Below are 56,485 nucleotides of genomic sequence, written 5' to 3'. Positions count from 1 at the left end.
GAGCCGCCCTTCGTACTCCGCACGCCAGGCGCGCAGCAGCCGCTCCGTCTCGTCGGGCGTGAGCCCGTCCCTGCGCTCCAGCGAGACCGCGAACCGGGTCGCTGCGGCGAGGTCCTGGGGGTCGTCCAGCCGTTCGTGGAGCCAGGCGGCCTCGACCGGGGACAAAGGCCGGTACCGGAGCGGGGAAACGCTGCGGTCCACCGGCTCGTCGAGCGCGTCGAGGAACTGCCGTACGCCGTCAGGGTCAGCGGGATCGGGCAGTCCCGCCTCGTCCCGGTCGGTGATCCGGTCCAGCCGGAAGGCGCCCTCAGGACCGCCGTCCACGACCCGGAAACCGGTCGGCCCCTCACCGAGCCCGGCGGTGACGGTGGCGTGGTCGCCGCCCCAGTGCAGCAGCAGTTCGCCCTTCAGTGCGCTGGAACGGCCGAAGGCCCGCCCGTGGGACTGCCAGTGCCAGTACGCGAAGGAGACGGGGCCGGTGAGCCCGCGCTCCGCGAGGACCTCGGCGGCGTCCTCGTGGCCGTCGGACTGCGTGTAGCGGCCCCGGTTCGGAGGCGGGAGCACGAGGAACCCGTCACCGCCGAGCCCCTGCCACCAGGCCGTGATCAGGGCGAGGTCCGAGGGCCGTCCGCGCGCCGCCCGGCGGCGGGCGGCGGGGGCGCCGGCGGCGTCGTTCACGTGCTGCTCCCTTGGTTCTCCGGGGTCTTCTCCGGGATCCGTCGAGGACGGCTCTCCCGCCTCGGGAACCACCGTGCCACAGGGGTCTGACACGCCCTCTCCGCCGGGGGGCAGGGAGCGGTGAGCCGCCCTACGATCGCCGTATGACCCCTCGCCGCGCTTCGTCCGGTTCGCGCCTGTCCCTCTGGTCGCGCGACTCGTTCCTGTCCGTCGGATCGGTCGGGTCTACGCTCTCGATCGGCTCCGTCGGCTCGTTCCTCTCCGTCGGCTCCGTGGGCTCCGCGCTCTCCGTCGGCTCGGTGGGCTCCTGGGCGAGCGCCGGTTCGCTGCTCTCGGCCCGGTCCTGCTGGTCGGTCCTCTCCTGGCGCTCGCGCCGCGGGGTACTGGCGGCGGGGGTGGCCCTCGCGGTGGCAGGCTCGACGGCCCTGGCAGCAGGGGTACGAAACCACCGCTGACCAGCGGCTCGACACGAGTGGCTCCCGCGAACGGCCCTAGGGTCTTTCGTTTGGATCAGGCCGGATCAGGGAGCGGGGTCTGGGTGCCGTGCCTCGCAAGGCGGAGGAGGGCGCCATGGCAACCGACGACAACGCGGCGAGGTGCGGTGCTAGGGCCCGCGAGCCCGGCATGATCCAAACGAGAGGCCCTAGCCGTTGGGGAAGAGCCGGTCGACCGCTTCCCTGATCCCCGAAATGACGTTACCGGCGACTTGGGGGCCGTTACCGGCGAGCCTGGTCAGGTAGTCCAAGCCTTCGTGTGCGAGCTGGTTTTCCTCGCTTGAGAGCCCGGAGCCCGTAGGCGTGGTCACGGGGTCTGCGTGTGCTGTGGCAGATGTGGACAGCGCGGCCCCTGCAAGGGCGAGGGCGGCGAGTACGCGCTTGGTGTTGTTCATGCCCTGCGAACGATCTTGGTCCGGCGGGGTCACGCTCCCAGGGTACGAGCTTGGGGTCGCTCGTACCGGGGCAGGTAGCGGTGACTCTGCGAAGCCGAGATGGTTGGTGCCTTCTTGTAGGGCACAGCCCACGGCTCCGGCCTGGGCCGCACCCGCTGGGTCGTCGAGCGAACCTTCGCCTGGCTCCACCAGTTCAAACGCCTCCGCATCCGCTACGAGATACGCGCCGACCTCCACCTCGCACTGCTCCAACTCGCCTGCAGCATCATCTGCTTGAAATGACTCCGAACCTCATTCTGAAACGATCAGTTATACGTCTCGCATGGACCAGCAAACGCTTCTGGACGGCCTTTACAACCTGTGCCAGGTGGTCCCCAGTGAGAGCCCGATGACCAGGACCGGGGCGTCTCCTTTCCCGTCAACGCGGTATTGCAGAGTGTTCGGAAGTGTCTCGCTCACCCGCCAGACCCTCTCATCTCTCGGGATCTCTCACATCGCCGGGTCGAAACCTGGGGGCTCCTGCCCACCGCGACCGTGGCCTTCACGGGGCGGGCGGGTCCGTCGAGCGCACGCCGCGTGCTGCCGCTGCTGGAGCCGTACCCTCCCGGAGCTATGCGGCCTGGATCGCGTCGGCCGGGACCTCGAAGACGAACTCGAGTCCGTCGTGCTCGTTCCCCCGCTCGCCGACACGCGTGAAACCGAAGCCCGCCAGGGTGGCCAGGGACGCCTGGTTGTCGGATCTGACGGTGGCCCGCACCGTCCTGACACCGGGTTCGGCGGCGGCCCTGACGAGCAGCGCCCTCAGCATGGCCCGGGCATAGCCCCGACGGCGGTACGCGGTCACCACGGTGTAGCCGACCTCGACCGTGCCGGTGTCGTCCGGCGGCCCGTGGAATCCGGCGTCGCCGACGACGGTGCCGTCCGGCTCGGACACCGTGGCCCGCGTGATCCAGGCCGCGGCGGACGGGTCCCGGGCGAGCTGGTCGGCGCGGTAGGCGAAGATCCAGCGGGCCCGGTCGGAGACGAAGTGTTCGTCGAGGGCGACCCCGGCCTCGGTGCTGCCACCGGCGAGATCGCCCTCGGCGAGTGCCCGCAACGCCTTCGCGCTGAGCGGGACGAAGCGGACGCGTTGGGGGAGGGAGAGAAGTTCGTTGTTCATCGGGGGGAGATGTTCGCCCAGCGCCAGGGGGTCGTCCACCGCTTTACGGCCCGGCCTCGGCGGCCACGATGCCCGTCCCGGTCGCCCGCGCGCCGCCATCCCGTGCCGAGCGGCCCTGGCCGGGGGACGCCCGGTCGTAGGATCGGGCCCCGTGACGGGGGGACTGGCGTGATGGGGGAATCCGATGCGGCCGCCGCTGCCCGGCGACCCCCGGCGGCTGGGTCGTTGGGAGCTGTGCGGGCGGCTCAGCGAGGGCGGCGTGGGGATCGTCCACCTGGGGCGCTGCGGGCGCCGGCTGGCGGCGGTCAAGACGCTGCGGGCGGACCTGGCGGGCGACGCGCACTTCGAGGCCCGCTTCCGGCGGGAGGCCCAGGCCGCGCGGGCTGCGCGCAGCCGCTATGTGGCGGCGGTGCTTGACCTGGGCCTCGACGGGCCGGTGCCGTGGTTCGCGGCCGAGTTCGTGGCCGGGCCGACGCTGGAGGCGTGCGTCGAGGGGCGCGGCCCGTTGCCGGAGGCGGGCGTGCGGGCCCTGGGCGGGATGCTGGCGCCGGCGCTGACAGCCCTGCACCGCGCGGGGGTGGTGCACCGGGACCTGAAGCCGTCGAACGTGCTGCTGACGACCGACGGGCTCCGGGTCGTCGACTTCGGCATCGCGCGACGCCTGGACGCCACCTCGCTGACGCGCACCGGCCAACTGCCGGGCTCGGACGGCTACATGTCCCCCGAGCAGGTGCTGGGCCGGGACCTGGGGCCGCCCTTCGACATCTTCGTCCTGGGAGTACTGACCACGGCCACGGTGCCCCACCGCGGCGCGTGGCATCCCCGCGATCCGCCGGATTCGTCGACCGCGGAGGGCGGCCGGTGCCAGGATGCCGGTATGACGGTCATCATCAAGGGGGCCAACGCCCCTCTGCCCGAGGGCCCGTTCCGCATCGCCGTGGCCCGCGAGGACCGGCCGGGTACCCCCATGGTGGCCGCCACGGCGGTGCTGCTGGACGCGGCGGGCCGGGTCCGCGGTGAAGCCGACGTGGTCCGGGGGGACCGGCCGTCGCACCCCTCGGGCGCCGTACGGCACCTGGGCGGGGCGGCGGAGGGCGGGCTCCTCGTTCAGCGGCTGGAGGTGGACGAGGATGCGGTGGAACCAGCCGTACAGCGGGTGCTGATCGTCGTCCTCGCCGTCGGCGGGACGTTCGGCGCGGTCGCCGGGCTCTCCGTGGAGGTGGCCGGCGGCGACGGCCCGCCGGTGGCGCGGTACGAGGTCACGGACGCCGGCGGGGAGACCGCGCTGGTGCTCGGCGAGTGCTATCGCCGTAACGGGGCCTGGCGCTTCCGCGCCGTGGGCCAGGGCTACAGCGCCGGACCGGCCGCGCTCGCCGCCGACTACGGCATCCCCCCGGAGGCCCTGCCGGCCGCGCCGGTGCAGGGCCCCGCGATGACTGAGGTCCACAAGGAGGCCGCCCCGCCCCCGGGCGCGATCCCGGCCCCGACCATGCGCCTGACCGCGAGCGACGCCGTCCCGGGCGGGGCCACGGCGGCGGCCGATCCCGGCCGGGCCCAGGCCGGGGGTCGCAAGGAGGCAGGCGGGAGCGTGGCCGCGACTGGGGCCCAGCTGACAGCCCAGGCGGCGTCCCTGGCAGCCTCGCTGGCGAAGATGCTGGACCCGACGGCCGGGTCGGAGCAGGGGTCGGTGCCCGTCCCGGCGAGCGAGGTGTTCCACGAGGCGCACGGCGAAGGAGACCAGGTCCTCTCCTTCGGCCGGCCGGCCTCGAAGGGCCCGCTGATCATCGAGATGTCGGTGGCCGGCGACGGACGCTTCACCGTCGCCGCCCTCGACGGCGAGGACGCGCAGGACCACATCCTCCTCGACACCACCGCCCCGGTCCGGGAGGCCCGGGTCCTGGCCGTCGGCGGTAAGCGCGCCTTGCGGCTGCGCGTCGAGGCGGCGGGCGCCTGGACCCTGCGCGTGCTGTCGCTCGGCGCCGCCCGCCGGCTGGACGGCACCGTCTCCGGCACCGGCCCGGACGTACTCCTGCACGACGGCCCGGCCGCCGACCTGACCCTGCGCCACCACGGGCAGCGGTCCGCCCGCTTCGAGGCGGCCACGGCCCCGCTCGACCGCGTGGAGCCGGCGCGGCGAAAGCCGCTGGCCGACGACGACGGCCAGGTCGAGGCCACCCACCCGACCCCGGCCGGGCCGCTGCTGGTGCTCGTGTCGGCGGAGGCCGGCTGGACCGCCGAGCTGACGCCCGCGCCGGGACACCACCGCACTCCGGAGGAGGCCGAGCGGGCCCGCGCCCGGTCCCTGGCCACCGGCGTCTACGAGGGGCGCGGCACGCTGGAGCTGACCGTGGTGAACCCCGAGCCCGGCAGGCCGGCGGTGGTGGAGTTCGAGCGGACCCGGGGGCCCGAGCGGCACAGCTGGTTCTGGATCTGGCGGCTCGACGAGAAGGGCGAGGTGGACCAGCTGAGCATCTTCTCCACCACCAGGGACGCGCGGGGACAGCTGCTGGTGTTCGCAAAGGGCGAGCCCGAGGTGCGGATGAGGGTCAAGGGCTCCGGCGACTGGCGGCTCCGGGTCCGTCCGCTCGACACGGTGGAGCCCCTGGGCAAGAGCGCCAAGGGGCGGGGACAGGCCGTGCTGCGCTACGCGGGCCCGCCCGCGCTGATCAGGGCGACGTGCGAGGGCTCCGAGGAGACCGACAGCTATGTGCACACCGTCCAGCCGGACGGCACCAGCGACAGGGTCGGGATGATCGGCACCCGCCGGCCGATGACCGGCCCACTCGCCGTGGGACCCGAGGGCTGGTGCCATGTGGTCGTGAAGCTGGACCACGCAGCCTCGTGGAAGCTGGAGGTGCTGCCCCTGGCCGACGCCCGCGAGGTGAAGCGAAAGCTGTCCGGCCACGGCTGGGAGCTGGTGAAGATGACCGACTCCGCCGCGAAGGTGGAGGTACGGGTCGACCCCGGGGCCGAGACCGACACCATAGTGCTGGCCACCATGGACGCGAACCTGCGCCCCGAACGCCAACTGTGCGCGGGGCCCGGGGCCTATCCGGTCCCGTCCGGCCTGATCGGGGTCCGCACCGCCGAAAAATGGAGCTTGAAGGTTCGCCGCTGACCTTTCGGAACGATGCGGCCCGGGACCCCGGTTACCCCGCTGCGGCGTCCGATGGACCACTCCGACAAGAGGACCCCGCATGATCTCTCTCGCCACCGCGCAACGCTCCCTCGCCGACCCGGCCGTCCGCCACCCGCTGTGGCCGCCCCTCACGGAAGGCTGTCCGGTGACGTCGACCGAGGAGGTCGCGTACCCGCACGCGCCTTCATCCAGTGGTACCGGGACCCGGACCGCGATCCGAAGGCGCTGCCGAAGCTGTTCGAGGGCTGGGAAGCCGAGACCATGCACGCCCACGGGTGGGCCCGCGCCCCGCAGCCGGAGGCCCCGCTCAGCCCACCGGCCAACCTGCGGCTCATACCGAGAGGGGAAGGCTGACCAGGGTCCCGGACGCGACCTGTCCGATTGCCGCTCCCTCGCCCCTTGTTGTGGGAGACGATGCACCTGTGACTCATTGGAATGCCTCATCACGGGCGCTTGAGGCCAGGCGGCGTCGGCGCGTCGCGCAGCTCGGTGACGCAGCCGCCCAGTGGGGCAAGACGGTGCCGGAAGACCCTGGCATCACGGAACTGGCCGACCTTCTTCAAGAGGTCGCTGACGTTTTCGCGCATCCGGATGAAGCCCGGCGCAGGGTGCGAACAGAGCTGACTGCTGTGGTGGAGGACCTGAGGGCGGCCGCCCGGCTCGGCGGCTTGCTGCCGGTCGTGACCCTGTGGCATCTGCACCGTGCCGTGGAGCAGGAACGTGCCGCGCGTGAACGCCTGACCCTCGTCGTGTAAGCGACAGCACGAGATCAGACGCTGCGCCGTGGCGGCCGACGAACCCCATGCCCCTCTCGTCAGCGATGGCGGGGCCCGGCGACGCCCCCACGATGTGACGATGCGAAATACCAAGGCCTTCAAGGATTCGGTCGCGCAGACGCTCGCCGAACTGGCAACGCGCGGTGTGACCCTTGGACCCGCGACGGTGGCGGACACCATCGAGCACAGCATGAGCACCGTGGCGGAACAGCTCGGCATCCAGGTGCGCTCTGCCTGGCGGTACTTCGACGCCGCAGCGCTCGCCGAACGTCTCGCGCAAGCTGATCGCGACGTCCGGGACAGCGGCGACCCGGAACAGATCGGGCAGGCCCCTCTTCCGCCGCTGGACAATCCGGAGCTGGCGCTGATCCTCGCCGGCGTGCCGGACGCCCTGGCCCGCAGCGGCGGCGACCTGTACGCCGTCGTCCTCAACGTCGCGGTGAACGCCTGGATGGCCGGCCACATCCACGGCGAAGACGGCTGCGACGGCTGTGAAGGCAGCCGCGACGCCAGAGGCCACGACTGGCAGGCCCGCATGCGCATGATCTCCGAACTGCAGCCGAACATCACCAAGTGGTTCGACCGGGACGTCTGGACCGCCGCACTCAACGACAGCGGGTTCACCGTCACCCACCGCTGACGAACCCCCGCCCCCCTTCGGGGCACTGGCCCCTCACGTTCTGGCACCCGTCCTCAGACACGCTGACCCCACCCCGGCCTGTCAGTGGCTCGTGCGACCCTGTTCGGGCCCGGCGGCGCGCCTCATCACCTCGAAGCCGATGCCGCCGCCGGGCGCATCACCAGAGCCGCGCGCGGTGCGCGCGCTGGTGCGCGCCCATGCGCCGCCCGCCACGGCAGGCTGGTGCGCGTGGTGCGCGCCGCGTGCCGGACGCCGGGTTCTACGATCCGCGCGTGGGACAGACCCCGGTACAGAAGGCCGCGAAGGCGGCACGCGGGTAACAGCCGAAGAAGCGGCCCGGCAAGGCGCAGCGTGAGGCGATCAAGCGGGCGCAGGCAGCGGAGAAGAAGGCGGACGGCGGGAAGCCGACCGCGAAGAAGGCGGCGGCGAAGAAGGCGGTGCCGCCGCCGCGCGGATCGACCCGGGCCGCGTACGGCGGCAGCTGCCCGGCCTGCTTCAAGGGTTACGCCAAGGGCGACGTCATCACGAAGGGGCCCGAGGGCTGGGGGCACCCCGGCTGCGCGCCCCGAAGGCTGTCGGCGTCCGAGCGGGAGTTCGCCCGCAACAAGGCCCGGATTGAGGCCGGCGAGACGTTCCGCGGCCAGAAGCCCTCGGACTGGCGGCTCGGCTCCTCGCCCTCCAACACGCGACCCGCCCGGTGAGGACCGCGGGTTACGTTGGGGCCGCGCCTTTTTGCTGTGTGGAGGCTCTCAGCCGGACGTAGTGGTCGTTGACCTCGGGCACCTCGCTGTAGAGAACGGCGCGGGCGACACCGAGAGCCTTCGCGACGCTGGTGATCGTCTGCTTGGGGTCGGAGAGGAGATCTCGCGCCTGCCCTACCTGTTCATCCGTCATCCTTCGTGGCGGGACGAGCGCGACGGGGTTTCCCTCCTCATCCCGTTGGATGTATGGGTGCCGCCTTCCTGTTGTCACCTCCATGGCAGCGGCCTGCGCCAAGTCCATGTCGACTTCCCCGCGCAGCCCATCAGTGAAGGCGCGAAAAGCGTCGTCCGCGTCGATCAGCTCCTCCAGTCCCACCTCCTTGTTGTCAGCCGTCACGCCGTAGGCGTCCTGGGACCGGTTGAGTCGAATGCACACCGCGATGGCTTCCCGCAGGGTCTTCTCCACGCCCCGTCAACGTGATGCCAGGCAGGGGTCACGAAGCGCTGCGCAGTCTGGGGGTGGGGCCCACCGAAGCGGAGATGAAGAGGAGCGAGGACCTGTTCGGCCGCCGCCGATAGCCCTGGCCGGTGCTCCGGCCGGAAGTTTGCCGTCCGGCCGGACAGGCGGCCCGGCCGGACAGGCGGCCCGGCCGGACGCGAGGATGAGAGCCGCGAACGACGATGCGAAGGGGGAGACGCCATGGGACTGGCGCGGAAGAGCTGTGCGGTGGCCACCTCGTTCACGGTGGAGGAGCACCGGCACCTCGCCGATCTGGAGTACGGCACCAACATGCTGGACGACTTCACTTGATGCGACCTGCAGACCGGACACGACGGCGAGTGGCATTACGCCCTGGCGCAGACCTCGGGCGAGGACGAATGGTGGCTGCGTTGGCGGCCGGGTACCGCGAGCTGATCATCCTGCCGGGCTGCACCGTGCGCGACACCGAAAGCACTCCGTCCGATCCGGAGCCGTGTCTGCTGTGCGCCGACCACACCGGCCCGCACACCTCGAGTTCGACTACAGGATCCGGCGGGACGGGCAGGGCCTACTCCACCGCGCCCTGACGGTAGGGGATCTCCGCAAGGCGACGGCAGACCTGGACGACGACACAGCCATCCGCATTGGCGCGGTCACCACCGGCGTCCTCGCAGACGTCGACTTCGAGGTGCTGCTCCAGTCGGTGTCGGAAGGCGCCCTGCCGTACACATCCGCCGGCGGACAGGTGGATCTAACCCTGGTCCTGCTCATCGGTCTCAACTCCATGCACCCCAGCGCCGAGAAGGGCTGACCGAGTCGGCCGACGGCACGGTGACCAATGACCTGTCCGGCTGAGACGTGCAGGGACCGGTCACGCCACTGACGTGCGGTTTGACCCACAGCGGGGCACGGATCGGTCACGCCGGTGGCGGTGACCGGTCACGCGTCGGGCAAGCCCAAGGCTTACCTGGCAAGCTCACCGGACAGCAGGCTTGGCCGGGCCTGACCGGCGGTCGCCTGGTCGCAGTCCCCGACGCCCGACCGCCTGAGTGCGACCCCCAGGGGTCTCCGACGACGGTTGCTCCCCGCGGCATCGCGGGCAAGCCCAAGGGGAGCCTGGGCAAGCCGCCCAGTCTGCAAACAGCGGCCAGGTCATCAGGGTGGGAGATGTGGGCAAGTCGCTGCGCATCGAACAAGTTATGGTCCAACCCGACTACTTGGGCCTCCACGGGCGGGCCCACGTCCAGAACAAGGGTTGGCTGAAGCCTTGCACCGGCTTCCAGATCCTCCTCGGCACCACGGGCGAGGCTCTGAACCTGGAAGCCGTCGAGATGCGGATCGAGTAGCAGAGCCCTACCAGCCTTCCGGAGACTGACACGCTGCGCGAAAGGCAGCGCGGCTCTGAGGTATGGGAATGCACGGCGAGGCCCTCACCGGGCAGCGGTGAGGGCCTTCACTGTCGCGCCGCCCCGCTGGTGCCGGTCGCGCGCTCTGTGTTCCGTAGACACGAGCGGGGAAGCCGCGTCCACTGACAGGCCGGGCGGGGTTCGACTCGGGCGGGGTTCGACTCTGTCGGGGGAGCCGTGCCGGCGCCCCCGAATGGCACGGTTTACTGACTGGGACGCGAGCGAGGAAGAGATCGACCGGCGGGACCATCGGCTGATCCCTGATCCCTGATCCCTGATCCCTGCCCCCTGACCCGCTCCGCACGTCGAGCCTGCCCCGCACCGAGGGTAGAGCTCGGGACTCTGCCGTCGGCACCCGGTGATCTCCCGCCCTGTCACCTCCGAAGTGGCCTCTGCCCTGGCCACATGCTTCGGCCCCGACGACTGCTACGGCGTCGCCTGGACGCTCGTGCAGTTGATCGAGATGGCTCCCGGCCCAGTGCCACAGCTGGCGGATCCGGGTCCAGAAGTCCGACTGGGCCGAGGTTCTGGGCACGATGGGGGCGGCGAACACCCCACGGCTTGACGGCTTAACTGCATGGGCTGTCTTCTCCGCGCGGTACCCGGGGGGAACAGGGCGACGGTGGGAGAACCGGGGCAAGCCGCCCTGAACGGCGGCTTGCCCATCACCCAACTGGCTGGGCACCGCTGAGTGCGGCAGGGGCTCAGTCGAGACCCACGTCACCTTCGACATCGGCCAGGGGCAGAGGGGGCGGAGGCGCAGAAGGCCGCACCTTCGTCCGGGGTGCGGAGTTCCTGGGCGATCTCGTTGACGACCCGCTCGGTCTCGCGCCGGAAGGAGCGGTTGTCCTTGCTGCTCGTTTCGGTCATCTGTTGATCATTCCCTGGCTCCGCTCCGGAGCAGTGGCGTGTGCGTGGGCGCTCGGGAGTTGAACGGCCGTCGTACTCGATGGAATGTCCGTATCTCGTAACGGGGCTTCTGTGGTGTACAACCTTCACTCGAGGTGGTCTGTCTCCCGTTGCGTCACACACGTTTCGTACAGGAGGCACAGTGCCCCGCCGCACTCTCACCGCCGCGATCGCCGTCACCGCGCTCGCGACCCCCCTCGCGCTCTTCGCCACCTCCCACACGGCGTCGGCCGCGCCCGTGCCGCCCCGCACGCCGATGACCGATTTCGACCACGACGGGCACGCCGACCTCGCGGTCGCGGCGCCGCTCGGTACTGTCGGCGGTGTGGAGAAGGCCGGTTACATCTCGGTCGTGTACGGCACCGCCTCCGGGCCCGGTACGGCGCGTCACCAGATGATCAGCCGGGCCACGCCCGGTGTTCCCGGCGACCTCCAGGGCACCTACGCCTTCGGTGTCCAGATGCTCCCGGGTGACCTCGACGGCGACTCGTACACCGACCTGCTCGTGCCGAGCGGCGGCGACGGCATCGAGGCGACCGTGCTCTGGGGCTCCAAAGACGGCCTTACCGGCCAGAACACCGTTCTGCCGTACCGGTACTCCGAGTTCGCCCTCGGGGACTTCAACGGCGACGGCAAGCGCGACCTCGTCGTGAACTCCGACCCGAGCGAGGACCCGGACGTCTCCGGGATGACGATCCACTATGGCCCGTTCACCCGCGACGGCAAGACCCGCACCCAGGACAGCATCACCACGAGCGACGGCCCGACGGGGCTGCGCTCCTTCATCACTGGTGACCTCACGGGCGACGGTGTCGACGACATCGTCACCACGCACGGCTTCGAGGAGATGCAGCACGAGGCCCGTTTCTGGAAGGGGTCGCGGACCGGAGTCGGCCACACCTCGAAGGCCCTCGGCACGGCGTACAGCGGCACCGTCGGCGATGTCGACGGCGACGGCTACGGCGACCTGATCACCCGCGACATCGGCTCCGTCACCGAGGAGATCGACTCCGCCCCGGGCAGTATCACCATCCAGTACGGCACCTCCACCGGGCCGAGCAACACGGGCAAGAAGGTCATCACCCAGGCCACCGCGGGGGTTCCCGGGGCGAGCGAGGCGAACGACGCCTTCGGCGCGTCCCTCAGCGCCGGTGACGTGAACGGCGACGGCAGGGCGGAGGTCGCGGTCGGCGTTCCCGGCGAGAGCCTGGAGGCCGCCACCGCTACCGGCGCGGTGATCCTGCTCAAGGGCGCGTCCAAGGCTGCCGGCGGCATGACCGGCAAGGGCGCGATCGCCTACAACCAGTCCACCGCGGGCGTGCCCGGCGTCTCCGAGTCAGGCGACGACTTCGGCCGCCAGGTCCGCCTTTCCGACCTGAACAAGGACGGCAAGGCTGACCTGACCGCAACGGCCCCCGGTGAGGACGGTGCCCTCGCCGACTCGGGCGCCCTGTGGAACCTCTACGGCACCGCGAGCGGCCTGACCACGACAGGCGCCGGCACGCTCAGCCCCGTCAAGCTCGGCGCCCCCGAGAAGGACGCCAAGTTCGGCCACACGCTCGGCGGCTGACCTCCCTCTCTCGCCTGCTGTTCTTTTCCTGTCTTTCTTTCTTGTGGAGGATCAGTGCGACGCTCCCTGACGGCCGCCCTCGCGGTCACCACGCTCCTCACTCCCCTTGTGCTCGCTGCCGGCTCGGCCTCGGCCGCGCCGGCGGCGCCGCGCACGCCGCTCGTCGACTTCAACCACGACGGGTACGCCGACCTCGTGTTTTCTGCGGTCGGCGGCTACGAGGGCACGACGCCCGGCCAGGTGACGGTCGTCCACGGCTCCGCGTCGGGCCCCGACACCGCGCACGCCAAGACCTTCGGCCGCGCCACCCCGGGCGTGCCCGGCGACCCGCAGAGCGGCGGACGCTTCGGCCAGGAGACGGCCGCCGCCGACCTCGACGGCGACCGGTACACCGACCTCGTCGTCAACGGCTACGACGGCAAGGCCGTGATCCTGTGGGGCTCCGCGGCCGGCCTGTTCGGCCAGGGCAGCGCCGAGCTGCCCTGGAACGGCGGGCACGTCACCGCCGGCGACTTCAACGGCGACGGCAAGCGCGACCTGGTCACGGTGGACTTCCCGCGCAGCGGCGATCCGAACAACGACGACCAGGGCATGCTGATCTCCTACGGCCCCTTCACGCGCGAGGGCAAGGCCGCGAGCACCCAGGCGGTCGCCACCAGCCGGACCTTCGGCCCCGGCGGCTTCGTCACGGGCGACATCACGGGAGACGGCGCCGACGACATCGTCACCAACCACGGCTTCGAGGAGATGGCGTACGCCAGCAGGTTCTGGGCCGGCGGCAAGGACGGCGTGAACACCAGCCCCAAGCCGCTCGCGGCCTCCGTCGGCGGGGCGATCGCGGACGTCGACAAGGACGGCTACGGCGACCTTGTCGTCCGCGACATCGGCAACAACTTCGAGGACATGCCGTACCAGAAGGGCACGATCCTCATCAAGTACGGCACCGCGGACGGGCCTTCGACGACCCGCACCGCGAAGATCACGCAGGACACGGCGGGCGTGCCCGGCGTCGGCGAGGAGGGCGACCAGTTCGGCTCCTCGATCAGCGCGGGCGACGTGAACGGCGACGGCTACGCGGACATCGCGGTCGGCATCCTTGGCGAGGACATCGAGTCGGTCACGGACGCGGGGAGCACGGTGCTGCTAAAGGGCTCGCGCACCGGCCTGACCGGCACGGGCGCGCAGGCCTTCCAGCAGTCCACAAGCGGCGTGCCCGGCGCCTCCGAGAGCAAGGACACGTTCGGCAGCCAGGTCCTGCTGTCGGACACCAACAAGGACGGCAAGGCCGACCTGACGGCGACCGCGCCCCTGGAGGACGCCACCTACGCCGACTCCGGCGCCGCCTGGCACCTGCGGGGCGCGGCCGGCGGCCTGACGGTCACCGGCATCGCGTCGTTCGGCCCCAAGGCGCTCGGCGCGCTGGACAAGGGCGTCATGTTCGGCTCGTGGCTGGCGCGCTGACCCGTCCCTTCACGGCAGCCCCGGGCGGCGGTGGCGCGTAGGGCACCAGCCCCCACCCGCCACCGCCCTCCGCAACGGGCCCCGCACGGCCCGCGCTCAGTCCACCAGCGGCAGCACCTCGGGAAGCCGCCTGTCCCAGGCTGCTGCTGTGCCCGGCCCTGGCCGCGTCGTACAAGCATCCACTCCTGCGCCTACACCGGCTATGTCCGCGCTCACATCTCCCGGTACACCGTCAGCATCCGGCTGGCGTACTCCCCGGCCGGCAGCTCCGCCGCGAGGCCGTGCGCGGCGAGCGCCGCCCCGGTGCGGACGGTGCCGGCCGGGAGCGTCCCGCTGTCGTCGTCGACGTGATAGACGGCATCCGGGTCGAGCCCGCGCAACCGCAGCCGGGGAACGGGCACACCGCCCGCCGGCCCCACCCGCCACTGCAGCACGACGGACTCCCCGCCGTCGCGGGCCACGTACTGCACGGCGTGCGACGCGTCACCCGGTGCCCCGAGCCGGTACTGGTCGCCGCGCTGGACCGTCTCCCGCACTCCCTTGTACCGGGCGACGAACGCGGCCGCCTCGTCGAGCTCGTCGGCCGACCATCGTGTGAGATCACCACCGACACCGAGCGCCCCGGCCATCGCACTGTGGAACCGGAAACTCAGCGGCACCGACCGGCGGGTGTGCGGGTTCGGGCTGTCGGTGACCCACGCCCCCATCACCTGCGCGGGATAGACCTGAGAGAAGCCGTGCTGGATCGCGAGCCGGTCCACCGCGTCGGTGTTGTCAGACGTCCACGCCTGGTCCGTCCGCGCCAGAATCGCCAGATCGACCCGTCCGCCGCCGCCCGAGCACGCCTCGATCCGCACAGTCGGTCGGGCCGCCCGCAACCAGGCGAGGACCCGCTGCGCACCGAGGGCGTGCTCGACGAAGACGCGGCGGGTGTCGGGGCGCCCGCCCGTCGAACCGGACTCCGTGAAGGACCGGTTGAAGTCCCACTTCAGGAAGTCGACGTCGAACTCGTCGACCGTCCGCACCAGCCACTCCAGCGCCCATCCGGCGACCTCGGGCCGCGAGAAGTCGAGGACCAGCTGGTTGCGCAGGGTGTGCGCCGTCCGGTCCGGCAGGTGCAGCACCCACTCGGGACGGGTACGAAACAACTCGCTGTCAGGATTGACCATTTCGGGCTCCACCCACAGCCCGAACAGCATCCCCAGGCCGTGCACGTGGTCGGCCAGCGGGCGCAGGCCGTCGGGGAAAGCCCCGGGCCGGGCCGTCCAGTCGCCGAGCCCCGCCCGGTCGCTGTCCCGCGCCCCGAACCACCCGTCGTCGACGACGAACAGCTCCGAGCCGACCCGCGCGGCCAGATCGGCGAGGCCCCGCTGGTTGTCGAAGGTGACGTCGAAGGCCGTCGCCTCCCAGGAGTTGTAGAGCACGGGCCGTGACTCGTCGGCGGTGGGCAGGACATGGGCGCGCACATACGCATGCCAGGCCCGCGACGCCGCACCGAACCCGCCGGACCCGTACTGCCCGGTGCTGATCGGCGTGGTCCAGGACTCGCGCGGGGCAAGGGCCAGTTCGACGCCCTCGTGACCGCCACCGGTGAGCACACTGCACCGGCCCTCCGCCGACCGCACCGCCGTGGTCCGCCAACTCCCGGACGTGGCAAGCGCGACGGACCACACCTCGCCGCTCTCCTCGGTGGCGTCCCCGCTGTCGAGAGTGACCCAGGGGTTGCTCTGATGGCCGGTGTGACCGCGCCGGCTGCCCCAGCTCGTCTCGCCGACGGTGAGCGGTGTCCGCCGCAGCTGGAACTCACCGACCCAGCGCCCGTGCACGGTCCCGACCCGGTACTCCGGGAGCACCGGCAGGTTCCACTGCGCAGCCGCGTGGCGCACCAGGGTCAGCGGCGGCTCGCCGTGTGCGCCGGTGTGCCGCAGCTCCGTCCAGCGCTCGATGACGGGGCTGTCCCGGCGTACCCGGTAGTGCAACCGCCACCCGAGCGGGCGCCCGGTGTCGCGCAGGCTGATGGTCAACTCCGCACCGCGGCAAGGAGTTCGCTGAACGCCTCGGCTGGCAGCGCTCGAAGGTCTCGCGGCTGGAGCACGGCAAGCAGACCGCGACCGCCGATGACCTCGTCGCGTGGGCCGCCGCAGCGGACGTGCCGGCCGAGGCTGCCGACCTGAAGAGCCGTCTGCGCGGCCTGGAGTCCCAGCAATGGTCCTGGCGCCGTCAACTCGTGGCCGGGCATCGCCCCGTGCAGGATCGCTACGTTGCCGCCTATCAGGACACGCGCACCGTGCGGGGGTACGAGGCCACCGTCATTCCGGGGCTGTTCCAGACGGCCCGACTACGCCCGGCACCTGTTGATTCAGAACGCCCAGCTGATGCAGTCGCCACGCGATACCGAGGCAGCCGTACAGGCGCGCATGCGGCGCCAGGAGGTGCACCAAACGGGGAAGTTGTTCCGCGTCCTGGTCTGGGAGGGCGCGCTGCATGCCCTGTGCGTCCCGGCAGTCAACGGCAGCACCGCAAGGGGCCATCCGTGCTGACGCTCAGGCTGCCCAGCGCCCGAAGCAGGCCCGCGGCATGGTGGTGGGCCCGGCGGACCGTGGAGTCCACCGATACGGTCCAGCCGACCTCGTCAGCGTCGTCGGCCGCTGCCAGGACCGCGGCGAGGATACGTTCCCAGGTGCCGTCCACGGCCCACCTGATCAGCCGTTTGTGAGCGGTCTCGAACGAGCCGAGTCGTCCGGCAGGTCCCGCCAGGGCGAGCACTTGCGTACTTCCACGCGATGGCCTCACGGGTGCGGCGATGGTCGGCCCGCCTCCGGCCGCGGACCGGACCGGACGGCATCAGCGGCTCGATCCGGTCCCACATCCCATCAGAGAGCATTAACCGGACGGACACATCCCATCAACTGATCAGCCGATCAAAGACACGCTCTGGGGGTGGGGCCCGACTTGGGAGGTGCCCCTGTGTGCCGTGTCTCATGAGATACGGGCTCGTTAATATTCCTGTGAACGCATAACGTGATCGTCTTCACTTACCGTGACTGTTGACGGATTCACGCTCGCCGCGGTGCTTTCCAAGCTGGTAGGCGGGGCCGGTGGAAGGAACTGCGGTCGTGACTGGTGGGCAGAGTGAACTCCCTCGGCTGCTGACGGCAGCGGAGTCGGCGGCGCCAGTGGATGCCGTCGACGTGGTCGCGGAGGACCTGCGGCTGCGTTTCAAGGCCACAAAGGTCTCTTTCCTCATCGTGGACCTGACGGGGAGGGCGGTGGTGCGGTTGTCCACCGCACCTACTGAGGGTGGGGGAGTGGCGGAGCGGATCCCCATGGTCGGCAGCGTCTACGAGAAGGTGATCCGTACCCAGCGGCTGTATCAGGAGGCGACCGGCCAGGGCCAGCGGGTGATCATGCCGGTGACCAACCGGGGGGATGCGATTGGGCTGCTGGAACTGCTCCTGCCGGCCGACCCCGGCCAGGACGTCCTTGACGCGGTCGGGGAAGCCGCCCACGTCCTGGCCTACATCGTGATCGCCAACGGGCGCTTCACCGACCTCTACACCTGGGGTAAACGCTCCAGGCCCCCCACCTTGGCAGCAGAAATCCAGTACCAGCTACTGCCCCCGTCACTGTCGTGCGAGGCTGCGCAGTTCACCCTGTGCGGGAGCCTGGAGCCCTCCGAAGACCTCAGCGGCGATACCTTCGACTACAGCCTGGACCGCGACACCCTCCATGTGTCGCTGACCGACCCCATGGGCCATGACATCGATGCCGCCCTGGCCGCTACGGTCCTGGTGAGCGCACTTCGCGGCGCCCGCCGCGCGGGAGCCAGCCTGGCAGAGCAGGCCCACCGGGCCGACCAGGCGCTGATCGATCACAGTCGCGGCCACGCCACTGGGCAGCTGCTGCGGATCAATCTCCACACAGGGCAGGCCCAGCTTGTCAACGCAGGCCACCCCTGGCCATGGCGTATGCGTGACGGCACCGTTGGGATGATCACCTGCGAGGTGGACCATCCCTTCGGGCTGTCCGAGCTCACGCCCCGCCCCTACCGCGTTCAGGACCTGGATCTGCGCTGCGGTGATCGGCTGTTCATGTTCACCGATGGCATGCTCGAACGTCATGGGGAGGAGGTCGACCTGCCCGCCCTGTTGGAACACACCCGGGATCTGCACCCGCGGGAAAGTGCGCTGATGCTGACCTCTGCAGTCCGGGATGTGGCCGGCGGGCGGCTGGAAGACGATGCCACCGTGGTGTGCCTGGACTGGCACGGCCCGCAGGAGACCCAGCGGCACGTGAGCTCCGGCGCGGACACGGGGCAAGCCTCAGCCGCTCGCACGAAGCAGTAACGGAGCTACCCGAATGAGACATCACGAGGTGTCTGGAGAACCGTCCCACTTCAGCTCCGCAGCCCACCCCGGGGGCAGCCCCGGTTCGGACACAGGGGCGGCAAGCATGGGGTCCGGCAAGGTCCACATGCGCTCATGCCTCCCCACCGACCGCTCGCAGGTACCGCGCACAGTCACGCGCCGCACAACCCGGCTGCAAAGGGGCCCCATGCCCGAGGCCCACACTGCCCTGCGGAGCGTCGCATGGTCCGCTGTAGTGAGGGGTAGTGCTGCGGGCGTGAGTCGCCAATGGATCATTGCACCGGAGCCTGCAGGCACCCGCACCACTTCACCCGGCATCGCGCCGGCCCTGCCGCGGCAGCCGTTCGGGACGGTGGCGATAGACCTCCTGCCGTGGGAACTGCGTGTGGGCGACGTCGTTCCCTGCGACAACCACATCGGCAGGCCGATCGCCGACATACACGCCGTGGGCCCCGGCCACCGCGCCCGACGCCTCATCCTGGCCGGCCTCCCACCCCTGACCACACGCCGCAAACTGCGCATCTACCGCGCCACACAGCGCCTGAGCGCCTGAACGGCGCCCCACCGCCCGGCTGACCCAACACTGGCTTCCCTCGGGGTACGAGGCAGTTCGCACCGCCCAGCGGGCGCACGATCGTTGGCCGCAGTCCGCTCCGCTCTTCGGGACCTTTCCGGCGACGGTCTGCCGGCCCCGCGGCCCGTCCGATGGCGAGCGGTTGAGGAGCCTGGACGGCACGCTGGTCCCGGCCCGCGAACGGAAGGTCGGTGCCTCCTCCCGCAACAACCGCTTCTCGGCGAACGTGCAGGTCATCATCGACGCCGACCCCGCCTGGTCATCGCCTCGGCCCGGCCCGCGCCGGGAAACAGGGCCGACGCCCACGTCTGGCGCGAGTCGGACCTCCCGGCCAAGGCGGCCGGGACGACAGTGATCGCGGACCGCGCTTACCGGGACAGGGCTGATCGTCCCGCACCGCAGAAGGGCCAGACGGCGCCCCTCCTGCGCGGCCAGGAAGAGGACAACGCGAACACCGCCGCATCCGCGAGCACGTCGAGCACACCTTCGCCCGCATGAAGAACTGGAAGATCCTCCGCGACTGCCGCCAGAAAGGCGACGGCCTCCATCAGGCCGTCCAGGCCGTCGCCACCATGCACAACCTCGCCTGACACGGTGAAACAGCAGGCCGAGCCGCACCCCGGCCTGCCCAAGAGCGACCTCCTGCAACAGCGTTTGCTATAGGCACACCATGATGATCGCTCCCGTAAATGCCCCGGGCGTGCTATTCGGTCTTGATGGCCGTCAGCATGTTCAGGCGGGCGGCGCTGCGGGCCGGCCACATGGCGGCCAGGACACCGACCACGGCGGCCAGCAGGAGGAAGATGCCGATCCGCTCGTAGGGCACGATCAGTTCGTAGTTCGGCTCCGTCGACAGCGTGGTACTGCCAACCGCCCAGGCGAGAAAGACGCCGATGGCGACGCCCAGGACCGCACCGAAGAGCGAGATCACCACGGCCTCCCGGCGGATCATGTTCTTGACCCGGCTGCGGTCGAGGCCGATCGCCCGCAGCATGCCGATCTCCTGCGTCAGCTCGAAGACGGACATCGCCAGGGTGTTGACCACACCGAGCACGGAGATGACCAGCGCCATGCCAAGCAGGCCCTACATGACGTTCAGCGCGGTGTTGACCTGGCCGCCCAGCAGGTTGCGCATGTCCTGCCGGGGCGCGATCGTCATAGCCGGGTTTCTCCCGAGGGCGTCCACCACGGCCTGCTGGTCTGCCTTGGACTCGCCGCCGACGGTGTTGATCTACACCTCGCGGATGTACTGGTCCTCGGTGTGTCCAGCCAGGATCTTATTCTCCATGGCATAAGGGGACAGAAGCTCCCCGAGATCCTCATAGACGGCGCCGACCTTCAGAGTGCTCTGCTGCCCGTCGTCGTACTGGACCTGGAGGGTGGAGCCGACGATGAGGTTCTGCTTCTTCGCCGTCTTCTCGGCGACCGCGAGCTCGCCCTTGCCGAGGCTGTCGAGCGAACCGCTGACGACCTCGACGTTCAGGAGTTGGCCGATGGTGGCCGGGTTGACGCCGGAGACCGACCGGAAGTCGTCGCTAATCCTGACCAAGTTGTGCGTGTGTGTGGGGGAGAGAGACCGCCTTGATGCCGGGAGTCTTGGCGAGGGTCTCGGTCACCGACTTGTCCAGGCTGCCCAGGGAGGCCATGGAGACCCTGTAGTCCGCCTTGAGCTTCTCGGTACTCCTGCGGTCGACGACCTTGCCCATCGTGATGGCGAGCACCGACAGGGTGGTGACCAGAGTGAGACCGATCGCCAGGGAGGCGGCGGTGACGGCGGTGCGGCGCGGGTTGCGGACGGCGTTCTGGGCGGCCAGCTTGCCGGGGACCCCGAACACCTTCTGCAGCAGCGGGCGAACGGCCGCGATGACCGGCTTGGAGAGCAGCGGCAGCAGCACGATCATGCCGATGAGCAGGAAGAACGCGCCCCCGCCGATGGGCATGCGGCCCTCGTCGCCACCCATCGACACGCCGAGCACGACCAGGCCGATGCCGAGGGCGCTGATGAGGGAACCGAGGACGTTGCGCACGACCAGGGACTTGCCCGTGGCCGGCAGGTGGGCGCTGCCCATGGCGGCGACGGGGGCGATCCGGCCGGTGCGCCAGGCCGGCAGCAGCGCGGCGCCCGTGGTGACGAGGATGCCGATGACCAGGGCCGCGACGACGGTGCCCGGGGCGATCACGAGGTCGCCGCCCGGAAGCTTGGCGCCGAAGGAACCGATCAGGGAGCGCATGCCGACGGCGAGGCCGGTACCGCCGATCAGGCCGATGATGGCGGACAGGGCGCCGACGACGAGGGCTTCGGCGAGGACCGAGCGCATCACCTGGCCGCGGTTGGCACCGACGGCGCGCAGCAGGGCCAGTTCCTTGGTGCGCTGGGTGACCAGCATGGTGAAGGTGTTGTAGATGAGGAAGACGCCGACGAAGAGCGAGATGCCGGCGAAGGCGAGCAGCATGGTGCTCATCTTGCCCAGGCTCTTCTCGATCTCCTTCGCCTGCTCCTTGGCGAGCGCCGCGCCGGTCTGCGCCTGGGTGTTGTGGGCGTCGAGGAGCGGCTTGATCTCGGTGAGCAGCTGGTCGGCGGAGGTGCCGCTCCTGGCGGCGACCGACATCTCCTGGAAGTAGCCGGGCTTGAAGTAGAGCTCCTGGGCGGCCTTGGTCTCGAAGAGCACCCGGCTGCCGCCGGCCTGGACGGCGCCGTCCTCGGTGGTGAAGACACCGGCGAGGGAGCACTCCTCGACCGGGCCGTTGGTGGCGACGCGGACCTTGTCGCCGACCTTGTACCCGCCCTCGTTCGCGGTGGCCCTGTCGAGGGTGGTCTCGTCGGCCCTGGCCGGGCCGGCGCCCTGGGTGAAGGCGTAGAGCGGGTCCTTGCCGTCCTTGACGGGCATGTGGTTGGAGCCCGCGTTGGACCAGCCGGAGCCGATCAGCTTGCCGTTCTCGTTGCCCACGCCGGCGAAGCCGGAGACGCGGCCGGAGACGGACTCGACGCCCGGGAGCGCCTTGACCTTGTCGAGGGTCTGGCGGCTGATGCCGGGCTCGCCCTCCTTCTCTCCCTCCCCGTTGCGGCCCTCAATGATGCCGGACGTGCCCGAGCACCGCAGTCATGACTACGTTCGCTCGGGCCCCACCGCGCTCTTCGCGGCCCTGGACACCGCTACGGGGAAAGTGATCGGCTTGCTTCATCGCAGGCATCGTGCGATGGAGTTCAAGAAGCAAGCTCGACCGCGAAGTGCCGGCCGACCTAGACGACCTCTGACTCAGGACACGCTGTTTTGACCTGTGAGGTGGGGCTCTACGGTGACGACACCGTCAATGCCTTGGCAGAGGCCCACGATCACCAGGACGAGTCGCGGTTCCGGGACGCGACCCCGCAGGGCGACGGCTCCGTCCCGGACTTCAACTGCGACAGTGCCTTCGCCCAGGCCAAGGATGCGCCCCAGGACGTCCTGCTCGACCTCGCGGCGGATCTCGTCATCGGAGCGAATGAATGCATCGAGCAGGTCGCTGCGGCTGACGATGCCGGTGAGGAGCCCGTCGTCGTCGACCACTGGCAGCTGCTTGACGTGCCGCCTGCGGAGTTCTCGTGCGGCCTGTGGGATCGTCCAGCCGGCACGGGCGGTGCAGGCGGGGCTGCTCATGAGCGCGGCCGCGGTCCGGGCCCGGACTTTTCCCCACGCCCGCTCGTCGTTCCCGTCCGTCCCCTGCGGGGCGGGCATGCCGGTCTCGTGCCGCAACACGTCGGACGCGGACACGACGCCGACAAGCGTGCCGTCGGCGTCAACGACCGGGGCCGAGGCGATGTCGTTCGCGTCCAGCAGGGCGGCGACCTCCTGAAACGGTGTGTCGGGGCGGAGGGTGACGACGTCCTCGGTCATTACCTCACCCACCGTGCGGCGATGCAGCATGGCACTGGCCTCCTCCGCTTCTGTGACGGGCGGCCGCGGTCGAGCTGCCCGGGCCGACACGCGCGGCGCCGGCCTCGGCCCTGCCGGCTCGTTCGCGCAGTCTCCCTTACCCATGACAGCACCTCGCCGCTCCGGCGACCAGTGACGGCCAGCGGGGGACTGGGGGCAGTGGCCTCCCAGCCAGGAGTGCCGCCGAGTGCGGGGTGGAGGGAACCCGAGACCGGACCCGCAACAGCAGCCTCCGGTCATGCGCGGCCGACGCCCTGGCTCGCATTCCATAACGCGCCTCAATGGTTTTCGTCAGTCGCGGGCATGGTGCAGAGGATGTAGACGCCACGGGCCAGGCAGATGAGGGCCGCGACGTGGTGTTCCCAATCAACCGGCGTTGCGGTGACCCAAGGGTCGTCGGCCGTGTGTGAGCCGGCGCCTGGCGGCCACCGATGTGTGCTGCGTGGTGGCTCTGCATGGGTCCGCGCATGCCGACTCGGCGGTGCGGATCTTGGGCGGCACTTTTCACTTCGCCACGCCCACCGGGAGCGGGTTTGTGAGAGCACCTGGCTGGCGGCGCTTTGGCAAGCACGGATCGGATTATCTCGTGAACAGTGTGTGATATTCCCTCATCTGGTGCAGCAGTGCCCTCGCAAGCGGGGCGGTAAGTCGGATTATAGATAATGCGCATTCCCGTACTTGTATCGCACCGGGCGCCATTTGGATGCCTGATCATTCCCCTCGTCGCTCCTACTTATTGCTGGCGTCCGGATATTTCTGCGTAATATGCGGCGACACAGAAATGGCTGCCCGGGCGATCGGTAGGGCCCGGTGCACGACCTCCGGCCCCCTTCAAAGGAAATGGCCTTTCGATGAAGCTGCAGTTCCCTCAAGCGGCTCGGCGCCGCGCATTGTCCGGCTGGCTGGCTGCGGCTGTGGCCGCAGCGGTCGCGGCCGTGATGGTCGTCGTGACTCCCACGACGGCACTGGCGATCGCGACACCCGTACCTCTGGGCACGGCCGCCAGTTTCTCCGTTCTGGCGGGCTCGGAGATCACCAACACCGGACCCTCTGTGATCGACCACGACCTTGGGGTGCACCCGGGCACTGCCATCAGCGGGTTTCCTCCCGGCATCGTGCTCGGTGCCGTGCATTCCGCGGACGCTGTCGCGCAGCAGGCCAAGTCCGATCTGGTCCAGGCGTACAACAACGCTGCCGGCCAGGCCACCGACTTCGCGCTTCCGGCGGGAATCGGCAATGGCAACACGCTGCTTCCGGGCGTCCACACCGCTGTATCCGGTGTCGGACTCAACGGCGACCTGATCCTGGACGCCGGGGGAAACCCCAACGCTGTCTGGGTGTTCCAGATTCCCGAAGCTCTCACGACGGCATCGTCCAGCCGGGTGCTTCTCACGAACGGCGCCTCGGCGTGCAACGTGTACTGGCAGATCGGGAGTTCGGCCACGCTCGGCACCAGCTCCACCTTCGTCGGCACGATCATGGCTCTGACGTCGATCAGCGTGACTACGGGGACGAGCATCGAGGGCCGTGCGCTGGCCCGTAACGGTGCCGTGACGCTCGACACCAACCGGATCTTCCTCGGCGGGTGTGCGACCACCACCGGGGGAACGACGTCCGGCACGACCACCGGCACCACCACGGGCGCTACGTCCGGCACGACCACCGGTACTACGACGGGCGCTACGTCCGGCACGACCACCGGTACTACGACGGGCGCTACGTCCGGCGCGACCACCGGCACTACGACGGGCGCTACGTCCGGCACGACCACCGGCACTACAAATGGCACGACTGCCGGCGCGACCACCGGTGGAAGCACCGGCGGTCTGATCAGTGGAGGGGTCCTGGGCGGTCCCATCCTCGACGGCCCCATCGTCAGCATCGTGGGCGGAAGCACTTCGGGGAGCATCTCCGGCAACACCGCCGGGAACACGCAGGGCAACACCTCCGGCATCACGCAGGGCAACACTTCCGGGAACACTGCCGGCAATACCGCCGGGAACACGGCCGGCGGGAACACGCAGGGCAACATCGCCGGAAACACCACCGGCGGGCACGGCGGCAAGCCCGGCAAGCCGGGCCACCACGACAAGCCCGGCGGGCCCGGCCACCACCACGACAAGCCCGGCGGGCCCGGCCACCACCACGACAAGCCCGGCGGGCCCGGCCACCACCACGACAAGCCGGGCCACGGACACGAGGAAGGGCACGGCAAGCCCGACCACGGCAACGAGGACGACGTCTACAGCTACGGCTACGGCAACAAGCCGGCGAGCCACAAGGGCTAGGCAGCACGCTGCCGCAAACCCGCTCATCGACTGATGGTGCACGGCGGAATCTTCATCGAGTCCGCCGTGCACCACCGGTCCAGGTCAAAGATGTCAGGCGCGAGTGGCTGAAATGGGAAAGACAAGGTGGCCGGTGTCGAGCGCGATTGAATCAGCAGACGCGAGGGAACTCCAGCAGCCCGATACTGGCCCGGACTCGGACGGATGCCAGAGCGAAGCGGACGCCGGAAGACGGAAGCGGGGTGCCCGCGTCCTGCAGGCAGGGCTGCGCACCGTCGTGATCCTGTGTCTGTTCACGACTCTCGTCCACGTCGTCCTCGTGTTCCTTCACGTGGCGCCCGCCAACACCGTCTCGAAGAGATACACCATGGCGATCAACGCATGGGTGTACCCCTACTTCGAACAAAACTGGCGCCTGTTCGCCCCGGACCCCGACTCCGTCAACCGCCAAATTCAGGTCAGAACCGCACACACGGCAGTCGACGGATCGGCCAAGGTGAGCGACTGGTACGACCTGACCGCCGCAGACAACTCCGCAGTCGAGCACAACCCGTTCCCGAGCCACACGACGCAGAACCTACTGCGCCGCGCCTGGACCTCCTACACCGAAACACACGCAGGAGACGACAAGGCACGCACGGAACGCGCTGTAATGATCCAGAAGTATCTGAGCAATATCGCCGCGGACCGCGTCACGGCCCACAACCGTGGCACGTTCGACTTCATTCAGCTTCGTGTAATCACACACCCCATCCCCGCACCCGGCACGCCAGCCAGCGGCCCGCGTACGCCCGCCGAGACCCGGCTCCTGCCCTGGTGGAAGGTGACCACCCATGGGAAATGAACAGACCCCCAAGACCGGCTCCACGACACCAGCGCCCCCAAGGCCGACACGTGGAGAGACCGTGCCTGCCGGCGCTGCCCGATGGGCCATCGACCGGATCCGCACGCTGTGGGCCCTGGTGACCGGTCGGCCGCTGTCCCTGTACGCCGCGTCGGTGCTGCGCATCGGCTACGGACTGCTCTACCTGGTCTTCCTGTTGCGCGAGTTCCCGCACCGCCACGAGATCTGGGGCCCCAGCTCCCCTTGGACGCCCGCGCTGGCGCGACAGCTCTTCGACCAGACAGGGTGGAACAGCATCCTGACCCTGTCCGACAGCCGCACCTACTTCGAACTCTGCTACGCGACCGCCCTCGTCACGTCCACACTGTTCATGCTGGGCTGGCGCACCCGCCTCCTGTCCGTCCTCTTCGCCGTCGTGGTGATCTCGTTCCATGCCCGATCGATCTTCATGACGGACGGGGGCGACAATCTGATCCTCCTGATGGCGCTCTACCTCACCCTCACCGCGTGCGGCCGGCGCTGGTCCCTGGACGCACGCAGAGTACGGATCAGAGCGGCTCGTGCGGGCACCAGGCCGGAGCCGGTGCGGAGCTTCTCCTCGCAGCAACGCAACAACGCCCGCACCTGCCTGATCACCGCGGTCCACAACTGCGGCCTCTTCGTCATCGCGGCCCAGGTCTGCTTCCTCTACGGATCAACCGGCCTGTACAAAGTCCAGGGCGCTACCTGGGGCAACGGCACCGCACTCCACTACGCCCTGAACCTCGAACTCTTCCAGCCCTGGCCCGCACTTTCCCACCTCGTGGACCAGTTCCCGCTCCCGATCGCCCTCGCCTGCTACATGACGGTCCTCTTGCAGGTCGCCTTCCCGTTCGTGCTCTTCGGCCGGCTCAAATACCCCGTCCTGGCCCTGCTGCTGTGCATGCACATCGGTATCGCAGCACTCATGGGGTTGCCTCTCTTCTCCGGTGCCATGATCGTCGCGGACGCCGTATTCCTGCCGGATCGCTTCTACTGCCTCCTGGGGCGGCTGTGGAAACGCGCCACCCAACGCATCGGTGCCGCAGATGCGGATGCCTCACTCGGGCAGGAATCCGCGCCGGTACCGGCGCAGCCGGGACCGGTGGCGGCGACGACACCCCGTTCCGCAGCGCGGTGACCAGACTTCTGCCCGCCACGGCATCCCCGCCTCGCCCCTCAGCTGTATGCAGGAGACGAAGACGCGCCCTGTGCCCGCCTCCAGCGGGCCCAGGAAGATCAATCATGAGCTACGACGGCTTCCTGGCGCGGGCCCGTGACGCGGGTGCACATGAGGGCACGGGAGAAACACCGCAGCTACTCGCGGCAGTACCGGCGTGCTCGCTGCCCGGCTCAGTCCTCGCCCTCCCAAGCAACGGCACGCCTTTGTGACAGAAACCCGGGAGGACCATTCAGAGCAGGAGACAGAGCCATTCGGGCCGATGGAGTGCTGCAACCGGATTGCTGGGCGGACCGGAGCGAGCGCCGAGACCGCCCGCTAGGACGCCGAGTTGCCGGCCTCCTCGCTGGCGATCTCCCTCCTGACCGGGCTGCGCGGATCCTCAATGAGCTGCCCCATGGCTACCGCTCTCTGTTCGGCAACGCGTAGAGGCGCTCACCTTGCATCTGAGGGAACGAACACGCCCTCCTGACGGTTCAGCCTCCCCCGCACTTCCCAACTTGCTCGCGCGCGTGCGGATCGGGGCGCAGGACGGCGGTATCCAGCAAAAGCAGCGTTCGGGTGAGTGCTGTGCTGTCAGGGCCGGCGCCACATTGGGGTTCCTGGATTCGGTGACCCCAGACCGATGGGTCGGCGCGCTCCGTGCGCGACATCCAGTGCTCCTGGGGCCGTGGGCATGCCCCCTGCGGAGACCTACCCAGTTGCTTCCGTCGAAGCACCTGATGCGGTCGGGGGCCGCATCAGGTGCTTGCGAGCCGCCACGGCGAGAGGATCCCTGCCATGGTTGCCTGGGGCAAATGCCAATGTAAGCGTCCGTTTCGGCAGTCCACCAACACGACGGCACGCCGCTTGATCGACAAGTCCTGCTCCATGGCAATCTGCGGTTCTGAACAGGAATTGGAGCCGGAGGTACACCGCCCGTGGCGGCGAACAGTAACCCCACCGTCACAAAGCGCCGCCTGGGAGCCGAGCTCCGCCGGCTCCGCCAGGCCAGTGGGCTGAAGAGCACCGAAGCGGCAGAACGGCTCATGGTCTCTCAGCCCAAAATCAGTCACCTGGAGAACGGTCGTCGCACCATCAGCGCCCGCGACGTACGCGATCTGTGCGTGATCTACGGAGTGACGGACCAGCAGGTCGTCGACTCACTGATGCGCATGGCCAGGGAATGCGCGCAGCCGGGCTGGTGGAACGTCTACGGCGACATCCCCCAGAGCGTCTACATCGGCCTGGAGGCGGACGCTACTACGATCCACGCCTACGAGCCCCTGGCGATCCCCAGCCTGCTCCAAACCCCGGCCTACGCCCACGCAGTCATTGCGGAAACGATCCCTTTGCCCACGGCCGCACAGGCCGCCACCCGTCTCAGGGTGCGGCTGCGCCGCCAGCACCGGATCTACGACCCGGCCCGTCCGCTGCGTCTGCGGGTCGTCCTGGACGAGTCGGCCTTGCGCCGCGTCGTCGGCGGCCCCGACATCATGCGCGAACAACTGGAGCACCTCGAGGCCATCGGCGCCGAGCCGCACATCACCGTGCAGATCCTGCCCTACACCGTGGGAGCCCACCCGGGCCTATCAGGACAGTTCTCCATCCTGCGGTTCGCCGACAGTCCCGACTCAGTGGTGTATCTGGAACGGTTCACCAGCGATCTCTACTTGGAGAAACCATCCGACGTCCAGCACTACAGCGCGATGTACGACCACCTCCAGGCCCAGGCCCTCGCCCCTCACAGCAGCCGCGACTTCATCGCCGACGCCAGCCAGTCATACATCAACGCAGTGAGTCAGCCCGGAGGATCCGCAGCGGTCCGGCGAGCATCTCCAGGACCCGGCGGCTCTGGGAGGCCCGTATGGGGCTGAAGCCGGGGCGCCTGGCAGGGTGCGTCATAGCGGTACGCCAGCCTGACAACAGCGCAGGTGAGGTCACGTGGTCAAGGGCAGCCGACGACGCCGACAACGGACAGCTCAGGTGGCCCGTTCGAGTCCCGGCCCGAGGCGAGCTGCCCGCGCTGCTCGAGGCGTCCAGTGAGGCCGGGCGTGGACAGGTGGAGGCCCGGCCTCGGGTGGGATGCGAGCGGGCCTCCGATGCTGCGGTGTGGCCTTGTGGCCGGTGCGCGACGCGATGCCCGTGCCCGCCTGGCTGGAGGGAAGGGGCGGGCAGCCGGAGAGCTACTGCCACCGGCATGCTGGCCGACGCGGTGCGCTACCTGGTCGCGGGCGGCATTGCCTGGAGAGCGGTGCCTGCGCACTTCCCCACATGGAACCGCGTCTACGCCTTCTTCCGGCGCTGGCGGGACAAGGGCCTGGTCGCCGAGTTCCACGACCGGCTGCGCGACCGGGTCCGCGAGGCGTCGGGTCGTGATCCGGAGCCGACCGCCGGGATCATCGACGCGCAGTCGGTGAAAGGGGCCGCGTCGGTACCGGTTGCCAGCCGGGGGTTCGACGGCGGGCAGAAGGTGAACGGCCGCAAGAGGCACATCGTCGTGGACACCCTCGGGCTTCTGCTGGCCGTGATGGTCACCGCCGCATCCGCGAGGCCGGCCGGACGCTGCTGGAGCGGCTGCGGATGCGGCACTGGCGCATCTCGCTGGTGTGGGCCGACGGCGGCTACACCGGACGCCGGGTCGACCTCGCCCGCAATGTCCTGCGGATCGCGGTGACGGTGGTCAGATGCACCGACAACGCCACGGGCATCGTGGTGCTGCCGAAAAGGTGGCTGGTGGAACGGACGTTCGCATGGCTGATGCACTCACGCCGCCTGGTCCGCGACTACGAGACCCGCACCGACACCTCCGAGGCGATGATCCGGTGGTCGATGAGCATGGTCATGAGCCGCCGGCTCGCCCGGCGAGCACGTTGAACATCCCCGGACGTTTCTCGGCCATCCAGCCCCGCGCGGCCAGGCGCTTCACCTTCGACCGCACTCCCTACGCCTTCGACGCGGCCACCTCCAGACCCAAGGCCGCCGCGAGCTGCCGGCAGTCCATCTCCTCCCCGCTCCCCGCCAGGACCTCCACGAGCCGTTGGTAGTCCGGCGCCAGTGAGTCGAGAGCGAGCCCTTCCCTCCAGGCGGGAACCACCGAACCGGGCACCGCCCCGGCGACCCGCGCAGGCCGTTTACCGGCCACCCCGGCCAGCGACGCCTCCTCGCCCACAGGGGGTTCTGCCAGGACTTCGGCCACCGTCTGACGGGCAATCACGAATCGCTCCCACGCGGCTTCCGCCTCCTGGAGCTCGGCCTGCAGGACCTCCACCCGCTGCCGAGCGGCGCGTTCGCGCTCCTCCAGCAAACCCATCACAGACGGCATCCCGGCTCCTCCACCCAAGAGACGACACCCCGTCCCTCCCGCCGAAACACCACCCCTACACCTGACCAGTGGAAACGAACCCATCGCTCTCGGAAGGACAACGGCTTCTAACGCCTGGTCGCGGCCACGGCTACCAGGCCGCCCAGGACGCCGAGTGCCACGCACAACGGCGAGTACAGCAGGCTGTTCAACCGCTGGAATTCGCTGGCGGCTCCGGAGTTCATCATGTACCCGCCCAGGCCACGGGCGAGCAGAACCGCGGTCAGCCCGTACATGCCTGCCAACCGCAGCCAGTCCGGGCCGATCGCCGGGATGGACTCACTGACCATGAGGGTGAGCACACCGCCACCGATCAGCGCCACACCCACCAGCAGGGTGCTCGATACCGACGGCATCACGCCGTCGTCGCTGCCGGCGATCGACTTGGTGAACGTCACCGAGTCTTTCATCGGCCAGGGGGAGAACGCCCAGACGAAGTGCATCAGGTCGATCGCCACGAGGACAGTCGTCAGCACCACGGGCACCACCGTGCGGACCATTTCCATGCCTCCCACTCAGTACTGCACCTGGTTGAGTCCGAGTACGCCGGCGGCGGCGCGGGCCACCAGCTGCTCGTCGTACGGCATCTGGCAGGACAGCGCGATCGACGTGCCTTCGAGCGCGCCGACGAAGGCGAGCGCGAGGGCGGCGGCCGGCGGCCCGTCGGGGATGGCACCGCTCGTACGGCCGGCCTCGATGAGACCGAGACAGAGTTCGACCAGCTCCCCGTAACTCTTCTCGATCTCGCGTCCTACCGGGTGGTCCTGGCCGGAGAACTCCAGCCGCAGGGCGATCGCCACACGGGCGATGTCACGCCGGCAGTAGACGGCGTGGCCGCGCGCCAGGGTGAGCAGGGCCGCGACCGGTCAGGCTGCTGCTCGACGGACCGGCCCACTTCCCGGTCCCGGGTCTCCATGACCCAGTCGATGACGGCCAGGGTCAGTTCCTGCTTGTCCTTGAACTGGTGGTAGAGCGCCCCTCGGGTGTATCCGGCGTCTTTGGCGACCTGCTCCAGGACCAGGTTGCCGTAGCCAAAGCGCGACAGGCCCCGCGCGGCCGACTCGAGAAGCGCGGTGCGGGTTCGGAGCCGGCGGTCCGCCTGGGTCCGCCTGTCTTTGGTCGTCTCCTGCATCGCTTACTCGCTCCGCTTCTGTTCGGGATCAGCGGACCGCGCCGGTTGGTGGCGCTGAAAGCCTTTGGGAAAGCCCGGCGGCAAGCCGGTGGCCATCATCAGGCCGCCCGACCCGGCCGCGCCGGTTGACTCGGCCGGCGCCTGCCGACCGGGCGGGGCGGTGGGGCGACAACGAACGCACCGGCGGCGAAGTCGAGACCGACGACATCGTCAAGGGCTACGACCTCGGCGGAGGCGAGTACGTCGTCGTCGGACCCGACAAGTTGGAAGAGATCGCTCCGGGGAGTCCCAGACCGTCGACATGACCGGCTTCATCGACCTCGACCAGGTCAACCCCGTCCACTTCGACCGCACCTACTCCATCGCCCCGCAGAGCAAGGAATACCTGGCGGTCTACGAACTGCTGCGCGCCGCTCTGGAGGAGTCCGGCAAGGCCGGCAATGCGACGGTCGCCATGCTGGGCAAGGAGTACCTGACCGCCGTTCTCGATGACGAGGGCCAACCTGCTCGCGTCAGGCGTTCGGGGCCCGGGAAGCGGATATCGCCGCCTCTGAACGCCGAGGATCGATAGGGGGAGTAACTGCGCCTGGCTATGGGACAGTTCATGATGCCGTGTCACTGGCTGCTGGGAGAAGGGCAAGATATGGCTGACGAGCCGGAGGGCGACTGGCTGACGGAGCGCCAGGTGAGCACTTTGTGGCCGGGCGTCGGTGCTCGCTCGGTGTATGTAAATGTGCTGGCCCATGGAGTGCGGGTCCGTACGGAGAGCTGGATGACCACTACCGGGTCCGCTGGTAAGAGCTGGTATCACGCCGACGACGTGCGCCGAGTGGCCCCGCTGGTAGCAGCCGAGCCACTCAAGGGGCCGTCCCAGGTACCGTGCTGTCTACTGCTGATCGTTCTGGCAGCGGGACCAGTCGTCTGGCTGGTGCTGGCCATACGAAGCGGGCAGTAGAGGTCAAGCGTTGGCTGCGGCTGGCCAGCCGCGAGATGCTGCGGTGTCAACTGCAGCATCTCTGGCTCGTTGGGCAGGGCGCTTCCGAGCCTCGAGGGGAGGCCGATCAGATGCCTGCACGCGTGGGTACGGCGTCCGCACATCCGTAGCCGAGCACCCGGGTGAGGACTTGTCGAAACGTGAAGGTCTTCGGCCGGCGCTTCGATGACGGCGCCGATCTCGCTGTCGGTGCAGAGAAGTCATCGAACGTGCTGCCGATATGGGGTCGGTGGGAATCCGCTCTGCCAGGAGTGCCGGGCCCGGCTTGTGGAGGCGCAGCAGAAGCCGGCCCACCCCGGAGCCTGACTCGGCAGAGCCCTCTGGCCCTATCCACGCGCCATGCACGCCTGGCTGGGGAAGGCTGTCGGGTGCCAGGCCCGGAGCGCCGGTAAGGAGGCCATCCCCGAGTGGTTCTCATCCCGCCCTTCGAGCCGATGCTCGCTCAGGTCGCCGAGTACGTCCCCGGCTCCGGCGTGCTGGCGAGCGGCTTCGCGGCGGAGCAGAAGTTCGACGGCCACCGCGCGATCCTCTTCACCCCCACCGGCCCCGGCGGCCGCCTGCTCCTGCAGACCCGGCGCGGCTCCCGCTTCCCCGACTTGGTCTCGGCTGCCGAGCAGCTGCCGGACGGTCTGGTCCTTGATGGCGAGCTCGTTGTCTGGGACACCGGAGCCGGCCGGCTGTCCTTCGAAGCCCTCCAGCGCCGGGCCGCCGCCCGCGGCCGCACCGCCACCGCGCTCGCCGCGAAGACCCCCGCGTCCTTCATCGTCCTCGACGCCTTGCAGATCGACGGCATCGAGCTGCTGGCCCTGCCCTACGCCGAGCGCCGCAGACGCCTGGAGGTCCTCTTCGCGGCCCGCGCAACTGACCCCCGTGGACCCTGTGCCCGATGACCACCGACCCGGACAAGGCCAGGGAGCGGCTGGAGGACTGGACAGACGTCACCGGTGTCGAAGGTCTGGTCGTGAAAGCCATGAACCAGCGCTACCGGCCCGGAGCCCGCGACCGCGCCTGGACCAAGATCTACGGGCCAGATAACGGTGTACCGCATCCGCGTACCGGTCGAAGAGCACGGCGAACGCCTCGGGCTCATCCCGGGACCGCGCAACTACCGAGGCATCACTGTCCACCCCTGTGCGGACGCCTGGGTCGACGGTCATCGGGGCTCCTCTCGTCCTGAAGAACGCTTCGAAGGTTTGGGCTTTCACCTCTCCTTCGCCGCTCGCCCCCGGCGAGTTCCATCGGGCCCCGGGCAGCTGGTCCCCAGCGCTGCGCGCGGAAGATCCGCGGCGCAACACTAGGGATACCAGTTGTCCCGCCAGGCGGGATGCAGCTCGAAGGGCAGCGCGAGCGCATGCATGCTCTGGAACGCGGGGATCGAGTCCGGGAACCAGCACAGGCCCTCTTCGTGCTCGTGCTTGATCCGTTGCTCGCAGTGCCGGAGGTACTGCCGGTGGATGGCGATCTGGTCAAACCCCGCATCAGGCGACCAACGTCGCAGCCGCCGTCCGCGCCACGCTGTTCCCGCACCTCTTGGGGCGTCACTGCCACCCTCGCTGCTCGGCTCGCCGGACGCGCTGCGCCGGGCGGCCGAAGAAGCCGGTCCGGCCCTCCGTGCCTTCACAGTGATGACCGCCTGTTCTTTGCCTCTACGCCCACCGCATCCCGATCGCGGACAGCAGCTCGATGCGCTCCGGGGAAAGTTGCGGCCCTGCTCCGCTGATTAGTGACTGGTCGGGCCGGGGCTGGAGCGGTCAGGATCGCTTGAGGGCTGCCAGGCAAACTACCTCTGCCTCTCACGAACATAAATCTGTGTCCGTCGGAGTAGACATTGGGTGGTGGTGTGGTTATGGTTTCTCTCGTAACCCAGAGAGACCGCAGGGCCTGGCAGAGATGAACTGCCGGGCAGCAGTAGCGCAGTTGTAGTTCGCAGGGCGGTGCGGTGGTGGAGTTTCGAAGCCAGGTTTGTTGCAGGACGGCGACGGGACTGACGACCGGACCGGGTGGCCCGCGGTGATCAGGGGCCGCCGTGAGCAGTACCGCAGTGGCAGTACTCAGCAGTGAAGTCAGTGAGCGGTACCTCGGTGAAGGCGTCGGCTGTGGGCGCGCGCACCGGGAGGTTCGGCAGTGGGGTTCTAAGCCAGAGCAGACGCAGGACGGGCGACGGGGCTGGCTGCCGAAAGGGTGGCGCTGTGGCAGGTCACTGAGCAGTTCGCATCATCAGCAGTACGCAGTACCCGTTTGGTAAGCAGTTGATCCCAGAGGGAAGAACGGAGGAACGAGGCGCCATCAGGATCGCCCGGGCGGAAGTCTTCGAGTCCGGGTACCGCAGGACATCCGATAGTGAGGTGGTCTCCGGTCAAGCAACCGCGATCCCCGCACCCCGACAGCAACCAGGCCGGGCACGCGGACACAAGAGGCCGGCGCAGTAACCAGGGCCGGCAGATGGTGTAGCAGTTCCTTCGGGGCCCTGGTGCCAATGGCACCAGGGCCCCTCCAGCATGTTCCACAGGAAGGTGCGATGACCGCAGACGACTCCTACAGCCGTCTCGACGACGATGACTACCCCGCCTACACCACGGGCCGAGCCGCCGACATGATCGGCACCACCCCAGGCTTCCTTCGCGCCCTCGGCGAAGCCCGCCTCATCTCCCCGCTGCGCTCCGCCGGCGGACACCGCCGCTACTCCCGCTACCAGCTGCGTATCGCCGCCCGGGCCCGGGAACTCGTCGACCAGGGCACCCCCATCGACGCCGCCTGCCGCATCGTCATCCTCGAAGACCAGCTCGAAGAAGCCCAGCGCATCAACGCCGAACACCACGGCACCGCCGAAGTGGCGAATCCGACGGCCGCGGCCTGAGACGCTCGAGACCCGCAAACTTGGACAGCCCTTCGTGGCTGACGCCGACACCCTCTGCCCGGGACGCAAATCGTTCCGGGCGTCGCAGGTCAGGTCCCGGGCCGCCCCGCCTTCTCCTCGACCGTTGCCGGCCGGTCCCGAAAGGATGGGTGTTTGAAAACCTCCGCGCGGTACAGACGATCGTTAACACCGGTTTTATTCACCGAGGTAGGAGACGCATCATGGGCATTGTGGCTTGGATTCTCATTGGTCTGCTCGCGGGCTTCATCGCCAAGGCGCTGATGCCGGGCAAGGACCCGGGCGGCGTCATCATCACCATGCTCATCGGTATCGCGGGCGGTCTGCTCGGCGGCTTCCTCGGCAAGGTCATCTTCGGAGTCGACTCCATCGACGGCTTCTTCGACCTCTCCACCTGGATCGCCGCCATCATCGGCTCGGTCATCCTCCTCGCCGTCTACCGACTGGTCACCGGCAACAAGCGCCACCACAGCCACGCCTGACACAGTTTCACCCCGGACGGAAAACGGCTCCCCCTCTTCCGAGGGCGGAGCCGTTCCGCTGCTGGGGCCAAGACCCCGGACTCCGCGATGTCGGTGGTGGTCGACAAGCCGTTGCCGTGCACAGCGGTCGCGGTCAACATCCAGCAGCGCGAGCAGCGTCAGGGGCCATGATGACTCGACGTCTCATGCAGCTGTACAGCTGCGGGTGAACGTTGGTGTGCCGCATGAGGGTGTGCCGCAGCGTTCGAGACGCCCGGCCGCAACCGGGGCGCTCCTCCAAACTCCGACACGAGAAGGACACGGCCCTGCGGCACGCCCACAGGGTAGCCATGCGCGGTGCTGTAAGCCTGCATGACGTGGCGAAAGGGCGCTTATAAGCGGCATCGACGCCACTTCTCCGAGCCTGCTGTTCGCCGACTGGTACCGGAAATCCTTCAGTGGCACGACGGTCCGCGACCAGGAGCCGACCTTCTGACCGGTGCCGCCCATTGTGGCCTCGATTCGGCGCGGCGTCGCTGCCGGACCCCGGTCAGACCATTGTCGCGGCCCATGGCCCGTGCGGTGTCGAGCGCATCGTGCGATGCCGCCGACCTGGGAGGCGGTGACCATGATCCGAGAAACATCGCCCAACTCCCGTAACCGTCGGCAATGAACCGCTCACCTTGCCGGAACGCAAGGTGAGCGGTTCATTGCCGGGTGTCCGGAGGTGGCACCGAGGCGGTCGTGGGTTGCCTGAGTGCGGTCACCGGCGGTTCAGCCGTCGTGGCCCATGGCTTTGCGTACGGCGTCCTTGGTGCGGTCCATCAGCGCGGCGATCGGGCCCAGAGCCATGTTGGCCGCGGCTGATTCCACTCCGGGGTGGGGCCGGGTGGGTGCCATGGCTTCGGCGGCCTTGACCGCCTTGGCCATCGAAGCGAGTTTGGCGGCGTCGGTGCTGCGCCGGATATGGGAGAACTCGTAGCGTTCCTCGGCGCGGGCGTGCGCCTGGACGTCTTCGCGCAGGGCGAGTAGCTGGGGAAGGAACTTCGGTTCGTCGGTGTCCATGCTGTCGAGCGCCGACAGCACCTCCTTGGCCTCGCGTTCCTTCGTCAGCCGGTCCTCGACGACCTGCTCACCGCCCGGAAGGCTACGGCGCGCGAACGGGTGGACCACCTCTTCCTCAGCCGTCTCATGCACGGCGAGGAGACGTACGAGGCGACGGAACGCGTTTTTCCGCGCGTCTCCGGTCGATCGCTCGACTTCGTCGAAGAGGTTGCGGATGTCTCCGTGCTGGCGCATGAGCAGCGCCAGCACGTCGGTGTCCGCGGCCTGGTTGTCACCGGCGTGGGGGGTGTGGGTCTCAGTCATGCTGAACCTTTCCGTCAGCTCTTCTCGCGCATGGCGGGATCCGGGTGCTCGCCCTCGGTCTCCAGCCGGTACTCGCGGCCGAACATCTCCTCGTGCTGGGCCATCACCCGCTCGCTGGGGGGCTGCTCGCCGCCATGGATCTGCTCCTGCATCTGCTCGAAGCGCTCGTGCGCCTCCCGCACGTAGCCGGCGCCCAGCGTCGTCAAGTCCATCTGCGTGGCGAGCAACTCCCGCAGGTACGCCTTGTTCGGCTCGAACGTCAGGACGTTCGGCAACTGCGGCGCCAGCACCTCCTGCGGTTCGCGGCCGTCGTGCCGCCGCATGAGGTCACAGGCGATGTGCAGGTGCTCGAGCTCCATATTCAGGTGCAGTTCCCAGAGCGCCCTGACCCTGGGATCGCTCTCCTGCTCCATGAAGGAGTAGTACAGGTAGCACTCGTTGTACTCGTGGTTGACCAACTGCTCCCACCACGTCTCACCGGGGTCGACGAGCGACTCGTAGTGAGTGACGTGCTCCTCCTCGATCAGCCCGATCTCCTGGTAGAGCTGCCGGGCGATGGGCTCCATGTAGGTGGGGCCGGTGTTCATGTAGAAGTTCATCGTCTGCTGCTCCGCCGACAGCACGGTGAGAGCGTGCAGCTTGGACAGCGGATCGGTGCGGGTGCGGTCGTACGGAGCCCGGACGTTGTCAACAGGGTTGCGGTGGTGGAACCTGGTCGGGCGCCCGGGCATGACCTCGTTCAGACCGTCGACGATCGACTCCGCCTTGCGGTGCTCGATCATCTCGTACAGATTCGCGTACCGGTAAAGGTGGTCGAAGTCCTCCAGCACACCGAACTGATACGCCTGCTTCAGATACGGATCGGGCTCCATCCGCGCGATCCACGCGGTCAGGTCGACGGCCACCTGCTCGTACGCGATCGTCGTCTCCAGCACCGACGAGACGCCGGGCAGCAGCCAGTTGACCACCTTCTGCTGCTGCGCCTCGATGTACCGGGTCCTCGCCAGCTGCCTCTTGATCTCCGGATCGACCGTGTTGCGGGCGAGCTGGTGGCTGAACATGATCGCCTCCACCTCGATCCCGTTCACCGTGATGACCCGGCACCTGGTGTACGGGTCACAGTGATCGGGGTCGATGGGCACCACCTTCAGCTCACGCCAGTTCCTGAGCTGACGATCCAGCGGAATGCCCCGCTGCTCCAGGGGATTGAACGTCCTCCGGGTCTCCTTGAGATTCCGATGTCCGAACTGCCGTGGAGTACCCCGGAATGCCAGTGCACAGGGGCATGATCCGGCCATGCTCGCGGCATCTCCGGGCCGTCCGGTGTCAACCACTCCTCGGCCGCGGCGGGGTGCTGTGCCGGTGCTCTCCGCACGCGACTGCATCCTTTGGACTATTACGCTTTCGGCCTGGACGGGTGACATAGACGGTCTCGCGCGGACAGCGGGACGGCTCCCCGTACCGGTGCAGGCCGCCCGGGGCTTCGGCGTCGTCGATCGGCGGCCGCGGCTGGGGGACCGGGAGTGCCCAGCCGGAGACCCCGCAACGTGCCGTTGTCAGAGCCCATCTCTGAACCTCCGCTGATCTCGTACAAGCGCTCCGGTGGAGGACCCTGTACGCACAGGGTTATCCGCGATTTGCTAAGCGGCCGGGGCCCAGCAGCTTTTCGACGGCGTCGCCCGGGCTTCTCCACGAGCTGCTCACAGCGTTCGCGCGCTCGCCGCTTGCCGATAGCCTTGAGTTGCTCCTTGATGTATTTGAGGTTGTCGGCCTTGCTGGTTTTGGGGGCGTTGGGCAGGCCGAGGTTGCCGCACTGATTGGTGGGGCCGCTGACGGGCAGGGCAGCGGTCAGGGCGGTGACGGTCCCGGGCCCGTTAGTGGTGGCGGCCCGAGGGATGGCGCTGCCTTGGTTGGAGCAGGCGTTGTTGCTGGCACCGTTGCCGAATCCGATGACGGTGGTGGCTTCCTACGTGAAGTCATACCCGTCCAACGATCACCAGCGGGCGGCGGCCGTACTTGCTCGCCGGCGGGGTGCCGAGGCCGTCGCTTGGCGTAACCCGCCTGGCAGTGGGGCGCTGCTGCTTCGAGGAGCCGGGCGATGCGCAACTGCTTGTCCCTTCCCTTGCATTCGAGTTCGGTGTTCGAACGGGTCGGGATCATCGTCGAGGGAAGCGGACGCTCCTTTCATCCTTCCGGGGATGATCGAAAACCGGCCGCAGGTCTGGTCCACCGGATGTCCGCAACCGGCATGCGTCCAGCGGGACTTCACCGAGCCGGCTGTGCGTCTGCCGCGATCCGCAGGGCCTCCACCAGCTCCCGGTACAGCGCGTCCGTCGCCAGCAACTCCTCATGGCTGCCCCGGGCGCGGACGCGGCCCGCCTCCATCACCACGATGGTGTCCGCGTCGATCACGGTCGACAGCCGGTGAGCGATCGTGACGACCGCCCCCGTGGCCGCGCGGGCGCGGACGCAGGTCTGGACGGCGGCCTCGGTCAGCCCGTCGAGCTGGGCCGTCGCCTCGTCCAGGAGCAGCACGTCCGGCGTGCGCAACAGGGCCCGGGCCAGGGCGATCCGCTGCCGTTCACCGCCCGAGACGGCCGAGCCGGACAGGGGCGTGTCGAGTCCCTCCTCCAGGGCGTCGGTCTTCTCGGCCAGCCGCACCTCGAGCAGGACCCGGCGCAGTTCCGCCTCCGTCGCGTCGGGGCAGGCCAGTAGCAGGTTGTCGCGGATCGTGCCGGGCACGATCGGGGTGTCCTGCTCGACGTAGGCCAGGCGCGAGCGAATCTCGTCGTGGGTGAGCTCGCGGTAGGGGCGGCCGTCGAGGAGGAGCTCGCCGCCGGTCGGCTCCAGGAAGCGCAGGACGAGGGAGAACAGGGTCGTCTTGCCCGCGCCCGACGGCCCGACGATCGCGGTGTGCCCGCGCCGGGGGACGGCGAGGCTGACGCCGCGCACAGCCGGGTCGCTGTCGGGGCCGTAGGCGGCGGTGACGTCCCGCAGTTCCAGGACGGGGGTCCCGTCCTGGGCAGCCTCGCGCGGCGGCACCGCCGGGCGGGCGTCGTCGCTCTCCTCCGACTCCGACTCCAGATCGTCCGTCTCCCGGATGCGTTCCGCGGCGGCAATCCCCGACTGGAGCGCGATGACGTTCTGGCTGAGTTCGCTGATCGGGTCCATCAGCCCGAACGCGTAGAGCAGGAACGCGATGAGGCTGGAGACCTCCAGGGCCCCCTCGGAGACCCGCCATGCGCCCACGCCCAGGACCAGGATGATCGCCAGCTGGATGCCAGCGACGGCGATCGTCCAGGCCAGCGCCTCGCGGCGGGTGGCACGGATGCCGTGCTCGGCGGAGGTGCGCGCGTCGGCCACGATGCGCTCGGCGGTGCGGTCCTCGGCGCGGCCGGCCTTCACCGTCCGGATCGCGCGCAGCGCCCCCTCCAGGTTCCCGCCGAGCTGCCCCAGGTGGCCCTGGGCACGCTGCTGCGCGGTCGCGATCCCGGGCATGAGGACGGCGAACAGGGCGCCGATCACCAGCACGGCCGCCGCGACGGTGCCCAGCAGGGCCAGGTCGAGGACGCCCATGAGGATCAGGGTCCCGAAGAGCATGACCACGGCGTTGATCAGGCCGACCGGGGCGCCCGTGGAGGCCTGGTGGAGCAGGACCGTGTCGGAGGTGACGCGGGTGACGAGCTCGCCGGGCGGACGCTGGGCGACGGCGGGCACGGTGGCCCGCAGGAAGCGCCGCACCATCGACTCGCGGGCCCGCAGCACCACCCGCTCTCCGAGCGCGCCGAGCAGCGTCCACTGCCAGTACATGACGGCACTGCCGACGGCCAGCAGGAACAGCAGGGTCAGGATCGGCCCCCGCAGCGACTGGGAGCCGCCAAGCGCGTCGAGCACGCCCTTCGTGACCATCGGCGTGGCCAGCCCCATCCCGGATCCTACGAGGGCGAGGACCAGGGCCAGGGCCAGGGCGCCCCGGTGCGGCCGGGCGAACGACCAGAGGACCCGCAGCCGCGGGAGGGATATCTTGCGGGACGCACTTTCCGGAACAGTCATGCTTCTGACTGGAACACCGCTGCTCCATAACGGTCAAGCGATTTTCATCCCGGAAGGCGCGCTACCGTATGGGCATGGGTGAGGCACGGGCCGTCGTAGCGGAAAGCGGGACACGGGCACGCACGCGGCGTGCCATCGTCGACGCCGCCGTCGCCCTGCTGGCGGGCGACCCAACCGCCTCCCTCGGCGATGTCGCGGCGGCGGCGGGCGTGGGCCGTACGACGGTGCACCGCTACTTCCCCGAGCGGTCCGATCTGCTTGCGGCCATCGGCACGGACGTCCTGGACAAGGTCGAGGCGGCGACGGTTCGCGCCCGGCTCGACGACGGCCCGGCCGCCGATGCCCTGGAGCGCCTGTGCCAGGAGTACTTCGAACTGGGCGACGGCCTCACGCTGATGTTCGAGACGCCGCAGCTGGTGAACTGGTCGGGCTGGGACGAGGAGACCGCCGCCGACCGGCACTTCCTGCACACGGTCCGGCGCGGCCACGCAGAGGGCAGCATCGACCCCGAGCTGGACCAGGAGTGGGTCCGCAACCTGGTGTGGGCCCTGCTGTACACGGCCTGGGAGCAGGTCCGCACCACCGAGACACCCAAGCACTCGGCCATGACCCTGTGCCTGCGCACGCTGCGTAAGGCCATCGCACCATAGGGCGCCCTGCGGCGGGGAGTTCACGTCCGGGTCGGTGAGGGGCTCCGATGGCGTCCCGCTGTGTGGTGTAGGGGATCTCTGCGGTTGAGTGCAGCTCGACAGGCATCCCGGCGGCGGCTAAAAGTTCACCCGGGTCTCAGGGCATCCCTCAGCGACCGCCTGGGGCGCCCCTCTGTCAGGTGCCTTGCACGGCAGAGGGCCGTAGATCGTGACTTCCGCTCGGAGGTCCTGCCGACGCCACCAACAGGGCTTTGGCAGTCGTGTGGCTGTAGCTCACTGAAGCACCCCTGATGAGAGGACCTCAGGTGTCGACTGACCGGCAGGCTATGGATCTTGAGGCGTACACGGCCCGCGCACGAAGCGGGCCGTGCTTCATCTGCTCGTTCCTGGCCGGACATCCGGACTACCCGCACGAGAAGTTCTATGAGGACCAGGACCATGTGGCGTTCCCCGACCGGTGGCCCACCGTGCGGGGGAAGGTGCTCGTCGCACCTAAGGCGCACATCGAGCACGTTGTCCGTGACCTGGACGAATTGGCCTACCTTCGTCTTATGCAGGTCGTCCGCGAGATCGCCCTGGCCGTCGATAGCGTCTGCGGATCCGAGCGCACGTACCTGTACTCCCTCGGCAGTCAGCAGGGCAACGCCCACCTGCACTGGCACATCGCTGCACTGCCGGCAGGTGTCCCCTACGAGCAGCAGCAGTTCCATGCTCTTATGACTGAGAACGGGGTCCTGTCTGTGCCACCGCAGGAGGCCGCCGCCATGGCCGCACGCCTGCGCGCGGTCGTTGCTGCTGGGGGAGTCCTTCGCACGCGGCAGGCGCCCCGCACCCTGTGATCACCCCAAGGGGCCCGTGCCTCGCCGCCGGGGTCATTGTGAGGCTGCGCTCGGCGTCGGCGCGGCGGTCAAACTGCCGCCAGGGGCTCGCTTCACTTGAGCCGCCACACGTCTCGCCCTCGGTCGCGCCTGCCTACGGGGATGACCCGCCTCGATCTACCGGCTCATGCTGACCACGCCGCGCGACCGGCCAGCAGATCCCGTACGTCGCGCTGCAGGACTTCCTGAAACCGGTTACGAAGCGTCCCCACTTCGTCCTTCAGGGCATCCAGCCCTTGTGTATCCCGTTCATCCGCGATGGCGACGTAGTCACGCGCACGCTGTAGAGCGTGGAAGACCGCGTCGGCGGCCCGGGCCACGTCGGCCGGGGCCAGGACGCGAACACGCTGGCGCGTGCCGCCGAGATTGAAGCCGGAGAAGGCCGCTGCAGCAGCTTCCGCGCGTTCCTGCGCCGGCACCGTTCTCACGACGCGCAGCAGGTCTTGACCGGTTTCCTCCATCGCGACCAGGTACTCGGCGTACAGCGCTGTGCGCAGCTCCAGCAAGCGTGTGACCGATTCCCTGCGCCACCGGCGGCGGTCAGCCAACGCCGTCGCGCCAGCACCAAGCAGAACACCCACAAGGGCGAAGAGCGGTGATATCCAGTTCATCCACGATGGCTTCCCACGACGGGGAACCGGAACGCAGCTCCTCACCCACGAAGACAGGAGGAGTTTGCTGTGCTTGGGCTGTCGCCTCCGCGTAGGCCGCCTCAGGCCGATTGCCTCGCCCCACCGCCAACCAGCCGACGCGGCGGTTCCGTACCGCACAAGACCACTGCACTGGGCCGCGAACTGCTGGACGGGAACCGATAACGTCGCACGGCCCTGCCACAGCCCCTTAAGCCACTGCTTAAGGGCATGGCCACACCACACGACACCCCGGAGCATTCATGGCATTCCGGCGTGTCCGGGGAAGCCCGACGCCGGAACCGCTGGAGGTACACCGCCTTCGACAAAAGGGGAGTATGCGCATGACCGCTTCACCGACGTCACCCCGGTCACCGGGAACGAAAGCCCGTCCCCGCCGCGCACTGCAACGCGCGGCGATCCTGCTGGGCGCCGTAGGGGTGGCCTTCACCGCCACGCAGGCACCCGCGTCGGCGAGCCCCGCACAGTGCGCCGACAACCGACTGTGCGCATGGTCCGACGACAACTACCTCGGCATCTTCACCGCGTACACGGCTTCAGCGCCTGCGCTCGGCGGAGACAACGACCGGTTCAACTCGCTGTGGAACCGCAACAGCGTGTCCTGGTACGTGTACGTGGACGCCTACAACCGAGGAGCAAAGTACTGCGTGCGTCCCGGGTACTCGGTGTCGAAGCTCAACGACTGGTTCGACCTGGACGACAAGATCTCCGCTGTGCAGAAACTGGGCTCTTCTTCCTGCGGTACCGCCACGCCGATCGGTTCGTACAAGGGCTCCTAGCGGGGAGCGGCTGCCGACCGCGGGGGCACGTCGGCAGCCGCGTGCGCCACCGCCCCCGCAGTCCGCGCACCTGGTCGCGCAGGAACTCTGCCCGGGGGTGGAGGAAGCTGCGCTGGCTGGCTTCAGGCTCGTCTTCACTTTGTATCGATCATTTGACACAAGATCCCGACCAGGTCATCTTGTACCCACCACTTGATACAAGATGATCTGAGGGGATCTATAGATGCTCGACACGGTCCCGGTCCGGTCCCGGTTCCTTGACCATGCCGACCACTACGCCCGTTGGTCCGGTCTGGCCATCGGCACAGTGTCCGCACAGCAGTTGGTCACGATGGAGAGCGAGGACATCACGATGCCCCTCGTGTTCGCCATCACCGCTTTCGGCCTCTGCGCGGTGGGCGGTGTCATGCTCGGCGACGCCCTGACCCTGCGTCCCCAGGAAACGGTACGCACCGCGAGTCTCGCCCCGCGTCTGGTGCGAGACCAAGTGCCACCCCGTATGGCGCCCCTGCTTCTTCTTCAGGCGGCGTCCCTCGTCACTTTGCTGGTGATCTGCGCGGTCACGGCCTCCTCCGACTCGGACCAGATGCGCAGAGCGGGGCGTGTCATCACCGTCAGCTGCGAAGGGGTGCGCGCATCCCTCGGTCCCTGGCCCGGCATGTACTACAGCGGCACGATGTTCGCCGCCCTCGCGGTCGCAACCCCCGTCTGCGTCTGGGCCCTGCGCCGTATCGCCCACGGCCCGGGCGACGACCAGCAGCGCCGCGACCGCGCGTGGGCGATCACCGGAGCCTGGGGGCTACTGGTGTCAATCCAGGTGCTGCTCGTCGTTCTCATGATCTTCGTCGCGCTCACTGAGAATGCCTGCGCCGGCCCGCTGGGCGCCGCCACCCTCGTGGTGATCTGCCCCCTGGGCCTGCTGAGCCTGTTCACCTTCGGATGGTCCCTGGTCACCGTGGTGGCACCCCGGGCGGTCGACGACAAGGCAGTCGAGGATTGGACTTTCGACGATGAGTGAGCCCGCCGTCCGTGTCGACACCACTAGCCAGGTACCGCCGTACGAGCAGATTCGAGCCCAGATGGCCGCGCTGATCCGCACCGGCCGGCTGGTCGAGGGCGAGCGCCTGCCGACCGTGCGCCAACTCGCCGCCGATCTCGGCCTGGCACCGGGCACCGTGGCCCGCGCCTACCGCGAGCTGGAGACCGCAGAGCTGATCCTCACCCGCCGTGGCGCGGGAACCCGGGTCGCCGTACTCCCGTCCAAGCCACACGCACACGATGTCGACCAACTCGCCACCTTGGCGCGAAACTTCGCCTCCGCCGCACGAGCGCTCGGCGCCGACACCGAGGACATCCTGACCGCCGTCCGTGACGCCCTTGACCCCGGGTCCCACCCTCTACTCTTCGGCCACCGCCAGTAGGGGAGCGGGTAGCCCCCAGGGGGTGGGATGGAGCTGGGCGATGGGGAGGCTATTCAGCCAGGGGAACACGTTGCTCTGCACGGGCTACTTCTCAAAAACCTGGTGGTGACACCGACAGAGCCCCGACCGTCCGAGGACAGCCGGGGCTCTCTGCACCTTGCTGAACCGGGGGGAGCCTCCTGGGATCAGGTGGCCTCGGCTCAACGAGGGACGTCAGCGGTAGGTATCGCTCGCCGTGGGGGCCACGGTCGCCTCCGGGTGGTGCATCCAGACCTGCTGACCCTCGGCTGTGACCGTGAGACCGAAGCTCTGGGCGTCAGGGCGGCCGAGGGCGATGTACTCGCGGTGCACGGCTTCGATCTCGGCCCACAGGTCACGCGGCCCGTACTGCCACACGTCCTCGCCCTTCGCCGTGGACGTGGCTGACCCGTCCTCGCCGCGAGCCCAGACCTTCACGGTGTCCTCGGTCCGGGAGTGCTGCATCCACACGTCTGGCAGTCGGGCCCCGGCGTACAGGGCGAAGCCCAGGGGCAGCAGTTCCTCGGGGTTCAGGCCGGCTGTCCGGGAGCGTGCCGTGGAGGAGTCGACCTCCACGGTTGCCGCTGCCCGGTGCGACCTCATGGGCATGTACGAGGCTCCGCCTTGGAAGTGGCCCCAGGCTCGTCCGTCGGTCTGGACGGTGAGCTGGACCAGGGCGCCGCTCCAGAAGTCGCGGTACAGGGGAGCGACGATGATTCCCCCGGGCCGGACCTGCTCCACGAAGGCATACGGCACGTGCCGGAGTGAGCAGGTGGAGACGATGCGGTCGAACGGTGCCTCCTCCGGCCACCCCAGCGCCCCGTCACCGAGACGGAGGTTCGGGGTGTAGCCGAGGGGCCGCAGGTGGTTGGTCGCCATGGCGGCCAGGAGGGGGTCGATCTCGACGCTGTAGACGTTGCGGTCCCCGAGGCGCTCGGCCAGCAGAGCCGCGACGTAGCCGGAGGCGGTGCCGATCTCCAGGACGCGGTCGTGGTTCTTGACCTGGAGGAGCCCGAGCATCTTGGCGACCATGGAGGGCATGGAGTTCGAGGAGGTAGCCACACCAGGCCCGTCCTCGTTTCCGTCGTCCACCTGGATGATCACCGGCTCGTCGCTGCTGACGAGATCGCACCAGTCCTCGTACGTCGTGACGGGCTCACACCCGTCCGGACGCTGGCGCCAGATCTCCTGTGGGATGAAGTGGTGACGGGGCAGCTTCTCCCACACCCGACGCCAGGCCGGGCTCAGGAGCCCCTGCTGGTCCAGTAGCCGGACGAGAGCGGCGTGGCCTTGCTGCGCTCGCGTCGGGATCACTTCTTCGGCCCTGACCCGTCAGGGCTCGGCTCCGAGGGGCTCGGGGGAGTCCAAGGCTTGTCGGACGGCTGACCGCCGTGCTTTCCGCTGTCGGTCATGTGAGCCTCCTGGTTCGGTGTGATGGATGGGTTCTGCCTTGGCCGTCGACACGGGCAGAGGTGCGGGAGGGCGACGGCCTGCGGGCAGAGCCCAGTCGAGCGGATGTTGGCTCCCGTCCAGCAGCTTCGACGTGCCGGACGGGAGCGGCACGTGCCCCTCCTGGGGTTCCTTGAGCACGAGGGGAACCCGTGCGCCTTCCAGACGAGAAGGTGTGACGCCGAGGCGTCTACTCAGTCGCATCCGGTCGGCCAGTTCGTGATCTCGTCAGCCGACCGCGACCTAGCCTCCCGGTAGCCGCTAGTTCGGCACCTTTCGGCCTGGGCACGCGGCGCTTCGGCTCTCCTGTCCGGCATCGGGCGTGACCTCTCCACCGGGGAGCGTCACCCTGCGGCAATGTGCGGCTCGCCGGTTCTCGGGGCGTCCGTCTCCTCTTGCGTAAACCGGAGGGCGTGGCACGCCAGCGTGACCGCCGCTGTCCGCACGGCACCTTGGGCCGGGCTGCCGTCCGCTTGCTCGAGGACCGTCCGCAGGGCACGGAAGACGTGGGGCCTCCCCGCCGCCACGGCTCCCACGGGGCGTCCGTTCACGGTCGCCAGCGCGGCGAAGTCGAAACCGGCGATGTCGCCCTGAACCGTCAGGGAGTCGGCGTCGGCGCAATGGCCGGCGATCTGCAGCATGACACCGTACTGGTCGGTCCACGACCAGGGCACCGCGGTGAAGGGTGTCCCGGCGCCGAGCATGTTCCTCGCGACTGCGGCGGCCTGCTGCTGGGCGTGGTTCCACTGTTCCACGCGCACCCGTCGTCCAAGGACCGGGTCGGGATACAGAGCCACGTCCCCCGCCGCGAAGATGCGCGGATCGCTGGTCGTGCCCAGGGCGTCGACGAGTATGCCGTCCCCTACGTCCAGGCCCGCCCGGGCGGCCAGTTCGACGTCGGGCCGCATGCCGGCGGCGACCAGCACCGTGTGCGCGTGCCAGCTTCTTCCATCCCGGGCTGTCGCCACGAGCATGCCGTCCTGTCGGGCCAGTCGTGCGAGCGCGACCCCGGTGTGCACCCGCGTCCCGTGAGCCCGGTGAAGCTCCAGGACGGCGCGGCGCAAAGGGGCGGGCAGCACCCGGCGCAAGGGCTCCGAGCCGGCTTCCAGGACGGTGACGTCGAGTCCCGCCGCCCGGGCGCTCGCGGCGACTTCCAAGCCGACCAGTCCCGCGCCGATGACCACCAGCGGGCCGCCGGACTCCAGGTCGGCGCGGAGAGCGGGCACGTCGCTCAGGCCGCGCAGGGTGTGCACATGGTGGTGCCCGGCGGCGTACGGCAGGGAGCGGGCGCGTCCTCCGGTCGCCAGCAGCATTCTGTCGTACGGCAGTCGGCCTCCGTCGGAGCATTCCAGGGCGCCGTCGGCGATGCCCGTGACTTTCGTGCCGGTGCGCAGTTCGATCCCCAGCTCGTGCCAGGCCGTTGGCGGCTTCAGGCGGAGTCGCTCGGGCGTCAGGGCCCGCTTGGCGAGGTCCTTGGACAGCGGCGGACGCCGGTACGGGGGGTGGTGTTCCTCACCGATCAGGAGGATACGGCCGTCGAAGCCCTCCTGGCGCAGGGTGAGCGCGGCGGTCGCGCCGGCGACTCCGGTGCCGACCACGGCGATGGTGCGAGGCGTGGTCTCAGGCACGGGACGCCTCGATCATCTGGAAGTCGGCCTTGGCGGCACCGCAGTCGGGGCAGGACCAGTCGTCCGGGATGTCCTCCCAGCGGGTACCGGGGGCGATGCCTTCCTCGGGCCAGCCCCGCGCCTCGTCGTAGACGAAACCGCACACCAGGCATTCCCAGATCTTCACGCCATCTCCTCGAAGTCGATCTTCTCGCGGACCCCGCAGTCCGGGCAGGGCCAGTCGTCAGGTATGTCCGCCCAGGCCGTACCGGCGGGGAATCCCTCGCGCGGCGCACCCGCGCGCTCGTCGTACACGTAGCCGCAGACAGGGCAGAGGTGGCAACTCATCAGCGGCTCCCGTGGCGGGCGAGGACCCTGCCCCTGGTGCGGGGGTGGATGTTGGCCCGGGTGACGTCGCCGTCGTAGTGGGCGAGGAGCCGGGAGTCCATCACACGCCGCCACAGCGGCGGCACGACGGCGAGCACGATCATCCCCGCGTAACCGGTGGGCAGTTGCGGGGACGTCTCGAAATGGCGCAGGGCCTGGTAGCGGCGGGTGGGGTTGGCATGGTGGTCGCTGTGCCGCTGCAGGTGGTAGAGGAAGATGTTGGAGGCGATGTCGTCGCTGTTCCAGCTGTGCTGCGGGGTACAGCGCTCGTAGCGGCCCGAGGGGGTCTTCTGCCGCAGCAGCCCGTAGTGCTCGAGGTAGTTGACGACCTCCAGCAGGCAGAAGCCGATGACCGCCTGGACCGCCAGGTACGGCAGCACGTCCGGCCCGAACACGGCGGTCAGTGCGGCGAAGAGGACCGCTGACATCGCCCACGCGCTGAGCACGTCGTTGTGCGGGTTCCACGGGCTCTTGCCCAGTCGGCCGAGTCGCTGCTTCTCCAGGTGCCAGCCCGAGTGGGCGCTGCCGTACACCGAGCGGGGCAGGAACCGCCAGAAGGACTGTCCCAGGCGGGAGCTCGCGGGGTCCTCGGGGGTGGCGACCCGCACATGGTGACCGCGGTTGTGCTCGATGTAGAAGTGCCCGTAGCAGGTCTGGGCGAGGGCGATCCGTGCCAGCAGGCGTTCCAGCGTGTCCTTCTTGTGACCCAGTTCGTGCGCGGTGTTGATGCCGAACCCGGCGACGATGCCGACGGTGACGGTCAGCCCCGCCTTGTCCACGACCGACAGACCGCCGCTGGACCACAGCCAGCAGGCCAGCACCAGTCCGGCGTACTGGAGGGGCAGGAACAGGTAGGTGCACCAGCGGTAGTACCGGTCCGACTCCAGCCAGGCGAGGACACTGTCGGGAGGATTGTCGGAGTCCTTGCCGACCAGCAGGTCCACCAGCGGGATCACGCCGAAGACGACCGGCGGCAGAAGCCACCAGAAGTAACCGTGCCCCGTGGCCGCCGCCAGCCCCCACTCCGCGAACGGGAAGACGGGCAGTACCAGTCCGAGCAGCCACAGGTAGCGCTTTCCGTCTCGCCACGTCGCCTGCGCCGCCTGCGCTCCGAGCGGATTCGAGGTTCCTGTCATGACCCACCTTCACTGGACATCTAGGCCGTAAACTGTCCAGAAACTAGACAGTGATGCCTTAGGTCGTCAAGCGACAGGGCAATGCTCGTTAGGATGGGACCGAGATGACGCACTATCGAGAGTCGGTCCGCTCCCTGCTCAGAGAACGGATCCTGGACGCCGCCTACGAGCGGGTCGCGGCCGAGGGCTGGGCCCGGCTGAAGATGACCCATATCGCCACGACCGCCGGAGTGAGCCGGCAGACCGTCTACACCGAGTACGGCTCCAAGGCGGCTATCGGTCAGGCGCTGGTGATGCGCGAGGTGGAACGCTTCCTCACCGGCGTACAGGACCAACTCCTCGCGCACCCCGGCGACATGAGGGCCGCCATCACAGCTGCCATCGGCTACACCCTGCGCACGGCGGCCGACAACCCGCTGATCAAGGCCATCCTCACCAGCAGCCGGGGCGGTGACGAGGATCTGCTCGCCCACTTGACGACCCGCTCCGAGCCACTCCTGGACACCGCCATCAGCATGCTCACCGCCTACGCGGCGGAGGCCTGGCCCGACATCGACGCCCACTCGCGGGACCTGGCCGTCGAAGCGGTGGTGCGCCTGACGGTCAGCCACCTCGTCCAGCCGGTCCTGGCGCCCGACCTCTCCGCGGAGCGCATCGCCGAGATCACCATGCGGGTCGCGCAACCCTGAACCACCAAGACCGGCGTAGGCCCGAGCCGCCGCTCGCCACTCCTTCGTGTCGACGCCCATCACACGGCCGAGCCCAGCGCGAGCGCCGGGTCTGCGAGGTGGGGGAGCGGGTAAGAGGACGCGCGGACAGGCGGCGGATGCGGCAGGCTGGAATGACGCAGGCGCAAGTTCCGTGATCACGGAGTTGTTGACGCTCTGTGATCGTGGAGGACCTGCGGCTGTGCTGCCACCATCGCTGATCGAACCCCTGTGGGGCCGATGCGCTGCCGCTGCGGCCGGAGTTCACTCCTGCCCATCCGCTGGGCTGTCACCGCCGCCGGATCGGCGACCGGATCGTGTTCGAGATACTGCTGCAGGTCCTGCGGTTCGGCTGCTCCCACGAGGCGGTCGCGGACTCGACGTGCTCGGCCCCTACGATCCGATCGGCCTGGGCTTTGTTCGCCAGTTTGTGGGGTGATCTCAGCGCATGATCCGAAGTGGATCGAGCCGGCGGACCGCGCCTATTCATCCCCCGCGATCCGTGCACATCTCCGCCGACGCGGCATCCGCGCCGTCATCCCGCAGCCCTCCGACCAGATCGGCCACCAACTGAAGCGAGGCCGCACCAGCGGACGACCACCCGCCTTCGACAGCGAGATTTACAAGCAGCGCAACACAGTTGAGCGATGCATCAACCGACTCAAGCAGTGGCGCGGCCTGGCCATGCGAACAGACAAGCTCGCTATTGCCTACCAGGCCGCACTCCACCTCGTCGCCATCCTCATGTGGGTCCGGGGATGGGAACCCCGGCACACGTATTGGAGAGGCACGCCCCCAGCCCAGCGTGACAGCATGCGGCAATGGCCTTCCCACACCCCGACGGCGACTACACGATCACTGCGATGTACTCCGTACCCGATGACGCCTGGTACTTGGAACTGGACATCGTGGCCGGGCAACGACGTCTCGTGACCGCAGTCGTCCCCGACGAGGATCCGGCACGGGAGCCGACGGTGTGCTTCGACTCTCGCGGGCCACACGTGGATGTTCCCTTCGAGGTCATGCGCTGGTTCATGGACCAGGTCGAGGAAGAGATCCGCACTTCCCGTGCCTGGATGCGGCTGAGACCCGAACTCGTCGAGATCATCTACCAACTCCGCCAGGAACACATGGGCGCCATCGACGATGACACTTTCCGTCATGTCCTGGCGGAGGTGCGCGCCACGGTCTCCGAGACAGACCTCCCCGCCGTTCTAGAGGCCGCCTTCGGGCGACATCCCGACGGCACCACCATGGACCACCTGCAAGCGCCCCAGCCAGCTGACAGCCAAGGAGACAAGCCCTAGTAGGACTCCGTTAGGTTCTTCTCGATCTTGATGCTGTCCGTGGCCTGCTGGGCAGGGGCTGTTGGCAGGTGTTGCAGATGCCGGTCCAGCACCTCAAGGTGTCCTGGAGAGCATCGAGGATCTGGTAGAGAGTGTGTCCGGCTCGGGCGCTTTTGGGGCCAGGCGCTGTTCGGTAAGGAACGCGTGGGCGGCGGTCACGAGGGTGACGTGGTGGTGCCAGCCGGGCCAGGAACGGCCTTCGAAGTGGTCCAGGCCCAGGCCGTGCTTGAGTTCGCGATAGTCGTGCTCGATGCGCCAGCGGACCTTGGCCAGTCGGACAAGATGGGTGATCGGGGTGTCGGCCGGGAGGTTGGACAGCCAGTAATCGGTGGGGACCGGGGCCTCTTCTGGCCACTCGACCAGCAGCCAGCAGCCAGCAGCCAGCAGTCGGGCAGGACCCCGTCCCAAGCGAGGCTGGGGCCAGCAGCCGACCGGTCCGTTGCGGTCCGGCGCATCGGGCTCCGCGTCGAACGGGTGGGCACGTCCGCGCGGACGGCCAGCACGTAGTTGTTGCCGCGGTCGGCCAAAGCGGTCCGCAGGTGGGCGTTGGTGCCGTAGACGGCGTCGGCCACGACGACCGGCGGCCTCATACCCCAGTCGGCCAGCGTGTCGAGCATGTCCAACGCCAGCCGCCACTTCTCACGGTGCGTGACCTCGGGCGGGACACGAGTGGCGGTCCTGCGGTCGCTGTCCGCTTCCCATTCCCGCGGCAGGAACAGCCTCCACTGCAGCGGGCAGGAGGCGGTGTCGGTGGCAGCGTGGACGCTGACCGCGACCTGGCAGTTGGCGCGTCTACCCAAGGCCCCGCACTCCTGCGGGGCCACGGCGACCGACATTCTTCCGTCCTTGGGCAGCGACACGTCATCGATCACCCAGGCCGTCGGGGCGATGAGCGGCAGCATCCTTTCGCAGATCCGACGCTGCACCGGCACCGGATCCCAGGTGGACTGGTTCACGAACTGCTGAAGGTTCTGCTCGTTGCCGTCCGGCAGCCTCGAAGCCATGGCCTGGATCGACTGCGGCGACCGTCCAGCATCAGTCCCCGCAGGTAGCAGTCGCCCTTGGCCCGCTGATCCTTACGCGGCACCGAGGCGAACACATCAGCCACGTAGAACGCCAACTGGCCCCATACACGGTTCACTTCAAGTGCATCCACACATCCAACATGCCCAGGAACACCTCGCATCGGAAGACCTAACGGAGTCCTACTAGGTAGAGTGCTGAGCGGAGCGTCGGAGGAGGAGTGAGGTCACTCGCGCCGCGGAGTTGGTTGGCCTTCCAGCCCGCGGACGCCGGTGAGGTCTGCCGATGATCAGCATCCGCCTGTATCACCCGGATGACACCCCGCCCGGCTGGACCGCGCTCGGTGCTTCCCTGACGCGACCGATCCGCTGGGAAGTGATCGAGCAGCAGTACGACCAGATGGTCAAGTACGCAACCGCACTCCGGCTCGGCACCGCTGAGGAAGCGCGAACACTGTGCTCCACTACGGCAAGGACGGCGCCCTGACCGGCCCGGACAAGGAACACGCCGAGACCTCGATGCTCGCCCTGCACCTGCACCTGCTCCAGTCCGGGCTCGTGCACGTCAACACTCTGCTCTTGCAGCAGGTCCTGGCCGAACCGGCATGGGCATCGAGGCTGAGCGACGAGGACCGGCGCGGCCTGACCGCGCTGTTCTGGTCCAACGTCAACCCGTACGGCACCTTCCGCCTCGACATGAACAAGCGCCTCGACCTGGCGCCAGCGTCCGCGGTGCCCCACCCTCGCATGCCGACGGGCGCCGCCGACCGGGCTGTCACCCGGACACACTGAAAACGTCCGGGCACCGGTGCCCGGAATGGGCACCGGATTCGATACGCGCGCTTTTCGCACGTGCTCGCTGTGATCGTCGCGCCCTTCCGGTATCGGGGAAGGTACCGCAATCCGGGAAGCTCTCGTCGCCCTGCCTACCGCGAATCCCAAAGGTCAGAGTCGACCGGTGGTCGGAGCACGGCCCACCGCGATGGCGACCAGAGCAGCGAGCGCAAGCCCACCGCCCACCCACATCGCCGAGGTGATGCCGATGCCGTCTGCCGCCTGGCCGCCGAGGAGCGCGCCGAACGCGATGGCGCCGTTGAACACGCCGACGAACAGGGAGGAAGCTCCCTCACGGGCATCGGGCGACGCGGCCAGGATCCACGTCTGCGTACTCACGGAGACTCCGCCGTAGGTGAGCCCCCACACTGCCATCAACGCGCCCGCCACCCACGGCGCCCCGCCCACGACGGGAAGCAGGAGCACCGTCGCGGCCATGACCACACTGATCACAAAGAGCGTCTTGCGCGGCGAACGCCCCGCGCCAGCACCGGAGATGAAGTTTCCCGCGACACCAGCGATTCCGTACACCAGCAGGAGCGTGCCGATCATCCCGGCGCTGACTCTGGAGACGTCCTCGAGAACGGGTCGGACGTAGGTGTACGCAGCGAAGTGCCCGGTGACCAGAAACGCCACGACGATCAGGCCGGTCCGCACCTGCGGGTTGCCGAACAGTCTCATCACCCCGCCCAGCTGAACAGTCCCTTCGGCCGGCAGCTTCGGCAGCAGCACGGCCATGACGAGGAGGACCAGGAGTGCAAGGACGGCGGCGACCACGAATGCCGCGCGCCACCCGGCCAGGGCCCCGACGAACGCACCCGCCGGAATGCCGAGGACCGATGCCATTGCGATTCCGCTGAAGACCAGGGTGGTCGCCGTACCCACCGAATTCGGCGGCACCAGGCGCACCGCAATGCTTGCCGCGATGGCCCATACGCCGCCCATGCCGATACCGACCAGTACGCGCGCGGCGACCATCACACCGAAGTTCGGTGACCACGCGGCGCCCAGATTGCCGATCAGCAGGACGGCCATGAGCGCGCAGAGCACAATGCGCCGGTCGAACCGGCCCAGGGCGGACGTCAACAGGGGCGAGGACACCGCCGCCACCAGACCTGTGATCGTCAGTGTGAGACCCGCCACGCCTTCGGTGACCTTGAGGGAGTCACCTATGGGAGTCAGCAGCCCGACGGGCAGCATCTCCGAGGTGACGACCGTAAACGTGCCGACAGCCACGGTCACTACGCCCAGCCAAGCGCGTAGCGTCGTACGCCCCTGCGGTGCTGAGCTTTCTTCGACTTCTTCAACTTGCGACATGCGTTGAGTCAATCGACCACGCTGTAGGGGAACAACGGCCAACCTCTCATCGTTCCATGAGGTGCACTCATAGATCGACAAAGTGCCTGGCCAAGGGAGTGGAAGAGCGGAGGGGGCCGTGGGAAGTCTGGAAGTTCGCGAGGTGGAGGCGTTCCTTGCCTTGGCCGAAGAGCTGCATTTCGGCCGGGCGGGTGAGCGCCTGTACGTGTCGCAGAGCCGCATCAGCCAGCTCCTTCGAACCCTGGAAGGCCGGATCGGCGCCCGCCTCGTCGAGCGCACCAGCCGCCGTGTACGCCTCACCCCGCTCGGCGAGACGCTCTTCGCGGACCTCCGCCCTGCCTACAACTCCCTGCAGACCGCTCTCGATACCGCTCGTAGCACGGCACGGGGTGTCGGCGGGCTACTCCGCATCGGCTTCCAGGGCACGGCTGACGACCATGTCATGAATGCCGTCGCGCTCTTCCAGAACCGCCACCCCGATTGCACCACCGAGATCGTGGAGATCCCCATCTCCGACCCCTTCGGCCCGCTCCACCGCCACGAAGTCGACACTGCGATCGTGCTGTTGCCCGTGGAGGAGAACGACCTCGTCCTCGGACAGATCTTCTCCAAGCAGCCGCAGACCCTCGCTGTCTCCACAAACCACCGCTTCGCGTCGTACGAGAAGCTGACGGCCGAGGACCTCGCCAGCTGCCCCTTGATCGGGGTCCGCGGCCCCGCCCCTGAGTACTGGCGGCGCGCACAAGCTCCCACTCTCACGCCGAGCGGCCGCGAGGTCCCGACCGGGCCGACCGTGAGCACTCTGCAGGAGGGCCTGGCCCTGGTAGCGGCCGACCGTGGCGCAATGCTCCTGTGCCACCCCACAGGCGAGTACTACAACCGGCGAGCCATTACCTTCGTGCCCATCACCGGCCTCGAGGATTCTTTCCTCGGCCTTGTCTGGCACCACAGCCACGAAACCGCACTCATACGCGCCTTCTCACAGGCCCTCGCCGCGTCAGGGGGCATCGCCGACGGGCCGTTCTAGCGGGAGCGTCGAAAGGCTGAGCGTTGCATGTGGTCGC

General features: G+C 68.9%; 51 protein-coding genes and 10 pseudogenes (1 of these 61 running past the window's edge). 35 read left to right on the top strand and 26 right to left on the bottom strand.

All coding sequences use genetic code 11. From position 1 onward, the window contains the following. Positions 1-678, bottom strand: a pseudogene (locus AC07FK_RS29830) (hypothetical protein); it reaches 1,412 nt to the left of the window's first position. Positions 679-821: 143 nt separating this feature from the next. Between AC07FK_RS29830 and AC07FK_RS29825 the strand changes: the two are divergent. Then, a complete protein-coding gene (locus AC07FK_RS29825) occupies positions 822-1,133 on the top strand; it encodes a hypothetical protein (RefSeq protein WP_479108050.1) in 312 nt (103 codons plus the stop codon). A gap of 188 nt (positions 1,134-1,321) precedes the next feature. Here AC07FK_RS29825 and AC07FK_RS29820 read toward each other — a convergent pair whose 3' ends face one another. Next, positions 1,322-1,567, bottom strand: coding sequence for a hypothetical protein (locus AC07FK_RS29820; RefSeq protein WP_479108049.1), 246 nt, complete (start codon positions 1,565-1,567; stop codon positions 1,322-1,324). Between the two features lie 123 nt (positions 1,568-1,690). Between AC07FK_RS29820 and AC07FK_RS29815 the strand changes: the two are divergent. Continuing rightward, positions 1,691-1,849: pseudogene (locus AC07FK_RS29815) on the top strand (transposase); the annotation flags it as partial. 328 nt (positions 1,850-2,177) lie between these two features. Here the strand turns inward: AC07FK_RS29815 and AC07FK_RS29810 are convergent. Continuing rightward, a complete protein-coding gene (locus AC07FK_RS29810) occupies positions 2,178-2,726 on the bottom strand; it encodes a GNAT family N-acetyltransferase (protein ID WP_479108048.1) in 549 nt (182 codons plus the stop codon). A gap of 184 nt (positions 2,727-2,910) precedes the next feature. On the opposite strand from AC07FK_RS29810, the gene AC07FK_RS29805 reads away from it, so the two are divergent. The 4 genes from AC07FK_RS29805 (at position 2,911) to AC07FK_RS29790 (ending at position 7,982) form a co-directional block, all read left to right on the top strand. After that, positions 2,911-5,844 (top strand): serine/threonine protein kinase, encoded by a 2,934-nt coding sequence (locus tag AC07FK_RS29805; protein WP_479108047.1) that lies wholly within the window; start codon positions 2,911-2,913, stop codon positions 5,842-5,844. Between the two features lie 443 nt (positions 5,845-6,287). After that, the gene (locus AC07FK_RS29800; protein ID WP_479108046.1) at positions 6,288-6,620 is read left to right on the top strand and encodes a hypothetical protein; all 333 of its coding nucleotides are present in this window, start codon (positions 6,288-6,290) and stop codon (positions 6,618-6,620) included. Positions 6,621-6,648: 28 nt separating this feature from the next. Next, complete coding sequence (locus tag AC07FK_RS29795; RefSeq protein WP_479108045.1) at positions 6,649-7,281, top strand: hypothetical protein; 633 nt, start codon at positions 6,649-6,651, stop codon at positions 7,279-7,281. 437 nt (positions 7,282-7,718) lie between these two features. Then, on the top strand, positions 7,719-7,982 hold the full coding sequence (locus AC07FK_RS29790) for a hypothetical protein (RefSeq protein WP_479108044.1): 264 nt from the start codon (positions 7,719-7,721) through the stop codon (positions 7,980-7,982). Between the two features lie 10 nt (positions 7,983-7,992). Here AC07FK_RS29790 and AC07FK_RS29785 read toward each other — a convergent pair whose 3' ends face one another. Further along, positions 7,993-8,448, bottom strand: coding sequence for a hypothetical protein (locus AC07FK_RS29785; RefSeq protein ID WP_479108043.1), 456 nt, complete (start codon positions 8,446-8,448; stop codon positions 7,993-7,995). A gap of 517 nt (positions 8,449-8,965) precedes the next feature. On the opposite strand from AC07FK_RS29785, the gene AC07FK_RS29780 reads away from it, so the two are divergent. Then, positions 8,966-9,274, top strand: coding sequence for a hypothetical protein (locus AC07FK_RS29780; RefSeq protein WP_479108042.1), 309 nt, complete (start codon positions 8,966-8,968; stop codon positions 9,272-9,274). 358 nt (positions 9,275-9,632) lie between these two features. After that, positions 9,633-9,809, top strand: coding sequence for a hypothetical protein (locus AC07FK_RS29775; RefSeq protein ID WP_479108041.1), 177 nt, complete (start codon positions 9,633-9,635; stop codon positions 9,807-9,809). Positions 9,810-10,589: 780 nt separating this feature from the next. Here the strand turns inward: AC07FK_RS29775 and AC07FK_RS29770 are convergent. Beyond that, positions 10,590-10,739 (bottom strand): hypothetical protein, encoded by a 150-nt coding sequence (locus AC07FK_RS29770; RefSeq protein ID WP_479108040.1) that lies wholly within the window; start codon positions 10,737-10,739, stop codon positions 10,590-10,592. A gap of 181 nt (positions 10,740-10,920) precedes the next feature. Here AC07FK_RS29770 and AC07FK_RS29765 point away from each other — a divergent pair, with 181 nt between their 5' ends. Beyond that, positions 10,921-12,348: an FG-GAP and VCBS repeat-containing protein gene (locus AC07FK_RS29765; RefSeq protein WP_479108039.1), complete on the top strand. Its 1,428-nt coding sequence runs from the start codon at positions 10,921-10,923 to the stop codon at positions 12,346-12,348. Between the two features lie 54 nt (positions 12,349-12,402). Then, positions 12,403-13,809 carry an FG-GAP and VCBS repeat-containing protein gene (locus tag AC07FK_RS29760; protein ID WP_479108038.1) on the top strand — a complete coding sequence of 469 codons (1,407 nt, stop codon included), beginning with the start codon at positions 12,403-12,405 and terminating at the stop codon, positions 13,807-13,809. A gap of 212 nt (positions 13,810-14,021) precedes the next feature. Here the strand turns inward: AC07FK_RS29760 and AC07FK_RS29755 are convergent, their stop codons facing one another. Beyond that, entirely contained in the window at positions 14,022-15,833 is a 1,812-nt protein-coding gene (locus AC07FK_RS29755; protein ID WP_479108037.1) for an alpha-galactosidase, read from the bottom strand. 351 nt (positions 15,834-16,184) lie between these two features. Between AC07FK_RS29755 and AC07FK_RS29750 the strand changes: the two genes are divergently transcribed. After that, entirely contained in the window at positions 16,185-16,349 is a 165-nt protein-coding gene (locus AC07FK_RS29750) for a hypothetical protein (RefSeq protein WP_479108079.1), read from the top strand. 28 nt (positions 16,350-16,377) lie between these two features. Here the strand turns inward: AC07FK_RS29750 and AC07FK_RS29745 are convergent. After that, a pseudogene (locus AC07FK_RS29745) lies at positions 16,378-16,708 on the bottom strand (transposase); the annotation flags it as partial. A 217-nt stretch (positions 16,709-16,925) separates the two neighbouring features. Here AC07FK_RS29745 and AC07FK_RS29740 point away from each other — a divergent pair. The 3 genes and pseudogenes from AC07FK_RS29740 to AC07FK_RS29730 form a co-directional block, all read left to right on the top strand. Beyond that, complete coding sequence (locus AC07FK_RS29740; RefSeq protein WP_479108036.1) at positions 16,926-18,155, top strand: PP2C family protein-serine/threonine phosphatase; 1,230 nt, start codon at positions 16,926-16,928, stop codon at positions 18,153-18,155. Positions 18,156-18,528: 373 nt separating this feature from the next. Then, positions 18,529-18,729, top strand: a complete 201-nt coding sequence (locus AC07FK_RS29735; RefSeq protein ID WP_479108035.1) for a hypothetical protein — start codon at positions 18,529-18,531, stop codon at positions 18,727-18,729. Between the two features lie 91 nt (positions 18,730-18,820). Further along, positions 18,821-19,340: pseudogene (locus AC07FK_RS29730) on the top strand (transposase family protein); the annotation flags it as partial. Between the two features lie 113 nt (positions 19,341-19,453). Here the strand turns inward: AC07FK_RS29730 and AC07FK_RS29725 are convergent. Continuing rightward, positions 19,454-21,164, bottom strand: a pseudogene (locus tag AC07FK_RS29725) (ABC transporter permease); the annotation flags it as partial. Between the two features lie 658 nt (positions 21,165-21,822). Between AC07FK_RS29725 and AC07FK_RS29720 the strand changes: the two are divergent. After that, positions 21,823-21,997 (top strand): annotated as a pseudogene (locus AC07FK_RS29720) (IS630 family transposase); the annotation flags it as partial. Positions 21,998-22,007: 10 nt separating this feature from the next. Here AC07FK_RS29720 and AC07FK_RS29715 read toward each other — a convergent pair. After that, a complete protein-coding gene (locus tag AC07FK_RS29715) occupies positions 22,008-22,655 on the bottom strand; it encodes a CBS domain-containing protein (RefSeq protein WP_479108034.1) in 648 nt (215 codons plus the stop codon). A gap of 860 nt (positions 22,656-23,515) precedes the next feature. On the opposite strand from AC07FK_RS29715, the gene AC07FK_RS29710 reads away from it, so the two are divergent. The 5 genes and pseudogenes from AC07FK_RS29710 to AC07FK_RS29690 all read left to right on the top strand — a co-directional run bounded on the left by AC07FK_RS29710 (position 23,516) and on the right by AC07FK_RS29690 (position 29,850). Further along, entirely contained in the window at positions 23,516-24,952 is a 1,437-nt protein-coding gene (locus tag AC07FK_RS29710) for an ice-binding family protein (protein WP_479108033.1), read from the top strand. Between the two features lie 112 nt (positions 24,953-25,064). Then, a complete protein-coding gene (locus AC07FK_RS29705; protein ID WP_479108078.1) occupies positions 25,065-25,796 on the top strand; it encodes a DUF5819 family protein in 732 nt (243 codons plus the stop codon). Next, positions 25,786-26,955: an HTTM domain-containing protein gene (locus AC07FK_RS29700; RefSeq protein ID WP_479108032.1), complete on the top strand. Its 1,170-nt coding sequence runs from the start codon at positions 25,786-25,788 to the stop codon at positions 26,953-26,955. Before AC07FK_RS29705 ends, AC07FK_RS29700 begins: the two co-directional genes overlap by 11 nt. A 959-nt stretch (positions 26,956-27,914) precedes the next feature. Further along, positions 27,915-28,850: a helix-turn-helix domain-containing protein gene (locus AC07FK_RS29695; RefSeq protein ID WP_479108031.1), complete on the top strand. Its 936-nt coding sequence runs from the start codon at positions 27,915-27,917 to the stop codon at positions 28,848-28,850. Next, a pseudogene (locus tag AC07FK_RS29690) lies at positions 28,841-29,850 on the top strand (IS5 family transposase). The gene AC07FK_RS29695 and the pseudogene AC07FK_RS29690 overlap by 10 nt, the downstream one beginning before the upstream one ends. 67 nt (positions 29,851-29,917) lie before the next feature. Here the strand turns inward: AC07FK_RS29690 and AC07FK_RS29685 are convergent. The 4 genes from AC07FK_RS29685 to AC07FK_RS29670 all read right to left on the bottom strand — a co-directional run bounded on the left by AC07FK_RS29685 (position 29,918) and on the right by AC07FK_RS29670 (position 31,469). Further along, positions 29,918-30,298, bottom strand: coding sequence for a hypothetical protein (locus AC07FK_RS29685; RefSeq protein WP_479108030.1), 381 nt, complete (start codon positions 30,296-30,298; stop codon positions 29,918-29,920). Positions 30,299-30,405: 107 nt separating this feature from the next. Continuing rightward, positions 30,406-30,843, bottom strand: a complete 438-nt coding sequence (locus AC07FK_RS29680) for a DUF3995 domain-containing protein (RefSeq protein WP_479108029.1) — start codon at positions 30,841-30,843, stop codon at positions 30,406-30,408. 9 nt (positions 30,844-30,852) lie between these two features. Continuing rightward, complete coding sequence (locus tag AC07FK_RS29675; protein WP_479108028.1) at positions 30,853-31,137, bottom strand: hypothetical protein; 285 nt, start codon at positions 31,135-31,137, stop codon at positions 30,853-30,855. After that, the gene (locus tag AC07FK_RS29670; protein WP_479108027.1) at positions 31,089-31,469 is read right to left on the bottom strand and encodes a TetR/AcrR family transcriptional regulator; all 381 of its coding nucleotides are present in this window, start codon (positions 31,467-31,469) and stop codon (positions 31,089-31,091) included. The genes AC07FK_RS29675 and AC07FK_RS29670 overlap by 49 nt, the downstream gene beginning before the upstream one ends. A gap of 301 nt (positions 31,470-31,770) precedes the next feature. Here AC07FK_RS29670 and AC07FK_RS29665 point away from each other — a divergent pair, with 301 nt between their 5' ends. Continuing rightward, positions 31,771-32,040: a Ku protein gene (locus tag AC07FK_RS29665; RefSeq protein WP_479108026.1), complete on the top strand. Its 270-nt coding sequence runs from the start codon at positions 31,771-31,773 to the stop codon at positions 32,038-32,040. Between the two features lie 830 nt (positions 32,041-32,870). Beyond that, entirely contained in the window at positions 32,871-33,353 is a 483-nt protein-coding gene (locus tag AC07FK_RS29660) for an ATP-dependent DNA ligase (RefSeq protein WP_479108025.1), read from the top strand. A gap of 129 nt (positions 33,354-33,482) precedes the next feature. Here AC07FK_RS29660 and AC07FK_RS29655 read toward each other — a convergent pair. Next, a pseudogene (locus AC07FK_RS29655) lies at positions 33,483-33,620 on the bottom strand (RNA polymerase subunit sigma-70); the annotation flags it as partial. Between the two features lie 137 nt (positions 33,621-33,757). After that, a complete protein-coding gene (locus tag AC07FK_RS29650) occupies positions 33,758-34,084 on the bottom strand; it encodes a DUF6221 family protein (RefSeq protein WP_479108024.1) in 327 nt (108 codons plus the stop codon). 897 nt (positions 34,085-34,981) lie between these two features. Here AC07FK_RS29650 and AC07FK_RS29645 point away from each other — a divergent pair. Both AC07FK_RS29645 and AC07FK_RS29640 read left to right on the top strand, forming a co-directional pair. Next, entirely contained in the window at positions 34,982-35,320 is a 339-nt protein-coding gene (locus tag AC07FK_RS29645) for a helix-turn-helix domain-containing protein (RefSeq protein WP_479108023.1), read from the top strand. Between the two features lie 221 nt (positions 35,321-35,541). Then, positions 35,542-35,820: a GlsB/YeaQ/YmgE family stress response membrane protein gene (locus AC07FK_RS29640; protein ID WP_479108022.1), complete on the top strand. Its 279-nt coding sequence runs from the start codon at positions 35,542-35,544 to the stop codon at positions 35,818-35,820. 753 nt (positions 35,821-36,573) lie between these two features. Here AC07FK_RS29640 and AC07FK_RS29635 read toward each other — a convergent pair. The 3 genes from AC07FK_RS29635 to AC07FK_RS29625 all read right to left on the bottom strand — a co-directional run bounded on the left by AC07FK_RS29635 (position 36,574) and on the right by AC07FK_RS29625 (position 41,220). Beyond that, positions 36,574-37,167 carry a hemerythrin domain-containing protein gene (locus AC07FK_RS29635; protein WP_479108021.1) on the bottom strand — a complete coding sequence of 198 codons (594 nt, stop codon included), beginning with the start codon at positions 37,165-37,167 and terminating at the stop codon, positions 36,574-36,576. A 14-nt stretch (positions 37,168-37,181) separates the two neighbouring features. Then, on the bottom strand, positions 37,182-38,255 hold the full coding sequence (locus AC07FK_RS29630; RefSeq protein WP_479108020.1) for a hypothetical protein: 1,074 nt from the start codon (positions 38,253-38,255) through the stop codon (positions 37,182-37,184). 1,177 nt (positions 38,256-39,432) lie between these two features. Next, positions 39,433-41,220 carry an ABC transporter ATP-binding protein gene (locus tag AC07FK_RS29625; protein ID WP_479108019.1) on the bottom strand — a complete coding sequence of 596 codons (1,788 nt, stop codon included), beginning with the start codon at positions 41,218-41,220 and terminating at the stop codon, positions 39,433-39,435. Positions 41,221-41,294: 74 nt separating this feature from the next. Here AC07FK_RS29625 and AC07FK_RS29620 point away from each other — a divergent pair, with 74 nt between their 5' ends. Together AC07FK_RS29620 and AC07FK_RS29615 are read left to right on the top strand one after the other, a co-directional pair. Continuing rightward, positions 41,295-41,870, top strand: a complete 576-nt coding sequence (locus AC07FK_RS29620; RefSeq protein WP_479108018.1) for a TetR/AcrR family transcriptional regulator — start codon at positions 41,295-41,297, stop codon at positions 41,868-41,870. A gap of 305 nt (positions 41,871-42,175) precedes the next feature. Further along, the gene (locus AC07FK_RS29615) at positions 42,176-42,709 is read left to right on the top strand and encodes an HIT family protein (RefSeq protein ID WP_479108017.1); all 534 of its coding nucleotides are present in this window, start codon (positions 42,176-42,178) and stop codon (positions 42,707-42,709) included. A gap of 164 nt (positions 42,710-42,873) precedes the next feature. Here the strand turns inward: AC07FK_RS29615 and AC07FK_RS29610 are convergent, their stop codons facing one another. Further along, complete coding sequence (locus tag AC07FK_RS29610) at positions 42,874-43,359, bottom strand: hypothetical protein (RefSeq protein ID WP_479108016.1); 486 nt, start codon at positions 43,357-43,359, stop codon at positions 42,874-42,876. A gap of 362 nt (positions 43,360-43,721) precedes the next feature. Here AC07FK_RS29610 and AC07FK_RS29605 point away from each other — a divergent pair, with 362 nt between their 5' ends. The 3 genes from AC07FK_RS29605 (at position 43,722) to AC07FK_RS29595 (ending at position 45,598) form a co-directional block, all read left to right on the top strand. After that, complete coding sequence (locus AC07FK_RS29605; protein WP_479108015.1) at positions 43,722-44,177, top strand: peptidase inhibitor family I36 protein; 456 nt, start codon at positions 43,722-43,724, stop codon at positions 44,175-44,177. Positions 44,178-44,400: 223 nt separating this feature from the next. Beyond that, complete coding sequence (locus tag AC07FK_RS29600; RefSeq protein ID WP_479108014.1) at positions 44,401-45,195, top strand: hypothetical protein; 795 nt, start codon at positions 44,401-44,403, stop codon at positions 45,193-45,195. Continuing rightward, positions 45,188-45,598 carry a GntR family transcriptional regulator gene (locus AC07FK_RS29595; RefSeq protein ID WP_479108013.1) on the top strand — a complete coding sequence of 137 codons (411 nt, stop codon included), beginning with the start codon at positions 45,188-45,190 and terminating at the stop codon, positions 45,596-45,598. The genes AC07FK_RS29600 and AC07FK_RS29595 overlap by 8 nt, the downstream gene beginning before the upstream one ends. A gap of 213 nt (positions 45,599-45,811) precedes the next feature. Here AC07FK_RS29595 and AC07FK_RS29590 read toward each other — a convergent pair whose 3' ends face one another. The 5 genes from AC07FK_RS29590 to AC07FK_RS29570 form a co-directional block, all read right to left on the bottom strand. Beyond that, on the bottom strand, positions 45,812-46,930 hold the full coding sequence (locus AC07FK_RS29590; protein WP_479108012.1) for a methyltransferase domain-containing protein: 1,119 nt from the start codon (positions 46,928-46,930) through the stop codon (positions 45,812-45,814). Between the two features lie 479 nt (positions 46,931-47,409). Beyond that, on the bottom strand, positions 47,410-48,693 hold the full coding sequence (locus tag AC07FK_RS29585) for an NAD(P)/FAD-dependent oxidoreductase (protein WP_479108011.1): 1,284 nt from the start codon (positions 48,691-48,693) through the stop codon (positions 47,410-47,412). After that, entirely contained in the window at positions 48,686-48,859 is a 174-nt protein-coding gene (locus AC07FK_RS29580; protein ID WP_479108010.1) for a rubredoxin, read from the bottom strand. The genes AC07FK_RS29585 and AC07FK_RS29580 overlap by 8 nt, the downstream gene beginning before the upstream one ends. Then, positions 48,856-49,020 (bottom strand): rubredoxin, encoded by a 165-nt coding sequence (locus tag AC07FK_RS29575; protein WP_479108009.1) that lies wholly within the window; start codon positions 49,018-49,020, stop codon positions 48,856-48,858. The genes AC07FK_RS29580 and AC07FK_RS29575 overlap by 4 nt, the downstream gene beginning before the upstream one ends. After that, positions 49,020-50,195, bottom strand: a complete 1,176-nt coding sequence (locus AC07FK_RS29570; RefSeq protein ID WP_479108008.1) for a fatty acid desaturase — start codon at positions 50,193-50,195, stop codon at positions 49,020-49,022. Before AC07FK_RS29570 ends, AC07FK_RS29575 begins: the two co-directional genes overlap by 1 nt. A gap of 104 nt (positions 50,196-50,299) precedes the next feature. Between AC07FK_RS29570 and AC07FK_RS29565 the strand changes: the two genes are divergently transcribed. The 3 genes and pseudogenes from AC07FK_RS29565 to AC07FK_RS29555 all read left to right on the top strand — a co-directional run bounded on the left by AC07FK_RS29565 (position 50,300) and on the right by AC07FK_RS29555 (position 52,209). Further along, a complete protein-coding gene (locus AC07FK_RS29565; RefSeq protein ID WP_479108007.1) occupies positions 50,300-50,884 on the top strand; it encodes a TetR family transcriptional regulator in 585 nt (194 codons plus the stop codon). 489 nt (positions 50,885-51,373) lie between these two features. Continuing rightward, positions 51,374-51,658: pseudogene (locus tag AC07FK_RS29560) on the top strand (transposase); the annotation flags it as partial. A 65-nt stretch (positions 51,659-51,723) separates the two neighbouring features. After that, on the top strand, positions 51,724-52,209 hold the full coding sequence (locus AC07FK_RS29555; protein WP_479108006.1) for a hypothetical protein: 486 nt from the start codon (positions 51,724-51,726) through the stop codon (positions 52,207-52,209). A 93-nt stretch (positions 52,210-52,302) separates the two neighbouring features. Here AC07FK_RS29555 and AC07FK_RS29550 read toward each other — a convergent pair. Continuing rightward, positions 52,303-53,404: pseudogene (locus AC07FK_RS29550) on the bottom strand (IS701 family transposase). Positions 53,405-53,556: 152 nt separating this feature from the next. Here AC07FK_RS29550 and AC07FK_RS29545 point away from each other — a divergent pair. Both AC07FK_RS29545 and AC07FK_RS29540 read left to right on the top strand, forming a co-directional pair. Further along, complete coding sequence (locus AC07FK_RS29545) at positions 53,557-53,757, top strand: Tn3 family transposase (protein WP_479108005.1); 201 nt, start codon at positions 53,557-53,559, stop codon at positions 53,755-53,757. Beyond that, a complete protein-coding gene (locus AC07FK_RS29540; protein ID WP_479108004.1) occupies positions 53,727-54,062 on the top strand; it encodes a Tn3 family transposase in 336 nt (111 codons plus the stop codon). The genes AC07FK_RS29545 and AC07FK_RS29540 overlap by 31 nt, the downstream gene beginning before the upstream one ends. 153 nt (positions 54,063-54,215) lie before the next feature. On the opposite strand, the gene AC07FK_RS29535 is transcribed toward AC07FK_RS29540, so the two are convergent. Beyond that, on the bottom strand, positions 54,216-55,421 hold the full coding sequence (locus tag AC07FK_RS29535) for an MFS transporter (protein ID WP_479108003.1): 1,206 nt from the start codon (positions 55,419-55,421) through the stop codon (positions 54,216-54,218). A 118-nt stretch (positions 55,422-55,539) separates the two neighbouring features. On the opposite strand from AC07FK_RS29535, the gene AC07FK_RS29530 reads away from it, so the two are divergent. Next, complete coding sequence (locus AC07FK_RS29530; RefSeq protein ID WP_479108002.1) at positions 55,540-56,448, top strand: LysR family transcriptional regulator; 909 nt, start codon at positions 55,540-55,542, stop codon at positions 56,446-56,448. Positions 56,449-56,485 lie beyond the last annotated feature (37 nt).

The organism is Streptomyces sp. NPDC046122, assembly GCF_056429965.1.
This window is presented reverse-complemented; position numbering and strand designations above follow the sequence as displayed.

What these genes read in the sequence shown, in the direction of transcription:
- AC07FK_RS29825 (WP_479108050.1), top strand. Translation starts at nt 822, where the DNA reads ATGACCCCTCGCCGCGCTTCGTCCGGTTCGCGCCTGTCCCTCTGGTCG.
- AC07FK_RS29820 (WP_479108049.1), bottom strand. Translation starts at nt 1,567, where the DNA reads ATGAACAACACCAAGCGCGTACTCGCCGCCCTCGCCCTTGCAGGGGCC.
- AC07FK_RS29810 (WP_479108048.1), bottom strand. Translation starts at nt 2,726, where the DNA reads ATGAACAACGAACTTCTCTCCCTCCCCCAACGCGTCCGCTTCGTCCCG.
- AC07FK_RS29805 (WP_479108047.1), top strand. Translation starts at nt 2,911, where the DNA reads ATGCGGCCGCCGCTGCCCGGCGACCCCCGGCGGCTGGGTCGTTGGGAG.
- AC07FK_RS29770 (WP_479108040.1), bottom strand. Translation starts at nt 10,739, where the DNA reads ATGACCGAAACGAGCAGCAAGGACAACCGCTCCTTCCGGCGCGAGACC.
- AC07FK_RS29750 (WP_479108079.1), top strand. Translation starts at nt 16,185, where the DNA reads ATGCAGTCGCCACGCGATACCGAGGCAGCCGTACAGGCGCGCATGCGG.
- AC07FK_RS29715 (WP_479108034.1), bottom strand. Translation starts at nt 22,655, where the DNA reads ATGCTGCATCGCCGCACGGTGGGTGAGGTAATGACCGAGGACGTCGTC.
- AC07FK_RS29710 (WP_479108033.1), top strand. Translation starts at nt 23,516, where the DNA reads ATGAAGCTGCAGTTCCCTCAAGCGGCTCGGCGCCGCGCATTGTCCGGC.
- AC07FK_RS29705 (WP_479108078.1), top strand. Translation starts at nt 25,065, where the DNA reads ATGGGAAAGACAAGGTGGCCGGTGTCGAGCGCGATTGAATCAGCAGAC.
- AC07FK_RS29700 (WP_479108032.1), top strand. Translation starts at nt 25,786, where the DNA reads ATGGGAAATGAACAGACCCCCAAGACCGGCTCCACGACACCAGCGCCC.
- AC07FK_RS29685 (WP_479108030.1), bottom strand. Translation starts at nt 30,298, where the DNA reads ATGCCGTCTGTGATGGGTTTGCTGGAGGAGCGCGAACGCGCCGCTCGG.
- AC07FK_RS29680 (WP_479108029.1), bottom strand. Translation starts at nt 30,843, where the DNA reads ATGGAAATGGTCCGCACGGTGGTGCCCGTGGTGCTGACGACTGTCCTC.
- AC07FK_RS29670 (WP_479108027.1), bottom strand. Translation starts at nt 31,469, where the DNA reads ATGCAGGAGACGACCAAAGACAGGCGGACCCAGGCGGACCGCCGGCTC.
- AC07FK_RS29665 (WP_479108026.1), top strand. Translation starts at nt 31,771, where the DNA reads ATGACCGGCTTCATCGACCTCGACCAGGTCAACCCCGTCCACTTCGAC.
- AC07FK_RS29645 (WP_479108023.1), top strand. Translation starts at nt 34,982, where the DNA reads ATGACCGCAGACGACTCCTACAGCCGTCTCGACGACGATGACTACCCC.
- AC07FK_RS29640 (WP_479108022.1), top strand. Translation starts at nt 35,542, where the DNA reads ATGGGCATTGTGGCTTGGATTCTCATTGGTCTGCTCGCGGGCTTCATC.
- AC07FK_RS29635 (WP_479108021.1), bottom strand. Translation starts at nt 37,167, where the DNA reads ATGACTGAGACCCACACCCCCCACGCCGGTGACAACCAGGCCGCGGAC.
- AC07FK_RS29625 (WP_479108019.1), bottom strand. Translation starts at nt 41,220, where the DNA reads ATGACTGTTCCGGAAAGTGCGTCCCGCAAGATATCCCTCCCGCGGCTG.
- AC07FK_RS29620 (WP_479108018.1), top strand. Translation starts at nt 41,295, where the DNA reads ATGGGTGAGGCACGGGCCGTCGTAGCGGAAAGCGGGACACGGGCACGC.
- AC07FK_RS29610 (WP_479108016.1), bottom strand. Translation starts at nt 43,359, where the DNA reads ATGAACTGGATATCACCGCTCTTCGCCCTTGTGGGTGTTCTGCTTGGT.
- AC07FK_RS29605 (WP_479108015.1), top strand. Translation starts at nt 43,722, where the DNA reads ATGACCGCTTCACCGACGTCACCCCGGTCACCGGGAACGAAAGCCCGT.
- AC07FK_RS29600 (WP_479108014.1), top strand. Translation starts at nt 44,401, where the DNA reads ATGCTCGACACGGTCCCGGTCCGGTCCCGGTTCCTTGACCATGCCGAC.
- AC07FK_RS29595 (WP_479108013.1), top strand. Translation starts at nt 45,188, where the DNA reads ATGAGTGAGCCCGCCGTCCGTGTCGACACCACTAGCCAGGTACCGCCG.
- AC07FK_RS29575 (WP_479108009.1), bottom strand. Translation starts at nt 49,020, where the DNA reads ATGAGTTGCCACCTCTGCCCTGTCTGCGGCTACGTGTACGACGAGCGC.
- AC07FK_RS29570 (WP_479108008.1), bottom strand. Translation starts at nt 50,195, where the DNA reads ATGACAGGAACCTCGAATCCGCTCGGAGCGCAGGCGGCGCAGGCGACG.
- AC07FK_RS29565 (WP_479108007.1), top strand. Translation starts at nt 50,300, where the DNA reads ATGACGCACTATCGAGAGTCGGTCCGCTCCCTGCTCAGAGAACGGATC.
- AC07FK_RS29555 (WP_479108006.1), top strand. Translation starts at nt 51,724, where the DNA reads ATGGCCTTCCCACACCCCGACGGCGACTACACGATCACTGCGATGTAC.
- AC07FK_RS29545 (WP_479108005.1), top strand. Translation starts at nt 53,557, where the DNA reads ATGATCAGCATCCGCCTGTATCACCCGGATGACACCCCGCCCGGCTGG.
- AC07FK_RS29535 (WP_479108003.1), bottom strand. Translation starts at nt 55,421, where the DNA reads ATGTCGCAAGTTGAAGAAGTCGAAGAAAGCTCAGCACCGCAGGGGCGT.